General features: G+C 71.6%; 49 protein-coding genes and 1 tRNA gene (2 of these 50 only partly in view). 33 read left to right on the plus strand and 17 right to left on the minus strand.

Going from position 1 to position 57,671, the window contains the following annotated elements; genetic code table 11:
* From lysS to AB0I42_RS08305, 3 genes are all read left to right on the plus strand, one after another.
* Positions 1-1,020: the 3' portion of a lysine--tRNA ligase gene (gene lysS / locus AB0I42_RS08295; protein WP_357535342.1), read on the plus strand. Its footprint begins 489 nt before the window's first position; 1,020 of the gene's 1,509 nt are visible here — the last part of the coding sequence; the start codon falls outside the window, past its left edge; it ends in the stop codon at positions 1,018-1,020.
* Between the two features lie 97 nt (positions 1,021-1,117).
* Entirely contained in the window at positions 1,118-1,468 is a 351-nt protein-coding gene (locus AB0I42_RS08300) for an Lsr2 family protein (protein ID WP_357535343.1), read from the plus strand.
* A 388-nt stretch (positions 1,469-1,856) separates the two neighbouring features.
* Entirely contained in the window at positions 1,857-4,385 is a 2,529-nt protein-coding gene (locus AB0I42_RS08305; RefSeq protein WP_357535345.1) for an ATP-dependent Clp protease ATP-binding subunit, read from the plus strand.
* 54 nt (positions 4,386-4,439) lie between these two features.
* Here the strand turns inward: AB0I42_RS08305 and AB0I42_RS08310 are convergent, their stop codons facing one another.
* A complete protein-coding gene (locus AB0I42_RS08310; protein WP_357535347.1) occupies positions 4,440-5,387 on the minus strand; it encodes an A/G-specific adenine glycosylase in 948 nt (315 codons plus the stop codon).
* 137 nt (positions 5,388-5,524) lie between these two features.
* On the opposite strand from AB0I42_RS08310, the gene AB0I42_RS08315 reads away from it, so the two are divergent.
* The 3 genes from AB0I42_RS08315 (at position 5,525) to AB0I42_RS08325 (ending at position 7,381) form a co-directional block, all read left to right on the plus strand.
* Complete coding sequence (locus AB0I42_RS08315; RefSeq protein WP_357535349.1) at positions 5,525-6,037, plus strand: ACT domain-containing protein; 513 nt, start codon at positions 5,525-5,527, stop codon at positions 6,035-6,037.
* On the plus strand, positions 6,022-6,585 hold the full coding sequence (locus AB0I42_RS08320) for a peptide deformylase (protein ID WP_357535666.1): 564 nt from the start codon (positions 6,022-6,024) through the stop codon (positions 6,583-6,585). The genes AB0I42_RS08315 and AB0I42_RS08320 overlap by 16 nt, the downstream gene beginning before the upstream one ends.
* An 88-nt stretch (positions 6,586-6,673) precedes the next feature.
* Positions 6,674-7,381, plus strand: coding sequence for a hypothetical protein (locus AB0I42_RS08325; protein ID WP_357535351.1), 708 nt, complete (start codon positions 6,674-6,676; stop codon positions 7,379-7,381).
* Between the two features lie 69 nt (positions 7,382-7,450).
* On the opposite strand, the gene disA is transcribed toward AB0I42_RS08325, so the two are convergent.
* From disA to AB0I42_RS08345, 4 genes are all read right to left on the minus strand, one after another.
* Positions 7,451-8,635, minus strand: coding sequence for a DNA integrity scanning diadenylate cyclase DisA (gene disA, locus AB0I42_RS08330; protein WP_357535353.1), 1,185 nt, complete (start codon positions 8,633-8,635; stop codon positions 7,451-7,453).
* Between the two features lie 228 nt (positions 8,636-8,863).
* On the minus strand, positions 8,864-10,291 hold the full coding sequence (gene radA / locus AB0I42_RS08335) for a DNA repair protein RadA (protein WP_357535355.1): 1,428 nt from the start codon (positions 10,289-10,291) through the stop codon (positions 8,864-8,866).
* 88 nt (positions 10,292-10,379) lie between these two features.
* Positions 10,380-11,129: a hypothetical protein gene (locus AB0I42_RS08340; protein ID WP_357535357.1), complete on the minus strand. Its 750-nt coding sequence runs from the start codon at positions 11,127-11,129 to the stop codon at positions 10,380-10,382.
* A 202-nt stretch (positions 11,130-11,331) separates the two neighbouring features.
* The gene (locus AB0I42_RS08345; RefSeq protein ID WP_357535359.1) at positions 11,332-12,171 is read right to left on the minus strand and encodes a UbiA family prenyltransferase; all 840 of its coding nucleotides are present in this window, start codon (positions 12,169-12,171) and stop codon (positions 11,332-11,334) included.
* Positions 12,172-12,216: 45 nt separating this feature from the next.
* Between AB0I42_RS08345 and AB0I42_RS08350 the strand changes: the two genes are divergently transcribed.
* The 4 genes from AB0I42_RS08350 to AB0I42_RS08365 all read left to right on the plus strand — a co-directional run bounded on the left by AB0I42_RS08350 (position 12,217) and on the right by AB0I42_RS08365 (position 16,012).
* Entirely contained in the window at positions 12,217-12,993 is a 777-nt protein-coding gene (locus AB0I42_RS08350; protein ID WP_357535361.1) for a methyltransferase domain-containing protein, read from the plus strand.
* Positions 12,994-13,021: 28 nt separating this feature from the next.
* The gene (locus tag AB0I42_RS08355) at positions 13,022-14,191 is read left to right on the plus strand and encodes an acyl-CoA dehydrogenase family protein (RefSeq protein WP_357535363.1); all 1,170 of its coding nucleotides are present in this window, start codon (positions 13,022-13,024) and stop codon (positions 14,189-14,191) included.
* 164 nt (positions 14,192-14,355) lie between these two features.
* Positions 14,356-15,426, plus strand: a complete 1,071-nt coding sequence (locus AB0I42_RS08360) for a 3-oxoacyl-[acyl-carrier-protein] synthase III C-terminal domain-containing protein (RefSeq protein WP_357535365.1) — start codon at positions 14,356-14,358, stop codon at positions 15,424-15,426.
* A 43-nt stretch (positions 15,427-15,469) separates the two neighbouring features.
* The gene (locus tag AB0I42_RS08365; protein WP_357535367.1) at positions 15,470-16,012 is read left to right on the plus strand and encodes a hypothetical protein; all 543 of its coding nucleotides are present in this window, start codon (positions 15,470-15,472) and stop codon (positions 16,010-16,012) included.
* 8 nt (positions 16,013-16,020) lie between these two features.
* Here the strand turns inward: AB0I42_RS08365 and AB0I42_RS08370 are convergent, their stop codons facing one another.
* Positions 16,021-16,755 carry a hypothetical protein gene (locus tag AB0I42_RS08370; RefSeq protein WP_357535369.1) on the minus strand — a complete coding sequence of 245 codons (735 nt, stop codon included), beginning with the start codon at positions 16,753-16,755 and terminating at the stop codon, positions 16,021-16,023.
* A gap of 365 nt (positions 16,756-17,120) precedes the next feature.
* Here AB0I42_RS08370 and AB0I42_RS08375 point away from each other — a divergent pair, with 365 nt between their 5' ends.
* The 4 genes from AB0I42_RS08375 to AB0I42_RS08390 all read left to right on the plus strand — a co-directional run bounded on the left by AB0I42_RS08375 (position 17,121) and on the right by AB0I42_RS08390 (position 20,026).
* Positions 17,121-17,606, plus strand: a complete 486-nt coding sequence (locus AB0I42_RS08375) for a CarD family transcriptional regulator (RefSeq protein WP_212825823.1) — start codon at positions 17,121-17,123, stop codon at positions 17,604-17,606.
* Between the two features lie 47 nt (positions 17,607-17,653).
* A complete protein-coding gene (ispD, locus tag AB0I42_RS08380; protein WP_357535371.1) occupies positions 17,654-18,361 on the plus strand; it encodes a 2-C-methyl-D-erythritol 4-phosphate cytidylyltransferase in 708 nt (235 codons plus the stop codon).
* Positions 18,358-18,846, plus strand: a complete 489-nt coding sequence (gene ispF / locus AB0I42_RS08385) for a 2-C-methyl-D-erythritol 2,4-cyclodiphosphate synthase (protein ID WP_357535373.1) — start codon at positions 18,358-18,360, stop codon at positions 18,844-18,846. The genes ispD and ispF overlap by 4 nt, the downstream gene beginning before the upstream one ends.
* A 175-nt stretch (positions 18,847-19,021) precedes the next feature.
* Positions 19,022-20,026 (plus strand): tetratricopeptide repeat protein, encoded by a 1,005-nt coding sequence (locus AB0I42_RS08390; RefSeq protein WP_357535667.1) that lies wholly within the window; start codon positions 19,022-19,024, stop codon positions 20,024-20,026.
* Positions 20,027-20,089: 63 nt separating this feature from the next.
* Here the strand turns inward: AB0I42_RS08390 and AB0I42_RS08395 are convergent, their stop codons facing one another.
* The gene (locus AB0I42_RS08395; protein WP_357535375.1) at positions 20,090-21,262 is read right to left on the minus strand and encodes a homogentisate 1,2-dioxygenase domain-containing protein; all 1,173 of its coding nucleotides are present in this window, start codon (positions 21,260-21,262) and stop codon (positions 20,090-20,092) included.
* Between the two features lie 149 nt (positions 21,263-21,411).
* Between AB0I42_RS08395 and AB0I42_RS08400 the strand changes: the two genes are divergently transcribed.
* The 4 genes from AB0I42_RS08400 (at position 21,412) to AB0I42_RS08415 (ending at position 25,251) form a co-directional block, all read left to right on the plus strand.
* Positions 21,412-22,254 (plus strand): hypothetical protein, encoded by an 843-nt coding sequence (locus AB0I42_RS08400; RefSeq protein WP_357535669.1) that lies wholly within the window; start codon positions 21,412-21,414, stop codon positions 22,252-22,254.
* Positions 22,254-23,453: a fumarylacetoacetase gene (gene fahA, locus AB0I42_RS08405; RefSeq protein ID WP_357535377.1), complete on the plus strand. Its 1,200-nt coding sequence runs from the start codon at positions 22,254-22,256 to the stop codon at positions 23,451-23,453. Before AB0I42_RS08400 ends, fahA begins: the two co-directional genes overlap by 1 nt.
* Before the next feature lie 105 nt (positions 23,454-23,558).
* Positions 23,559-23,792 carry a hypothetical protein gene (locus AB0I42_RS08410; protein ID WP_357535379.1) on the plus strand — a complete coding sequence of 78 codons (234 nt, stop codon included), beginning with the start codon at positions 23,559-23,561 and terminating at the stop codon, positions 23,790-23,792.
* Positions 23,793-23,898: 106 nt separating this feature from the next.
* Positions 23,899-25,251 carry a PQQ-binding-like beta-propeller repeat protein gene (locus tag AB0I42_RS08415; protein WP_357535381.1) on the plus strand — a complete coding sequence of 451 codons (1,353 nt, stop codon included), beginning with the start codon at positions 23,899-23,901 and terminating at the stop codon, positions 25,249-25,251.
* Between the two features lie 60 nt (positions 25,252-25,311).
* Here the strand turns inward: AB0I42_RS08415 and hisC are convergent, their stop codons facing one another.
* Both hisC and AB0I42_RS08425 read right to left on the minus strand, forming a co-directional pair.
* The gene (hisC, locus tag AB0I42_RS08420) at positions 25,312-26,412 is read right to left on the minus strand and encodes a histidinol-phosphate transaminase (RefSeq protein ID WP_357535383.1); all 1,101 of its coding nucleotides are present in this window, start codon (positions 26,410-26,412) and stop codon (positions 25,312-25,314) included.
* The gene (locus tag AB0I42_RS08425) at positions 26,409-27,398 is read right to left on the minus strand and encodes an RDD family protein (protein ID WP_357535385.1); all 990 of its coding nucleotides are present in this window, start codon (positions 27,396-27,398) and stop codon (positions 26,409-26,411) included. Before AB0I42_RS08425 ends, hisC begins: the two co-directional genes overlap by 4 nt.
* Positions 27,399-27,721: 323 nt before the next feature.
* Between AB0I42_RS08425 and AB0I42_RS08430 the strand changes: the two genes are divergently transcribed.
* The 4 genes from AB0I42_RS08430 to AB0I42_RS08445 all read left to right on the plus strand — a co-directional run bounded on the left by AB0I42_RS08430 (position 27,722) and on the right by AB0I42_RS08445 (position 33,151).
* Entirely contained in the window at positions 27,722-29,161 is a 1,440-nt protein-coding gene (locus tag AB0I42_RS08430) for a PQQ-binding-like beta-propeller repeat protein (protein ID WP_357535387.1), read from the plus strand.
* An 81-nt stretch (positions 29,162-29,242) separates the two neighbouring features.
* Positions 29,243-30,913: a fumarate hydratase gene (locus AB0I42_RS08435; protein WP_357535389.1), complete on the plus strand. Its 1,671-nt coding sequence runs from the start codon at positions 29,243-29,245 to the stop codon at positions 30,911-30,913.
* Positions 30,914-31,027: 114 nt separating this feature from the next.
* Complete coding sequence (locus AB0I42_RS08440) at positions 31,028-32,437, plus strand: class II fumarate hydratase (RefSeq protein WP_357535391.1); 1,410 nt, start codon at positions 31,028-31,030, stop codon at positions 32,435-32,437.
* A gap of 33 nt (positions 32,438-32,470) precedes the next feature.
* A complete protein-coding gene (locus AB0I42_RS08445) occupies positions 32,471-33,151 on the plus strand; it encodes an HAD family hydrolase (RefSeq protein WP_357535393.1) in 681 nt (226 codons plus the stop codon).
* 27 nt (positions 33,152-33,178) lie between these two features.
* On the opposite strand, the gene AB0I42_RS08450 is transcribed toward AB0I42_RS08445, so the two are convergent.
* Positions 33,179-33,826, minus strand: a complete 648-nt coding sequence (locus AB0I42_RS08450) for a helix-turn-helix domain-containing protein (protein ID WP_357535394.1) — start codon at positions 33,824-33,826, stop codon at positions 33,179-33,181.
* 131 nt (positions 33,827-33,957) lie between these two features.
* Between AB0I42_RS08450 and cysS the strand changes: the two genes are divergently transcribed.
* The 3 genes from cysS to AB0I42_RS08465 all read left to right on the plus strand — a co-directional run bounded on the left by cysS (position 33,958) and on the right by AB0I42_RS08465 (position 39,833).
* On the plus strand, positions 33,958-35,373 hold the full coding sequence (cysS, locus tag AB0I42_RS08455) for a cysteine--tRNA ligase (protein WP_357535396.1): 1,416 nt from the start codon (positions 33,958-33,960) through the stop codon (positions 35,371-35,373).
* A complete protein-coding gene (gene rlmB / locus AB0I42_RS08460) occupies positions 35,373-36,512 on the plus strand; it encodes a 23S rRNA (guanosine(2251)-2'-O)-methyltransferase RlmB (protein WP_357535397.1) in 1,140 nt (379 codons plus the stop codon). The genes cysS and rlmB overlap by 1 nt, the downstream gene beginning before the upstream one ends.
* A gap of 108 nt (positions 36,513-36,620) precedes the next feature.
* A complete protein-coding gene (locus AB0I42_RS08465; RefSeq protein ID WP_357535399.1) occupies positions 36,621-39,833 on the plus strand; it encodes an Hsp70 family protein in 3,213 nt (1,070 codons plus the stop codon).
* Between the two features lie 130 nt (positions 39,834-39,963).
* Here AB0I42_RS08465 and AB0I42_RS08470 read toward each other — a convergent pair whose 3' ends face one another.
* The 5 genes from AB0I42_RS08470 to AB0I42_RS08490 form a co-directional block, all read right to left on the minus strand.
* Positions 39,964-40,644 carry a hypothetical protein gene (locus AB0I42_RS08470; protein WP_357535401.1) on the minus strand — a complete coding sequence of 227 codons (681 nt, stop codon included), beginning with the start codon at positions 40,642-40,644 and terminating at the stop codon, positions 39,964-39,966.
* Positions 40,645-41,005: 361 nt separating this feature from the next.
* Positions 41,006-41,812, minus strand: coding sequence for a carbohydrate ABC transporter permease (locus AB0I42_RS08475; RefSeq protein WP_357535671.1), 807 nt, complete (start codon positions 41,810-41,812; stop codon positions 41,006-41,008).
* A 77-nt stretch (positions 41,813-41,889) separates the two neighbouring features.
* Positions 41,890-42,870: a sugar ABC transporter permease gene (locus AB0I42_RS08480; RefSeq protein WP_357535402.1), complete on the minus strand. Its 981-nt coding sequence runs from the start codon at positions 42,868-42,870 to the stop codon at positions 41,890-41,892.
* Positions 42,871-42,900: 30 nt separating this feature from the next.
* Positions 42,901-44,247 carry an extracellular solute-binding protein gene (locus AB0I42_RS08485; RefSeq protein WP_357535403.1) on the minus strand — a complete coding sequence of 449 codons (1,347 nt, stop codon included), beginning with the start codon at positions 44,245-44,247 and terminating at the stop codon, positions 42,901-42,903.
* Between the two features lie 19 nt (positions 44,248-44,266).
* Positions 44,267-45,301 (minus strand): LacI family DNA-binding transcriptional regulator, encoded by a 1,035-nt coding sequence (locus AB0I42_RS08490; protein ID WP_357535405.1) that lies wholly within the window; start codon positions 45,299-45,301, stop codon positions 44,267-44,269.
* Between the two features lie 232 nt (positions 45,302-45,533).
* Between AB0I42_RS08490 and AB0I42_RS08495 the strand changes: the two genes are divergently transcribed.
* From AB0I42_RS08495 to AB0I42_RS08525, 7 genes are all read left to right on the plus strand, one after another.
* On the plus strand, positions 45,534-46,865 hold the full coding sequence (locus tag AB0I42_RS08495; protein ID WP_357535407.1) for a Gfo/Idh/MocA family oxidoreductase: 1,332 nt from the start codon (positions 45,534-45,536) through the stop codon (positions 46,863-46,865).
* A 97-nt stretch (positions 46,866-46,962) separates the two neighbouring features.
* Positions 46,963-48,393: a glucuronate isomerase gene (gene uxaC, locus AB0I42_RS08500; RefSeq protein ID WP_357535409.1), complete on the plus strand. Its 1,431-nt coding sequence runs from the start codon at positions 46,963-46,965 to the stop codon at positions 48,391-48,393.
* Complete coding sequence (locus tag AB0I42_RS08505; protein ID WP_357535411.1) at positions 48,390-49,691, plus strand: enolase C-terminal domain-like protein; 1,302 nt, start codon at positions 48,390-48,392, stop codon at positions 49,689-49,691. Before uxaC ends, AB0I42_RS08505 begins: the two co-directional genes overlap by 4 nt.
* A 29-nt stretch (positions 49,692-49,720) precedes the next feature.
* Positions 49,721-51,211 (plus strand): mannitol dehydrogenase family protein, encoded by a 1,491-nt coding sequence (locus AB0I42_RS08510; RefSeq protein WP_357535672.1) that lies wholly within the window; start codon positions 49,721-49,723, stop codon positions 51,209-51,211.
* 95 nt (positions 51,212-51,306) lie between these two features.
* Positions 51,307-52,482, plus strand: a complete 1,176-nt coding sequence (locus AB0I42_RS08515; RefSeq protein WP_357535413.1) for a Gfo/Idh/MocA family oxidoreductase — start codon at positions 51,307-51,309, stop codon at positions 52,480-52,482.
* A 230-nt stretch (positions 52,483-52,712) separates the two neighbouring features.
* A complete protein-coding gene (locus tag AB0I42_RS08520; protein ID WP_357535414.1) occupies positions 52,713-54,032 on the plus strand; it encodes a pectate lyase in 1,320 nt (439 codons plus the stop codon).
* A 161-nt stretch (positions 54,033-54,193) separates the two neighbouring features.
* Entirely contained in the window at positions 54,194-55,816 is a 1,623-nt protein-coding gene (locus tag AB0I42_RS08525) for a family 16 glycoside hydrolase (protein ID WP_357535416.1), read from the plus strand.
* Between the two features lie 146 nt (positions 55,817-55,962).
* On the opposite strand, the gene ugpC is transcribed toward AB0I42_RS08525, so the two are convergent.
* Complete coding sequence (gene ugpC, locus AB0I42_RS08530; protein ID WP_357535418.1) at positions 55,963-57,054, minus strand: sn-glycerol-3-phosphate ABC transporter ATP-binding protein UgpC; 1,092 nt, start codon at positions 57,052-57,054, stop codon at positions 55,963-55,965.
* A 395-nt stretch (positions 57,055-57,449) separates the two neighbouring features.
* Between ugpC and AB0I42_RS08535 the strand changes: the two genes are divergently transcribed.
* Positions 57,450-57,526, plus strand: a tRNA-Thr gene (locus AB0I42_RS08535).
* 72 nt (positions 57,527-57,598) lie between these two features.
* Here the strand turns inward: AB0I42_RS08535 and AB0I42_RS08540 are convergent.
* Positions 57,599-57,671 carry the 3' portion of an RNA ligase family protein gene (locus AB0I42_RS08540; protein WP_357535420.1) on the minus strand. Its footprint extends 602 nt past the window's final position, so the window shows 73 of its 675 coding nt (coding positions 603-675); its start codon lies beyond the right edge, outside the window; its stop codon occupies positions 57,599-57,601.

A 57,671-nucleotide genomic window follows, 5' to 3' on the forward strand; every position in this document is an offset into this window, starting at 1 on the left:
GCCCGGGTCCGGCAGCGTTACGTCGACCTCGTCGTCCGCCCCCAGGCGCGACAGACCGTCCGCACCCGGTCCGCGGTCGTGCGCAGCCTGCGGGATTCGCTGCACCGGCGGGACTTCATCGAAGTCGAGACCCCGATGCTTCAGTTGGTCCATGGCGGCGCCGCGGCTCGGCCATTCGTGACGCACAGCAATGCGCTGGACACCGATCTGTATCTCCGAATCGCTCCGGAGTTGTTTCTGAAGCGCTCCGTGGTGGGCGGGATCGAGCGGGTCTTCGAGATCAACCGCAACTTCCGCAATGAGGGCGTGGACTCGTCCCACTCGCCGGAGTTCGCGATGCTCGAGGTTTACGAGGCCTACGGCGACTACGACACGATGGCTGTCCTCCTGCGGGAACTCGTCCAAGAGGCGGCTATGGCCGTCAGCGGTTCGCACGTAGTCACCCACGCCGATGGGCAGGAGTTCGACCTCGGCGGTGAGTGGCGGTCGATCACGCTCTACGGATCGCTTTCCGAAGCGCTCGGCGAAGAGGTCACGGTCCGCACCGACATGGCGCACCTGGTCCGTTACGCGGAGAAGCACGATCTCGCGGTCGACCCGAAGTGGGGGCCGGGCAAGCTCGCCGAGGAGCTGTTCGAGGAGTTGGTCGTGCCGGGGCTGCGTGAGCCCACTTTTGTGCGCGACTATCCGGAGGAGACCAGTCCACTGACCCGGGCCCACCGCAGCGAGCCGGGCCTGACCGAGAAGTGGGACGCCTACGTGCTCGGCTTCGAGCTCGGTACGGCCTACTCGGAGCTGGTGGACCCGGTCGTGCAGCGGGAACGGCTGATCGCGCAGGCCCGGTTGGCGGCCCGTGGCGACAGCGAGGCCATGCCGCTCGACGAGGACTTCCTGCGTGCGATCGAGTACGGAATGCCGCCGTCCGGGGGCATGGGATTCGGAATCGACCGGCTCCTGATGGCGCTGACCGGCTTGGGAATTCGGGAAACCATCCTCTTCCCGCTCACCCGGGCCCAGTAGATTCGACACAGTTTCCGTGTCCTATTGACGTGCCGTGCGCCTATCGGGCTATTGTTCTCTTGTTTGCGGGTGAACCTGCGCGAAAGGATTGTGGCACGTGGCGAAGCACATCATTCACAAGCTGGTCGATGACCTGGACGGCGGCGACGCGGACGAGACCGTCAAGTTCTCGCTCGACGGCGTTCAGTACGAGATCGACCTCTCCAACAAGAACGCCGGTAAATTGCGGGATCTTTTCGCCCCGTACGTCACCGCCGGCTCGAAGATCGGACGGGGCGGAGTCGTGGTCGGCGGGCGGGCCGCCCGTGGCCGGGGTGGGGCGGCCGCCGACCGGGAGCAGAACAAGGCGATCCGGTCCTGGGCCAAGAAGGAAGGCAAGGAGATCTCTGATCGGGGGCGGATTCCCCAGGAGATCGTGGACGAGTACCACCAGAAGGCCGGGCGCTGAGCCGGCCGCGGGTTCTCCGGTCCTTCGCCCGGGTCCGAGGTGTCACACCTCGGACCCGGGCGTTTTTTGTGCCCGATTGAGAGGTATGCCGGAAGTTCTCCACAGTAGGTGGAAGACGTTGTCCACATCCTGTGGAGGACGCCGGGCGAGGTTTCCCGTCGCTCCGCGAGGTGCCAATTTCGCTCTGCGCGTACAGCACGGCCCCCGGGAACACCCGGTGAGCGTGCAGAGTTGGATAAATCATCGCGTACCCGACCCGGTCCGGCACGCACGACCACGGCAGAGTCGGCTCGCGACGATAGAGTAATGCCACGGGCGTCCGCCTGGACGTTCCGGGCGCTGGCCCCGCCACGACCACTGGCGCACGGCACGTGAGGAGCACGAGGGCATGTTCGAGCGGTTCACCGACCGAGCGCGACGGGTTGTCGTCCTGGCTCAGGAAGAAGCCCGGATGCTCAACCACAACTACATCGGCACGGAGCACATCCTGCTCGGCCTCATCCACGAGGGTGAGGGCGTGGCTGCGAAGGCCCTGGAGAGTCTCGGTATCTCCCTGGAGGGCGTTCGCCAGCAGGTCGAGGAGATCATCGGCCAAGGCCAGCAGGCGCCGAGCGGGCACATCCCGTTCACGCCGCGGGCGAAGAAGGTCCTGGAGCTGTCGCTGCGCGAAGCGTTGCAGCTCGGGCACAACTACATCGGCACGGAGCACATCCTGCTCGGGCTGATCCGTGAGGGTGAGGGCGTCGCCGCCCAGGTGCTGGTCAAGCTCGGCGCCGACCTCAACCGGGTCCGCCAGCAGGTGATCCAGCTCCTGTCCGGTTACCAGGGCGGCAAGGAGCCCGCCGCGGCCGGCGCCACCACCGGCGAGGCCGCCCCGTCGACCAGCCTCGTGCTCGACCAGTTCGGTCGTAACCTGACCCAGGCCGCCCGGGAGGGCAAGCTCGACCCGGTCATCGAGCGCGAGAAGGAAATCGAGCGGGTCATGCAGGTGCTGTCCCGCCGCACCAAGAACAACCCGGTGCTGATCGGTGAGCCCGGCGTCGGCAAGACCGCGGTGGTCGAGGGCCTGGCCCAGAAGATCATCAAGGGTGAGGTGCCGGAGACGCTGAAGGACAAGCAGCTCTACACGCTTGATCTGGGTGCTCTGGTCGCGGGTTCGCGGTATCGGGGTGATTTCGAGGAGCGCTTGAAGAAGGTGCTCAAGGAGATCCGTACCCGTGGTGACATCATCCTGTTCATCGACGAGATCCACACGTTGGTCGGTGCGGGTGCGGCCGAGGGTGCGATCGACGCGGCGTCCATTCTGAAGCCGATGCTGGCCCGTGGCGAGTTGCAGACCATTGGTGCGACGACGCTGGACGAGTACCGCAAGTACGTGGAGAAGGACGCGGCGTTGGAGCGGCGGTTCCAGCCGATCCAGGTGGGTGAGCCGTCGCTGGCGCACACGATCGAGATTCTCAAGGGTTTGCGGGACCGTTACGAGGCGCATCACCGGGTGACGATCACCGACGCGGCGCTGGTGGCCGCGGCGACCCTGGCGGACCGGTACATCTCGGATCGGTTCCTGCCGGACAAGGCGATCGACCTGATCGACGAGGCGGGTGCGCGGATGCGGATCCGTCGGATGACGGCGCCGCCGGATCTGCGGGACTTCGACGAGCGGATCGCGCAGGTGCGTCGGGACAAGGAGTCCGCGATCGACGCGCAGGACTTCGAGCGGGCGGCGCAGTTGCGGGACAAGGAGAAGCAGCTGCTGGGTCAGAAGGCGCAGCGGGAGAAGGAGTGGAAGGCCGGGGACCTGGACGTGGTGTCCGAGGTCGACGACGAGCAGATCGCCGAGGTTCTGGCGAACTGGACCGGTATTCCGGTGTACAAGCTGACCGAGGAGGAGACTTCCCGGCTGCTGCGTATGGAGGCCGAGCTGCACAAGCGGGTCATCGGTCAGGAGGACGCGGTCAAGGCGGTCTCGAAGGCGATCCGTCGTACCCGTGCCGGGTTGAAGGACCCGAAGCGTCCTTCGGGTTCGTTCATCTTCGCCGGCCCGTCCGGGGTTGGTAAGACGGAGCTGTCGAAGGCTTTGGCGGAGTTCCTGTTCGGTAGTGAGGACGCGCTCATCCAGTTGGACATGAGTGAGTTCCATGACCGGTACACGGTGTCGCGGCTGGTGGGTGCGCCTCCCGGGTATGTCGGCTATGACGAGGGTGGGCAGTTGACGGAGAAGGTCCGTCGTCGGCCGTTCTCGGTGGTGTTGTTCGATGAGATCGAGAAGGCTCATCCGGATGTGTTCAACACGTTGTTGCAGATCCTGGAGGATGGTCGGTTGACCGATGGTCAGGGTCGGATCGTGGACTTCAAGAACACGGTGATCATCCTGACGACGAACCTGGGTACGCGGGATGTGGCGAAGGCTGTGTCTCTTGGTTTCCAGGCTTCTGAGGACTCGGAGTCGAACTACGAGCGGATGAAGACGAAGGTCAACGATGAGTTGAAGCAGCATTTCCGGCCGGAGTTCCTGAACCGGATCGATGACACGATCGTGTTCCATCAGTTGCGGCAGACGGAGATCCTTTCGATTGTGGACATCATGATCGGTCGGATCGAGACGCAGTTGCGGAACAAGGACATGAGTATGGAGTTGACCGACGACGCCAAGCGGTATCTGGCGAAGAAGGGGTTCGACCCTGTGTTGGGTGCGCGTCCGTTGCGTCGGACGATCCAGCGTGACATCGAGGACAACCTGTCCGAGCGGATCCTGTTCAACGAGTTGAAGCCGGGCCAGATCGTCGTCATCGACTGCGAAGGCGACCCGGAGGACATCGACAAGTCCAAGCTCGTGTTCCGCGGCGCCGACAAGCCGGTCGAGGTCCCGGACGCCGTTCCGGCCAACCTGACCAAGACGGCCGAGACGACCGAGTAACAACGGCAGAATAGCCGGGTCGGAGTTCCCACTCCGGCCCGGCTTTTCCGTGTCTCAGACCGGATCGACGCCGGCTTCCGGACCGGCCGCCAGCCGAGGCCCGGGAATGCGGCGATCGGCGAGGTGACGGTCGCCGGCGAGGACGTACGCCTCGCCGACCGGCTCGACCAGACCGTCGTCGACCAGGCCGGCCAGCGCCCGGGCCCGCTGCGCGTCGTCGTCCCACACCAGGTCGAGACGGTCCCGGTGCACCGGCCCCGTCGTTTCCCGCAACACCGCCAGCAGCATCCCGCGCACCTGGCGGTCCGTGCCGGCGTACCGCTGCGGGCGGCGGGTCGGCCCCACCGGGGCCGTACGCCCCGACGCCCGCCACGCGCACATCGAAGCCAGCGGGCAGTCGACGCATCGGGGTGCCCGGGCCACGCACACCAGCGCCCCCAGTTCCATGAACGCGGCACTCGCCCGCGCCGCCCGGGCCGGCTCCACCGGCAACAGTTCGGCGGTCGCGACGAGATCCGCCGGCCGGGTCGCCGGACCGGCGTCGGGCTCCCCGGCGACCGCCCGGGCCACCAGCCGCCGTACGTTGGTGTCGACGACCGGATGCCGCTGCCCGTACGCGAAGGCGGCCACCGCCCGCGCCGTGTACGTGCCCACACCGGGCAGGGCGAGCAGTTCGTCGAGTTGGGTCGGCACCTGCCCGCCGTGCCGCTCGACGATCGCCACGGCGCACTCGCGCAGCCGCAACGCGCGGCGGGGATAGCCGAGCCGTCCCCACATCCGGATCGCCTCGGCCGGCGGGTCCGCCGCCAGTGCCGCCGGCACCGGCCACCGGGCCAGCCAGGCCCGCCACGCCGGCAGCACCCGTACGACGGGGGTCTGCTGGAGCATGACCTCGCTGACCAGGATCGCCCAGGCGCCGACATCCGGTTCGCGCCACGGCAGGTCGCGCGCGTTCTCGTCGAACCACCGGATCGCCGTCGCAGCCAGTTCCTTCTCCGCCATCTCGCCGCCGATCCTCGCACGCCGGCCGGCGGAGCCCGGGGCGGGCGGGCACCCAGTCGGCCGCCGCCCGTCCCGTAACGTGGGCGGCGCGTCGACGGCGGCGACATCGGACGGCCCCGATCAGGCAGACTGCCCGGATGAGCGAGCTCGCGATCACCGTGATCGGCCCGGACCGGCCGGGCATCGTCGCCGACGTGGCCGAACTTCTCGCGGGCCTCGGCGCCAACCTGACGGATTCGACCATGACCAGGCTCCGTGGCCACTTCGCGATGACCCTGGTCTGTTCCGGGCCGGGGGTGGCCGAGGTCGAGACCGCGCTGGCCCCGCTGAGCGCGGACGGCCAGCTCGTGTCGACCGTACGCGAGGTCCGGCCGGACGGCCCGCAGACCCCGGCCGGCGAGCCGTACGTCGTCAGCGTGCACGGCGCCGACCGGCTCGGCATCGTCGCCGCGGTGACCCGGGTGCTGGCCGAGGCGGGCGGCAACGTCACCGACCTGACGACCCGGCTGGCCGGCCCGCTCTACGTGCTGGTCGCCGAGGTCGACCTGCCGGCGGGGAGCGCGGCCGAGGTGTCCGCGCGGCTGACCGAGGTGGCGACCGCGCTGGAGGTCGGGGTCACCCTGCGCCCGGCGGGATCCGATCTGCTGTGACCGGGGCGCTGGGTGGGTGGACCCTCGACGCGCTGGGCGGGCCAGGCCGGATACTTCCGGTCGTGACGGCGCCGGCGCAGGTGCTCAGCGGCGGTGGGCCGGAGGTCGACCCGCTGTCCGACGAGGTCGTCCGGTTGGCCGCCGACCTGGTCGCGACGATGCGGTCGGCGCCCGGTTGCGTCGGTCTGGCCGCCCCGCAGGTCGGGGTCGCCGCGCAGATGTTCGCGGTCGACGTGACCGGCCACCCGAAGTCGGTCACCTTGCACGGCACCTTCGTGCTGTGCAACGCCAAGCTGGTCGAGGCCAGCCGCTGGCGGCTCGGCCGTGAGGGCTGCATGTCGGTGCCGGACCTTACCGGTGACGTGAAACGGGCCAGCCGGGTCACGGTCGAGGGCGTGCTGCCCGGAACCGGACAACCGGTACGCTTGGCGACGGACGGTTTCGAAGCGCGCGCGCTGCAACACGAGATCGACCATTGTGCCGGTCTGCTGTTCCTCGACCGCGTCGCTGGCGCCCACGCGATCTACCAACGGAAGGTCTATCTCTGACGGTGCCGTGGGCGGCGGAGGTGTGCGTGGGTCCCCTCCGGCGCGTCGTCCGAGCCACCACATCCCATCCCGATACGGTGAGGGCATCATGCGATTGACGGTCGGCCCACTGCCGTCCGCCGTCTACTGGCGGCGACGGGCCATCGTGCTCGTCGCCATCCTGCTGCCGGTGATCGTGCTGCTCTACTCGTGCAGCGGCGGTGACGATCCGAACACCTCAACGGTCGGCAACGACGCCACGCCGACCCCCGAGGCGACGGCGACGCTGCTGACGCCGGAGACCGGCGCGCCGCCGACCGGCGAGGCGCCCGTCCTTCCGTCGCCCACCGCCGCCCCGACTTCGGCCGCTCCTTCGGAGCAGGTGCCGCAGAACCCCGCACCGCAGAACCCGCCGACGGGCGACACCTGCACCGACGCGGAGATGTCGCTGATTCCGGTGCCGGCGCGGGCCTCCGCCCAGCCGGGCGTCACCATCGACATCCGGCTGAAGATCAAGAACATTTCCACCCGTACGTGCACGCGGGACGTCGGCGCCGACATGCAGGAGATCTACATCAAGCAGGGCGCCGAGAAGGTGTGGTCGTCGGACACGTGTGGCGCCGCCCGTGGCAACGACGTCCAGTCGTTCATCCCGAACCACGAGATGGAGTTCCGGGTCGGCTGGAACGGCAGGACCACCAGCACGTGCAACGGCAATCTGGCCGGTGGCGATCCCCCCAAGCCCGGCGAATACCAGATCATCGGGCGACTGGACCAGAAGCTCAGCGAGCCGGTGAAGTTCACCGTCACCAACTGACCGGCCAGTTCGGATCTGTCCCGCAAGTGACCGGCCCGGTCGAACCTTCCACCAAGGTGACCGGCCAGGTCAGACGTACCGCTCCAGGATGGATGCCTCGGCGAGCCGGGAAAGTCCCTCCCGTACGCCCCGGGCCCGCGCGTCGCCGACCCCGTCGACCGCCTGGAGATCCTCGACCGTCGCGCCGAGCAGCCGCTGCAGGCTGCCGAAGTGGTTGACCAGCCGGTCGACGACCGTGCCGGGCAGCCGGGGCACCTTCGCCAGCAGCCGGAAGCCGCGCGGGCTCACCGCCGCGTCGAGCGCGTCGGACGCACCCGGGTAGCCGATCGCCTTCGCCACCGCCACCAGGTCGATCAGCTCGGTCGCGGTCAGCAGGTCGAGTTCGACCAGCGCCTCGTCCAGGGTCCGGGCCTTGCGCCCGACCGGCAGGTAGTCGCGGATCACCAGGGTGCGGTCGGAGTCGACGCCGGCCATCAACTCGTCGAGTTGCAGCGCCAGCAGCCGCCCGTCGGTGCCCAGTTCGACGACGTAGCCGGCGATCTCGTCGGCGATCCGGCGCACCATCTCCAGCCGCTGCACGACGGCCACCGCGTCACGTACGGTCACCAGGTCTTCGATCTCCAGCGCGGACAGGGTGCCGGAGACCTCGTCGAGCCGCAGTTTGTAGCGTTCGAGGGTGGCCAGCGCCTGGTTGGCGCGCGACAGGATGGCGGCCGAGTCGTCGAGCACGTGACGCTGCCCGTTGACGTAGAGGCTGATGATCCGCATCGACTGGCTCACCGAGATCACGGGATAGCCGGTCTGCCGGGCGACCCGCTCCGCGCTGCGGTGCCGCGTGCCGGACTCCTCGGTGGGGATGGTCGGGTCGGGCATCAGGTGGACGGCGGCCCGGACGATCCGGGTGCCGTCGCTGGAAAGCACCACCGCGCCGTCCATCTTGCACAGCTCACGTACGCGGGTCGCGGAGAACTCGACGTCGAGCGGGAAGCCGCCGGTGCACAGCCCCTCCACGACCTTGTCGTAGCCGAGCACGATCAGCGCCCCGGTGCGGCCACGCAGGATCCGCTCCAGCCCGTCGCGCAGCGCGGTGCCCGGTGCCATCAGCGCCAGGTTGGCGCGCAACGGGTCGCCGGTCGCCCCGGAGCCGGCGAGCGCGGAGGAACTGGCACTCACGCGGACGGGCGAACCGACGACGCCGGCGCGCCCCGGAGGGCTGACGCCAGCGGTTTTGTTCGCATCGCGGTCGATCGGCACCTGGACAGTCTACGGATCGTCACCCGCCCGCTGCGGTCGCGGTTGGCTCGGTCGCGCTGCCGTGACCTCCCACTGTGCGTCGTGGCGGTGCCGGCGCCGGTCGACTCGGCGCCGGCGCGGCCGGGCGACGACAATCAACTCGAAACCGGACGTCATCCACGTGGGCGGCCGGTCCCGCCGACACCCGTCGACGCGCGGGCAGATGGCGGCCGCCGTCTACCGGTCCGGCTACTCGGCCGAGGCCCGGGCCGCCCACTGGAGAGCCGCCCGTACGTCGGCGACCTCCACCACCCGGATCGTGTCGGATTTCACTCCCGTCGACTCCGGCCCGCAGCCGTTGGGCACGATGGCGAACCGGAAGCCGAGCCGGGCCGCCTCCGCCAGCCGGCGGGGAACCGCGCCGACCCGGCGTACCTCGCCGGTGAGCCCCACCTCGCCGATCGCGACGAGATTCGGCGCGATCGCGAGGTTGAGGCCGCCGGAGGCCACGGCCAGCGCGACCGCCAGGTCCGCCGCCGGCTCCACCACCCGGATCCCGCCGACGGTGGCCGCGAAGACCTCCCGGTCGTGCAGCGTGAGCCGTTCGGTGCGCCGCTGCAGCACGGCCAGCACCATCGCCAGCCGGGCGCTGTCCAGGCCGGACACGGTCCGCCGCGGCGAACCGGCCACGGTGGCGCCGATCAGCGCCTGCACCTCGGTCACCAGGGCCCGCCGGCCCTCCATCGCCACCGTGACACAGGTGCCCGGCACGGCCTCGGAGTAGCGGGTCAGGAACAGGCCGGACGGGTCGGGCAGGCTGCTGATGCCGCCCTCGTGCATCTCGAAGCAGCCGACCTCGTCGGCGGCCCCGAACCGGTTCTTGACGCCGCGGACCATCCGCAGCGACGAGTGCTTGTCGCCCTCGAAGTGGAGCACCACGTCGACCAGGTGCTCCAGCACCCGGGGACCGGCGACCTGCCCGTCCTTCGTGACGTGGCCGACCAGGACGGTCGCCACCCCGCGCTCCTTGGCGATGGCGACCAGGGCGGCGGTCACCGCCCGCACCTGGGTCACCCCGCCCGGCACCCCCTCGGTGCCCGGGGTGGAGATGGTCTGCACCGAGTCGAGCACCAGCAGGCCGGGCTTGACCGCGTCGAGGTGCCCGATGACCGCCCCGAGGTCGCTCTCGGCGGCCAGGTAGAGACGCTCGTGCAGGGTGCCCATCCGTTCGGCGCGCAGCCGGATCTGGCTCACCGACTCCTCGCCGCTGACCACCAGCGAGGGGCTGCCCGCTCCGGCCGCCCACTGCTGGGCCACGTCGAGCAGCAGCGTCGACTTGCCCACCCCTGGTTCGCCGGCCAGCAGGACCACCGCGCCGGGCACCAGGCCACCACCGAGCACCCGGTCGAGTTCGGTCACGCCGGTCGGACGGGCCTTCGCCGGCGCGGCACTGATCGTGGCGATCGGCCGGGCCGGCTCCGCGGGCAGGCGGGAGGTGACCACCCGCCCGGAGACCAGCGGGCCGGTGACGGTGGACTCGACCACCGAGCCCCACTCACCGCACTCGGGGCAGCGGCCGACCCATTTCGGTGGCTGGTGGCCGCAGGCGTCGCACTCGTATGCGGGACGCGGGTCACGGGCTGCGGCCCGGGGCCGCGACGCGGGTCGGGAGGTCACGCCACGACTCTAGACAGCGGGTACGACGCGGGCGGGCACCAACCGCCGTGAGGAGGTGGTGGCCCGCCCGGGTTGCCGGTGTGGGGGGTCAGTGTCCTTCGTCGCCGGTCACCGAGGTCGCGCGCGGGGCCGGCGACAGCGGCACCCCGGTCGGCGCGGACGTGACCAGCGGCGGCGCCCCGTTGCTGAACTCGAACGTCAGGCTGACCGACTTGCCCGGGGTGAGCGCCGTGGTCAGGCCCTCGACCTGGAGGAGTTCGTCGCCGGTCCCGGAGATGACGACGGAGCCCAGCGCCGGAATCTCGATCACGGCCGGCCGGGTCGCCGGGGCCGGCGGCGTGGTCGGAGAAGCCGGAGCGGACGGCGAGGCGGGGGCCGACGGGGAGGCGGTGTCGGTGGAGGCCGGCACCGACGGCGAGGCGGGCGCAGACGGGGACGCGGGCGCCGACGGCGAGACCGGCGGCGGCGCGGGAGTCGTCAGGTCGGTGAACACGACCGAGCTGCCCGAGACGACCGTCGCCTGGTTGTCCGTGCCCGAGGGGGCGGCCGGGGTGATCCGGACCATCACCGGCTGGTCGGACTGGTTGTAGAGGCTGAGCGCCAGCGGCGCGTCGCCACCGGCCGGGTAGCCCTCGGGGCCCTGGTAGAGGACGTGCAGGTTCCGGATCAGGACGGAACCGTCGGTGGACTGGACGTTGACGCCGGGCACCGACGGCGCCTTCGCCGCGGTTTCGGCGATCTGGCCCGCGCCGCAACCCGACACCAGCAGTGCGGTGGCGAGAGCCACCCCGCCCAGCAGAGCCGCCCGGTGGCGGGTCCCACTGATCGAGCGCGTCACGTCGGTCCTCCTCGTCGCGATCCCGCCCGGTCACGGAACCGGCCGGCACATCGGGGCGTGGTCTGTCGACGCGTCGGGCGGCGCCCGATCGGCCCGGGCGTGGTGGGCACACCCGTACAGACCACGCACCAGACTAGTTGGCGGCCCGTCCGTACCCCGATCCGGCCCGCCACCTCGCCGGATCCGGCCCGGGCGGACGGGGTCAGAGGTCCCGGCCGCCGACGACGAGCAGCACGACGTCGATCAACGCGATCAGCATGACGGCCCGGAAAACGGCGACCTGGCGACCCCCCCGCCGGGCCGCCCGGCGCGCCGCGTACCAACCGGCGGGCAGCACCACGACGGCGGCGACGATCGCCGCGAGCCCGACCCACGACGGCGGCCCCGGCGGGCCGAACACCAGCGTCGCCGTCGCCGCGAGCAGCAGCGTTCCGGCGGCGCCCCGCGACCAGGCCGCACCGATCCGGTGCGCGAGCCCACGTACGCCGGTCCGCCCGTCGTCGTCGAGGTCGGGCAGTACGTTCGCGAAGTGGGCCCCCGCGCCCAGCAGCGCGGCCGCCCCGACCAGCCACACCGGGGGCGCCGGCGCCCCCGGCAGGGCCAGCACCACGAACGCGGGCAGCGCGCCGAACGAGACCGCATACGGCAGCACCGACACCGGGGTCGACTTGAGCGGCCAGTCGTAGAGCAGGGCCGACACCAGGGCGAGCGTGGCACAGGCCGCGGCCGGCCAGGTGGTCGTGGCGGCCAGCAGCGGGGTGGCCATCGCCGCCAGCAGGCCCGCCACCGCCACCGCGCGCCGGCCGGCCGCGCCGGTGACCAGCGGCTTGTCCGGGCGGCCGACGAGCGCGTCCCGGTCGGCGTCGAGCCGGTCGTTGACCCAACCGACCGCGAGCTGGCTGGCCAGGACCGTCGCCGCGACCCGGACGATTCCGGAAGGTCCGTGACCGACCCCCCACGCCAGCAGGGCGGACACCGTGGTCACCGCCACCGCCGGCTCGGGGTGGCTCGCTCGTATCAGCCCTAACACCGTCCGCGACATAGAGGAAGTCTGGTTGTTACCGGCCCGTCGTGCCACGCTCGACCCATGGACAGCTCCGGGGCGGTCGACGCGGCACACGACCGCGCCGGGCCGCGGGCCCTGCCGCCCAACGACCCCCGGCAGTACGACGACCTCGCGGACCAGTGGTGGCAGCCGGACGGCGCGTTCGCCATGCTGCACTGGCTGGCCGCGGCCCGGGCCCGGCTCGTCCCGCCGGCCACCCGCGCCGACGCGCTGCTCGTCGACGTCGGCTGCGGCGCCGGCCTGCTCGCCCCGCACCTGCGCGGCAAGGGCTACCGGCACGTCGGCGTCGACCTGGTGCGCTCGGCCCTCGTGCAGGCCGCCGGTCACGGCGTCGTCCCGGTCGCCGGTGACGCGACCGCGGTGCCGCTGGCCGACGGCTGCGCCGACGTGGTGGTCGCCGGCGAGCTGCTCGAACACGTGCCGGACCTGCCGGCCACGGTGGCCGGGATCTGCCGGATCCTGCGGCCGGGCGGCCTGCTGGTCCTCGACACCCTCAACGCGACCGCGCTGAGCCGGCTGCTCGCCGTACGGCTGGCCGAACTGGTGCCGGGGGTGCCCCGGGGCATCCACGACCCGGCCCTGTTCGTCGACCCGCGCGAGCTGACCCGGCTGTGCGCCCGGCACGGCGTACGACTGTGGGTGCGCGGGGTACGGCCGACGTTCTGGCGTACCGCCGGCTGGGTAGTTCGGACGGCTACCGGACGTTCGGCGTCGACCGTCGACCGGCCGGCGCCCCGCATCGTTCCCACCTGGTCCACGGCGGTCCTCTACCAGGGGCGTGGCGTCAAGCAGAGCTGAAGCGTGATCCGCGGGCGGAAGGGGAGGCATGGCGGTGGATGCGATCGGTGCCGCACGTCGATTGGCGCCGCGGCTGGCGGCCCGGGCGGCCGGACACGACCGGGACGGCACCTTCCCGGTCGAGGACTTCGCCGACCTGCGCCGGGCCGGGCTCTTCGGCCTCATGGTCCCCGGCGAACTGGGCGGAGTGGGGGCGAGCTTCGCCGAATACACCGCGGTCGCCTACGAACTGGCCCGCGGCAACGGGGCCACCGCCCTGGTCTTCAACATGCACGCCTCGGTGACCGGGGCGCTCGGCGCGGTCGACGAGCAGACCGCGGAGGCGCTGGGCGTGCCCGACGAGGCCCTGGCCGCCCGCGACCGGCTGCTCGCCGCCGCGGCGGCCGGATCCTGGTACGGCGTGGCGATGAGCGAGCGGCGGGCCGGCTCCCGCCTGTCGCAGCTCGCCACCGTCTACGAGCCGGTCGACGGCGGCTACCACATCAAGGGCGCGAAGACGTTCTGCTCCGGTGCCGGCAACGCCGACGCCTACCTGGTCGCGGCCCGCAGCGCCGCCGATCCGGACGTGGTGTCGCAGTTCCTGGTGCCGGCGACCCTGGCCGGGATCGAGGTCGAGCCGACCTGGGATTCGCTGGGCATGCGCGCGACCTCCTCACACGACCTGCATCTCGACGTGCGGGTGCCGGCCGACACGCTGCTCGGTGGCGTGGAGGGGCTGGCCCTGGTGATCGCCCAGTTGATGCCGCACTGGCTGATCGCCAGCTACGCCGCGGTCTACGTCGGGGTGGCGCGGGCGGCGGTCGACGCGGCGGTGGAGCACGTGAACGCGCGAGGCCTGGGCGGGCTGCCGGCCGTACGGGCCCGGATCGGCCGGGCCGACGCGGCGGTCGCGGCAGCCCGGCTGGTGGTCGACGAGGCGGCCAACCGGGTCGACGCGGCGCCCGGCGACGCGGAGACCAACCGCTGGGTGTGGCGGGCGAAGCTGCTGGCCGGCACGACGGCGGCCGAGGTCGCGGCGTCGATGCTGGAGGCGGCGGGCACCTCGGCGACGCGGCGTGGTCATCCGCTCGAACGTCTCTACCGCGACGCCAGGTGCGGCTCGCTGCACCCGGCGACGTCCGACGTGTGCGCCGACTGGTTGGGGGTCGCGGCGCTGGGCGGTGATCCGGACCGCGACACAACCACCCCGCGTTGGTGAGCACGAGGAGTGAGCGAGCGTAGCGAGTGAGCCCCGGAGTGTGAACAAAGGTCGGCACGGTGAGCACGAGGAGAGAACGAGCACAGCGAGTGAGCCCCGCGGTGTGGACAGGAGTTGGCACGGTGAGCGGGCGGAAGCGTGGCGGGTGACGGGAGGCCGTATCGGTGGGTGAACGGAGGATCGTTCCGGTGGTCGCCGGATTGGGTGTGGCGCTGCCGCCCACCGCGGCCCAACGTGATCTGTGGGAGGGGTATTTCGCCGGCTACTACGGGGGTGCGACCCGGTCCCTCGCTGAACGGATCTTCACCAACTCCGGGGTGACGACCCGGCAGGCGGTGGTCAATCCGCTGCTGGAGGACCTGTCCGGCTGGTCCACGGAGCGGCGGATGGCGCGGTATCTGGTCGAGGCGCTTCCGCTGGGCAAGGAGGCGGTCGGCCGGGCGCTGACCGACGCCGGCGTGGCGGCGGGCGACCTCGGCCTGTTCGCGGTGTGTTCGTGCACCGGCTACGCCACTCCGGGGCTGGACATCCTGCTCGCCCGGGATCTGGGCATGGCGCCTGACACGCAGCGGCTCTTCGTCGGGCACATGGGCTGCTACGCGGCCCTGCCCGGGCTGGGGACGGTGGGCGATTTCGTCACCGCCCGGGGGCGACCGGCGTTGCTGCTCTGTGTCGAGTTGACCAGTCTGCACGTACAGCCGGCGTCGGCGCGGGTGGACACCCAGCAGATCGTGGCGCACGCCCTCTTCTCGGACGCGGCGGCGGCGGCGGTGGTGCTGCCGTCGCGGGCCGGCGGGTACGCGGTCCGGGAGGTCGCCGCGGTGACGGACACGTCGACGGCCGACCACATGACGTGGGAGGTGACCGATCTCGGGTTCCGGATGGGGTTGTCGCCACGGGTGCCGAAGGTCCTGTCGATGCACGTACGCGGGCTCGTCGACGACCTGCTGGGCCGGCACGACCTTCGACTGTCCGACGTGGATGGTTGGGCGGTGCATCCGGGCGGGCCGCGGATTCTCGGCGTGGTCGAGCGGGAGTTGGGGTTGCCGGCCGAGGCGATGGCGGTGTCGCGGGCGATCCTGGCGGAGCGCGGCAACTGTTCGTCACCGACGGTGCTGCTGATCCTCGACCGGCTGCGGCGTTCCGCGCGTCCGCCGCGCCGGGTGGTGATGCTGGCGTTCGGTCCCGGTCTGACGCTCTACGCGGCGTTGCTGGAGTGGATTCCGGAGCCCTGAAGTGTCTCGTCTGGTGTCCGGAAGCGCCCCATATAGTCGCCGGGTGCAGATCGACGATTCGCAGCGGTACTCCGGGGCCGTGCTCGCTTTCCTGACGGTTGCGGCGCTGGTCGTCGGGGTGGGGTGGTGGGTGTCCGCCGCGCCTGCGGGGGCGCCGCGGCCGGAGTTGGGCGGCTCACCGGTGGTGGGTGAGGAGAGTGACTGGTCGCCGGAAGCCGGCAGTCCGCCGGTGACCGACGGGGCGGGAATCGTCGTCCTGGGGGAGAGCGCCGACAACCGGCTGCCGCAGTTCGCCGGCACCGTACGGCGCGAGGTGTGGGGGTTCGATTCGGACGAGTGGCAGCGCTGGGCGATTTCGACGGATTCCGGAGCCCGCTTCCTGGTGCAGTTCGTGTGCGTGGGGAACGGTGTGCTGGAGGTCCGCCTGGGCGGTGTCGGGCCGGAGGGCCAGCGGCACCGGCTGAGCTGTGGCGACACGTTCGAGTCGGTCGACGTCACGGCGGCGGAGGACAGCATGACCGTCGCCTTCCGCAGGATCGGCCCGGGGCCGCTGGAGGCCGCCGTGCAGATCGTGGCGGTGCCCTGACTGGTCGGTCAGCGGCTCGGGAGCAGGGCCAGGTCTTCCCGGTATGCCTCGACCGGTGTCGCCGCGGGCAGGGTCCGGACGATCCGTCCCGACGCGGCGACGAGCAGCACCGTGGGGCCGGGTTGGCCGGGGACGAGCCCGTCGACGAACGCGTCCAGCCGGGCGTCCGGGTCGCCCAGCGGACGGATCGGGGCGATGCCCGGCCCGGGGGCGCCGGTGGGGGCCGGTCGGCCGCCGACCGGTACGACGGTGACCTGTGCCGGTGAGCCGGCCGCGACGGCCCGTATCTGGGCGTCGCAGGCGCAGTCCTTGACGAGCACGAGTACGGCGGGCAGCAGGCCGCGTACGGGCACCGGGGCGCCGTCGGGGCCGGTCAGGTCCAGGGCCGGCAGGGTGGCGGCCGGGACGGCGCCGCCACCGCTGGTGCCCGGGGTGTCGTCGGACTGGCGTTGGCCCTGCCAGATGACGGCGATCAGGCTGGTCAGCGCCGCCAGGACCGCGAGCGAGACGATGAGCAGCGGGATGCGCAGGGAGGCGGGTTCGAACCTTCCGGGGTGGCCGTCGACGGGACCCGCGCCGGGGCGTACGACCCTGCGACGCCGACGGAGTTCGCGGCGGACCTGGGCGGCCTCGGCGTCGAGTGCGGACGCGTCGTCGGGAACGACGATCGTGCCCCATTCGGCGGGCAGGTCAGGTAGGCCTTCGCGGTCGGGTCGGCTGTCACCGTTGCCGGGTGTGCCCATGGCGCCCCCTGGGGGTTTCCGCGCGGAATCGATCGGAACCGTGGTGTCGATCGGAACCGTGGAGTCGATCAGAACCCTGTCGTCCAGCCTCGCCCAACGACGGGGGGATTGCCAGTGCCGGCACCCGGCGAGCGACCCGAGATATGATGGAATGACCGCAACGTCCTAGATCCGATTTTTCCAGCTCGGCGGCGCGCTGGTGATCCGGGCGTCACGGAGAGCGACGGAAATGGCGAATTGGCCGGTTGTCAAGCTGGAGCAAGACCTCTCACATGGCCTCTGAGCTGCGCTAATGGTCAGGACCGGAGTGGGACATCGGTGCCTGAGCGTGTTACCCTAGACACAGCGAAAGGGGTTTCGAACCTATGGATTTCAGTGTCGGCGAGACCGTTGTTTACCCCCACCACGGGGCCGCACTCATCGAGGCAATCGAGACTCGGGTCATCAAGGGCGAGCCTAAGCAATACCTCGTCCTGCGGGTCGCTCAGGGTGACCTGACGGTCCGGGTGCCCGCTGAGAATGCCGAGATCGTGGGCGTGCGCGAGGTGGTCGGCGAAGAAGGTCTGGGTAAGGTCTTCGACGTGCTCCGGGCTCCGCACACCGAGGAGCCGACCAACTGGTCGCGGCGTTACAAGGCAAACCTGGAGAAGCTGGCTTCCGGTAACCCCCTCAAGGTCGCCGAGGTCGTGCGTGACCTGTGGCGCCGGGAGCGGGAGCGCGGCCTGTCGGCGGGGGAGAAGCGGATGCTCGCCAAGGCTCGTGACATCCTCGTCGGCGAAGTCGCGCTCGCCGAGAAGAGCACCAAGGACGAGGCGGAGACGCTGCTCGACAAGGTGTTGACCGAGGCCTGAGAAGCCCGGCCCACAACCCACACACTGTTTTCGACGAGGACCGCGACGTGACCGCGCAGCTCAACCCGCGCGGTGACGTCGCGGTCCTCGTTCCTGCGGCGGGTGCCGGCGTCCGGCTCGGCCCCGGCGGCCCCAAGGCGCTGCGGCTGCTCGGTGGCGAGCCGCTGCTGGTCCACGCCGTACGCCGCGTCGCCGAGGCGCCGTCCGTCGCGACGATCGTGGTCGCCGCGCCGGCCGCCGACGTCGACCACGTACGTCGACTGCTCGCCCCGGTCGCCCCGGTGACGGTGGTGCCCGGCGGAGCGGACCGCCAGCAGTCGGTCGCCGCCGCACTGGCCGCCGTACCGCCCGGGCCGCAGATCGTGCTGGTCCACGACGCGGCCCGCGCGCTGACCCCGGCGACGCTGGTCGAGTCGGTCGCCGCCCGGGTCCGCGCCGGCCACGACGCGGTGATTCCGGTACTGCCGGTGACCGACACGGTCAAGGAGGTGTCGGCCGACGACGTCGTGCTCGGCACCGTCGACCGGTCGGTGCTGCGGGCCGTACAGACGCCGCAGGGCTTCCGCCGGTCGGTGCTCGTCGCCGCCCACGCCGCCGCCCTCGACCCGCTCACCGACGACGCCGGCCTGGTCGAGAAGAGCGGCGGTACGGTCACCTGCGTACCGGGCTCCGAACTGGCCCTGAAGATCACCCGGCCGTTCGACCTGATGCTCGCCGAGCACCTTCTGTCCGGCGGCGTACGCTTCGACCCGTGATCGTTCCCCGGGTCGGCATCGGCACCGACGTGCACGCGTTCGAGGCCGGCCGGCCGTGCTGGGTGGCCGGCCTGCTCTGGCCCGACCAGGACGGCCTGGCCGGGCACTCCGACGGCGACGTGGCCGCCCACGCGGCCTGCGACGCGCTGCTGTCCGCCGCCGGGCTGGGCGACCTGGGCTCGAACTACGGCACCGACCGGCCGGAGTGGGCCGGAGCGGCCGGAGTGGTGCTGCTCGCCGAGACCGCCCGCCGGGTACGCGACGCCGGCTTCGAGATCGGCAACATCTCCATCCAGGTCGTCGGCGTACGCCCGAAGATCGGCACCAGGCGTGACGAGGCGCAGCGGGCGCTCGGCGGGGCCGCCGGGGCACCCGTGACCGTGGCCGGCACCACCACCGACGGCCTGGGGCTGACCGGCCGCGCGGAGGGGCTGGCCGCCACCGCCGTCGCGCTGATCCACGCCGACCCCGCGCTGCCGCGCTGATCCCCGCCGACCCGGCGCTGCCGCGCTGATCCCCGCGACCCGGCGCTGGCGCGCTGATCCCCGGCCACCACCGGCGCGGCCGGCTCGCGGCCGGCTGAAAGGCATCGGCGGGGCGGGTGACGGTGCCGGCTAGGCTCGGACGGTGTCCAGCGACGCCACACCCCACCCGGACGCCATGTCGGACGACGGCCACGTACGACGGGCCGAGATGCTCGCCGACCTGGGCCGATACGACGAGGCCGCCGACGAGCTGACCGACGGGAGCGGCGGTCGGCCGGGCGACCCGACGACGCTGACCGTGCTGGCCCGCGTACACCTGGCGGCGGAGCGGCCGGCGGAGGCCCTGACGGCCGCGGACGCCGCCCTGGCCACGGCGCCGGGACTGCCCGGCGCGCTGGTGGCCCGGGGGATGGCACTCGTCGACCTGCGACGGTTCGGCGAGGCGGCCCAGGTCGCCGACGAGATCCTGGCCCGCGCACCCGACGACGCGTATGCCCACCGCAGCGCGGCCGCGATCCTGGCCGGCTCCCGCAACGGCCAGAAGTCGATCAACGCGGCGTGGCGGGGTGCCGAACTGGCCCCGCAGGAACCGCAGGCGCATCTGGTGCTCGCCCTGGTCGCCGCCCGGCTGCAGCTCTTCGACCTGGCGGAACGGGCCTACCAGGAGGCGCTGCGGCTCGACCCGTCGCTCGCCGACGCCCGCGAAGACACCGGCGTCATCCGGCTGGAGCGAAAACGCTACGCGCTGGCCCTGGAGGAACTGGCCGACCGGGTCGACCTGACCCCGGTCACGGAGCCGCAGCCGGTCAAGCGGACCGTCGGCGAGACGGTCCGGCAGCTCGTGGTCTACGGCGCCGGCTACACGATCGTCGCCGCGGTCCTGGTCGCGTTCATGGCCGCGGCGAACGAGCCGATCTCCCGCTTCATGGCCGGGTTCGCCGGCGTGGTCGGCTTCGTGGTCGTCGGCGTGATGGCCGCCCGGGTGCCGGGTGCGATCGGCAGGATGCTGTCGGAGCTGCTGCGAACCGACCGGCTGATGGCCCTGGCGGTGTACGCCTCGTTCGCCGGCCCGTTCCTGGTCCTGCTCTACGCGGCGGTCGGCACGCCGTGGCCGCTGGTGCTGGCGATCGTGGCGACGGCGGTGGCCCAGCTCGCGGTGTTCCGTACCCGGCAGCCGTGACCCGGTCGGCGCCCGGCCGGACGCCGACCGCTGCCGTGGGCCGGCGCCGACCGGCGGCGGCCGTCACTGGCCGGGGTTGCGGGCCCAGGTCCAGGCGTAGCCGGCGTCTTCGCAGGACAGCGCCGGCTCGCACAGGTCGAGCGGCCGGAAGGTGTCGACCATGACGGCGAGCTCGTCGAAGTAGTCGACCCCGATGGCTCGCTCGACCGCGCCCGGCTGCGGGCCGTGCGTGAAGCCGGACGGGTGCAGTGAGATCGAGCCCTGCTCGATGCCGGAGCCGCGCCTGGCCTCGTAGTTGCCGCCGGTGTAGAAGAGCATCTCGTCGGAGTCGACGTTGTGGTGGTTGTAGGGCACCGGGATCGCCTGCGGGTGGTAGTCGACCTTGCGGGGGACGAACGAGCAGATGACGAAGTTGGGGCCCTCGAACGTCTGGTGGACCGGTGGCGGCTGGTGCACCCGGCCGGTGATCGGCTCGAAGTCGTGGATCGAGAACGCCCAGGGGTAGAGGTGACCGTCCCAGCCGACCACGTCGAACGGGTGGTTGGCGTAGACGTAGTTGGTCCAGCCGCGCCGGTGCCGGACCAGCACCTCGACATCGGTGCCGTCGACCAGCAGCGGTTCGGCCGGGCCGCGTACGTCGCGCTCGCAGTAGGGGGCGTGCTCCAGGAACTGCCCGCGTACGGACAGGTAGCGCTTCGGCGGGCCGATGTGCCCGGTCGCCTCGATCGTCAGCAGGCGCAGCGGGACCGGCGCGACCGGCACGATCCGGTGGATCACCGAGGTGGGGATGATCACATAGTCGCCGGCGGTCACCCCGAGTACCCCGAAGGTCGACTCGATCTGGGCGGCGCCGGACTCGACGTAGATGCACTCGTCGCCCACCGCGTTGCGGTAGAGCGGCGACGGGCGGTCGGCGACGACGTACGAGATGGTGACGTCGTCGTTGGCGAGCAGCGGGTGCCGGCCGAGCACCGGGTCGGCGCCGGGTGTGTCGAGCTTGTGGGTACGCAGGTGACGGGGCTTGAGCGGCAGGTTGGGCACCCGTGACCAGGCGGGCGGGGTGAACTCCTCGGCCGCCACGATCGCGGTCGGCAGGTAACGGTGGTAGAGCAGGGACGAGTCGGAGGAGAAGCCTTCCTGGCCCATCAGCTCCTCGGCGTAGAGGCTGCCGTCGGGCTGGCGGAACTGGGTGTGCCGCTTGCGGGGGATCTCGCCTACGGTGCGGTAGTAGGGCATGGCCACCCTCCGTTCCGTTCCGAACACCGAACGGTGTCGTCCTATTATCGGACACTATTGTCCGCTCCTCGTAGCGTCCCGTAGGTTCTCTGCTTGTGTCAACGCACGGACGCCGGGCCTCGTCCCCCACCGACTCACCGTCGGCGCTGATTCCCGCGCTCTACACCGGTCTCGTCGACGACGCCGCCGTCTTCCCACCCGGCAGCGCCACGCTGCCCGACGCGGTCACCGCCCACCACAGGCACCGCGGCGGCTGGTACGCGTCACTCGTCGGCCCGCTGCTGGTGCCGGCGTCCGACCTCGGCAACGTGCCCGCCCTCCTGGCCGCCGACGAGCGGCTGGAGATCGGCGTCGTCGCCGACGTACCGCTGGAGAAGCTGCCCGCGGCGGTCGCCGGCGCCGACCCCCGGCTCGCCGTCCGCCAGGTCGAGGCCGCCGTCGCCAAACGCAGCCAGGACCCGCAGCCCGGCCTCCAGGCGTTGCTCGCCATGCGGCAGGACTGGCCCGACGTCCCCGTCTACGCCGAGGTGCCCCTGACCTGGGGGCTGCTCGCCGCCCTCGACACCCTCGCCGCGGCCCGCGCCGACGGCGTCCCGGTCGCGGCTAAGTTCCGCACCGGTGGACTCGCCGCCGAACTCTTCCCCACCCCCGTCGAACTGGCCGCCGTCGTCTGCGCCTGCCGCGACCGGCGCCTGCCGTTCAAACTCACCGCCGGGCTGCACCACGCGCTGCGGCACACCGACCCGGAGACCGGCTTCACCCACCACGGCTTCCTCAACGTGCTGGCCGGCACCCTCGCCGCCGAGCGGGGCGCCGAGGTCGCCGAGGTCGCCGAACTGCTCGCGGCCACCGACCCGGTGCCGCTGATCGAACCGGCCCGGGCCAGCCGCGCCGCCGACCGGCCGCTGTGGATCGGCTTCGGCTCGTGCAGCATCCTGGAACCGCTGACCGACCTGATCAGGCTCGGCCTGGTGGACGGGGGATTCGAGTGATGAGCTGGGTGGACGGTGCGGCCGGATCGCCGTACGGGGTGCACAACCTGCCGTACGGGGTGTTCCGCCCCGCGGACGGTCGGGCCCGGATCGGCGTACGGATCGCCGACCTCGTGCTCGACCTCGACGGCGCCGAAGCCGCCGAACTGATCCTCGCCGGCGGCGCGCTGCGCGAGCCGGTGCTCAACCAGTTCCTGACCCTCGGCCGTCCGCAGTGGACGGCCGTGCGCAGCCGGATCGTCGAACTGCTCACCGACGACGACCACCGCGCCGCCGTCGAGCCGCTGCTCGTCCCGCTCGCCGAGGTAGAGCTGCTGCTGCCGGTCGCCGTCGGTGACTACGTCGACTTCTACTCCTCCGAACACCACGCGGCCAACGTCGGGCAGATCTTCCGCCCCGGCCAGCCGCCGCTGCTGCCGAACTGGAAACACCTGCCGATCGGCTACCACGGGCGGGCCGGCACGGTGGTGGTCTCCGATACGCCGGTGGTCCGCCCGTCCGGGCAGCGCGGCACCCCCGACGGTCCGGTCTTCGGCCCCAGCCGGCGCCTCGACATCGAGGCCGAGGTCGGCTTCGTCGTGGGCGTACCGTCCGAACTCGGCGAACCCGTGCCCGTCGACCGGTTCACCGACCACGTCTTCGGCATCGTGCTGGTCAACGACTGGTCGGCGCGCGACATCCAGGCCTGGGAATACCAGCCGCTCGGCCCGTTCCTCGGCAAGTCCTTCGCCACCTCGGTGTCGGCCTGGGTCACCCCGCTGGAGGCGCTCGCCGACGCCTGGGTGCCGGCCCCGGCGCAGGACCCGGCGGTGCTCGACTACCTCGCCGACGTACCGCACCTCGGGCTCGACCTGCGGCTGACCGTCGACTGGAACGGCACCACGGTCAGCCGGCCACCGTTCGCGACCATGTACTGGACCCCGGCGCAGCAACTCGCCCACCTCACCGTGAACGGGGCGTCGGTGCGCGCCGGCGACCTCTTCGCCTCGGGCACCGTCTCCGGCCCGGACCGGTTACAGACCGGCTCCTTCCTCGAACTGACCTGGGGCGGCAGCGAGCCGGTGCAGCTCGACGACGGCACGTCACGCACCTTTCTCGAAGACGGCGACAGCGTGACGGTCACCGCGACCGCGCCCGGCCCGAACGGCACGACCGTGGCGCTCGGCGAGGTCCGCGGCACCGTCCGGCCAGCCAGGTGACCGCCGGCCGATCAGGGCGCGCCGGCTGGCACTGATCGGGGAGTCGCCGGCGCGCGGATGCTTCTAATCTTCTCCATGTCAGCACGACACAGAGGAGACAGCGAAATGGTTGAGTTCATCGAGACCGACGTCGACGGCGACGGCTACGACGACCTGGTCCGGGTCGAGGTCGACGAGCACGGCGGCATCCTGGCCCAGGCCGACACCAACGGCGACGGCCTCGTCGACATCGTCACCTACGACGTGAACGGCGACGGCGTGGCCGAGTACGCCGAGGTCGACACCAACTACGACGGGATCGCCGACGCCAGCTACACCGGTGGCATCGCCGCCGTCTGAACCACGCACCCGACGACCTAGCGCTTGCCTCCGAGGCAGCCCCGCCGAGGGGGGAGGCAAGACCGGGTCGATCTCCGCTGGATAGGGTTCCCGCGGAGGTGCGCAAATGGGGATTCGCCGGTTCGTGTCGAGCGGACCCCGCTGGCTGCGGATCACCGCCGCCACAGCCCTGGCGGCCGGGGTCATCGCCGGCACCGCCGCCATCGCCGTACGGGTCCTCGCCCCGGCCGAGGTGAGCACGACACAGGCCGGGCCGTTCCCCGCGGCCAGCGAGCAGCCCGGTCCCGGCGTCCGGGGCGTACTGACCTCGGCCCCGCTGGTCGTCGCCGGCCAGCTCAGGATCTACGCCGCCACCCGCCACGTACGCGCCGACGGGCCGGTCGACGCCAAGACCGAACGCAGCCCGTACTGGTCGTACCGCCGGTGGCCCGAACAACTCGTCGGAGTGGTCGTCACCGGCGACACCGTCGTCAGCCGGTGGTCCGATGGCCAACTCGTCGGACTCGACGGGCTGACCGGCGAGGTGCGCTGGCGCACCCCCGGCCCCGACCCGGTCGACTCCGGATACATCGGCGGCCGTACCGGCGCCGACACCGTCTACCGGCCGCACGGGCTGCACACCGCGAACCCACCCGGTGGCGACCCGGTGCTGATCGCCGGCAACTCCACCGAGGTACGCGGCTTCGACGCCGCCACCGGCCGCGAACTCTGGCGGGCCCAATACGACCGACCCAACTGCCGGGCGACCGGATTCACCACGACCGGCGGAGCCTTCCTGACCGTCGACGTCTGCGCCACCGGGGAGCCGCCGGTCGAGTTGTACGACGTGACGACCGGCGCGATGACCCGCTGGCAGCCCGACGGGGCCCGTAAGCCGCTCCTGGTGACCGGGGTGAGCTGCGCGGCGGCCGCCTCCGACTGCCCCGCCGTACGGATTCTCAGCGCCGGTGCACGGCACGGCTGGTCGACGGCCGGCCCGACGCCGGTACCGGTGCCCGCCCTCGACCCGCCCACGGCGCTCGTCGCCGGGGACACGGTCGTCGCCCCCGGCGACGACCCCACGACGGTCGTCGCCACCTCGCTGGACGGCGGCGCGCCGCGGTGGAGCCGCGCCGTCGACACCACCGCCCCGACCGGGACACCCGCCCCGTCGGGGCCGGCGGTCGCCGGCCTGTCGGTGCCGCCGGTGCGCCTGCTGGCCAGCCAGCCTGGCCGGCTGCACCTGCTGGTCACCGGCGGGCAACTGGTCACCCTCGACCCGGCCACCGGCGCCGAACTGTCCCGCTCGGTGCTCACCGTCGGCATCACCAACCGGCAGAAGACCGACTGGCAACCCGGTCACGTGTACGCCGAAGCCGGCCTGGTCTGCATCGAGCGGCTGCCCCACGAGGGCGACCCGGAAGGCACCGACCCCGGCGGCTTTTTTGTCGTCCAGCCGATGATCCTCGCCGGCACCTGAGCCGACGCCGGCTCAGGTGCCGGACCGGACGTCGATGCCGGCCGGGTCGGGCCGCCAGGGTCAGAGAGCCGCTTCGGCCGCCGCCAGGAACGCGTCGTTCTCGGCCGGCGTGCCGATCGTGACCCGTACCCCGTCGCCCGGGAACGGCCGTACGATCACCCCGCGTGCCTCGCAGGCCGCCCCGAACGCCGCCGCCCGGTCGCGCAACGGCAGCCAGACGAAGTTGGCCTGGCTGTCCGGCACGTCCGGGACCAGCTTGCGCATCGCCTCGGTGACCCGGTCCCGCTCGGCGACGACCAGCGCGCAGCGGCGGCGTACCTCGTCCTCCTGGCCGAGCGCGGCGAGCGCGGCGGCCTGCGCGACCAGGTTGGTCGAGAACGGGGTGACCACCTTGCGGACGGCGGCGGCGACGGCCGGCTGCCCGACCATGAAACCGATCCGCAGCCCGGCCAGCCCCCACGCCTTGGACAGGGTGCGCAGCACGACCACGTTCGGCCGGTCGGCGTACTCCTCGATGCCGTCCGGCACCTCGGCGTCGGTGACGAACTCGCGGTATGCCTCGTCGAGCACCACCAGCACGTCGTCGCCGACCGCGTCGAGGAACCGGTCCAGCTGCGCCCGGCGCAGGCTGGTGCCGGTCGGGTTGTTGGGGTTGCAGACCAGCACGATCCGGGTCCGGTCGGTCACGGCCGCGGCCATCGCCGCCAGGTCGTGTCCGTGCCCGGCGTCGTTCGGCACCCGTACGCTGGTCGCGCCGCTGGTCGCCGCGATGATGGGGTACGCCTCGAAGGAACGCCACGAGTAGAGCACCTCGTCGCCGGGCAGGCAGGTCGCGCGCACCAGGTGCTCGCAGAGCGCGACCGATCCGCAGCCGGTGGCGATCCGGTCCGGGGCGACGCCGTACCGCTCGGCGAGCGCCGCACGCAGCGCGACGACGCCCATGTCCGGATAACGGTGGGCACTGGCGACCGCATCGGTCACCGCCCCGACCACGCCGGGCAACGGCCCGTACGGCACCTCGTTGCTCGCCAGCTTGATCGCCTCGGGCAGGCCGAGCTCCCGGGCGAGGTCGGCGGGGCTGCGACCGGGTACGTAGTTCGGCAGCGCCTCGAGGTCGGCCCGGGTGAGTCGCTGCGGCTCGGCGGAACGGGGGCTGGTCATGCGGAGCCTCCTGGGGTGTCGGTGCGGTCACCGGCCGGCGGGGACGGGGCGCCGGCCTTCGGCGGGGCGGAACTCTTCGGCACCTGCACCACGACCGTACGCGCCGACTTGTCGTGCAGCGCCTGGCGCAGCGGCCGGTCGAAGAGCAGGAAGGCCGAGTCGACGAGTTGCAGGATGAACCCGACGCAGCAGTACCAGAGCAGGGTCGGCAGGCCCATCCGGATCCAGCGGCGGAACGAACGGCCGAAGCCGATCCGTTCGTCGGCCTCCAACGGCACGACCTTGATGCCGACGATCCGCTTGCCGAGCGTCTGGCCGTTGTTGCCGACCGCCGGCACCTCGTACGCGAACCACAGCGCGGTGGCGAGCAGCAGGATCGTCAGCAGGAGCCCGTCGGCCCGCGCGTCCAGTTGGGGAAGTCCCTCGGTCGAGCGGTCCCCGGCCATGGCCCGGCGCCAGCTCTCGGCGAACAGCGGGGAGAGTTCCTGGATGTACTGCCACACGAACCAGCCGTTGACGACGACGTTGAGCGCGAAGACGGCCCCGATGTCGATCAGCCGGGCGAGCAGCCGGCCGCCGAGCGGGGCCAGCGCCAACCCGTGCGGCCGGGGCGGGGGCTGGGGCGGCTGGAAGCCGTACGGCGGGTAACCGTACGGCGGATAGGGCGCACCGGGCATCGGCTGGTGGGGGACCGCCCCGGGGTGGGCGCCGGGGTGCCAGCCCGGCGGCGGAGGGCCGGCCGGTGGGTGGTGCGGCGGGGGCGCCCCGACGGGACCGGCCGGAGGTCCGGTGACCGGCTGGTTGCCGGCCGGTGCCGGCGGTGCCGGTTCGGCGGCGGCCGGCGGTTCCTCCGGCTCGGGCGGCGGCGGGCCGGCGGGCGGGGTGGCGTCGGCGGGCAGCGGCTTGCCGATCCAGCCCTCGCCGTCCCAGTAACGCTGGGTGGTCGGATCGGCCGGGTCCTTGTACCAGCCAGGATCGACGCTCACGGCGCCACCTCGCTCCGCTCGGCGGCACCGTGCTTGGCACTGAGCTTGATGGTTCGCTCGCTACGCTCGCTCACGGCGCCAGCCGTAGGGTCGTGGCCGTCGCCGATCCGGGGTGTCCGCTGCTCGCTCTCACGCTGGAACCTTAACCATCGGTTCTGTGGGTGCCCCGCCGTGGCCGTGTTCCGGAGCCGTACGGGTCAGGTGAAGCGGGTCGCGGCGCCACCGGCTCGGCCGGATCTATCGCACATAAGGTGCCTTACCCGATCGACACGGACGAATCGCGCTGGCGGAATCTGCGGTCCGGCGTCACTACCGTGTGCCGCATGGCGAACGGGAAGCCGAGGGTGCGGTACTACCTCGTCTTCGCGCTGGCCGTCGTCGTCGCGCTCGCCGCCACCGGGGTGTGGAACCCGTTCCCGACGATGTGGGACTGGGTGAATCGTAGCCAACCACTGTCCAAACCGGACGTCGCCTGGCAGCAGCGGGTCGGCGGCACGCCGAAGAGCGTGACGATAGCCGGCAACGCCGTCGTGGTCGAGCACCGGACCTCCGTCGAGGCGCTCAACCTCTCCTCCGGCGTACGGCTGTGGGACCGCAAGGCGGACTGGAGCGCCGTCGCCGGTGACGCCCGCGATCCCGTGGTCGCGGTCGGCAAACTGCTCGTCAGGGGCTACGAGGTGCTCGACCCGGCGACCGGGGCCGTACGGCGCAAGGACACCGAGGCGGTCGCCGTGTGGACGTACCGCAACGCCCTGCTCGACGTGCGCTGCTCGGATCCGAAGGACTGCACGCTGACCGCCTGGGACCCGCGTGGCACCACCCCGCGGTGGTCCACCGACATCCCCGGCGTGGGATTCGTGCTCTTCGCCGACAACCCGGACGTGCTGGGTACCCGCGAGCTCACCGCCGACGGCGTCGACCCCGGCGCCGGCGGGCCCGAGCCCATGCCGGCGCTGATCGGCTTCCCGATCGACGGCCGGGTGCACGTCGTCGACACCGCCACCGGCCGGGTGGTGCAGCGGCTCGAACCGGACCGGCGTGACCGGCTGGTCGTGGTCGGTGGCCGGGTGCTGAAGATAACCGCCCGTTCCGAGGACGGCACCTGCTACTTCAACGTCGAGGCCCACGACCCCAACACCGGGCAGCGGATCTGGCAGCGGGCCGGGATCAACCTGCGTACGGCGGACGGCGCCGGCTGCGTGCAGCGGGAGGATCCGCAGGGCGGGCTCAACGTCATCGTCGGCATCGCCCCGGACGCCCGCGAGACGGTGATCGACGCGTACGACGGGCGCTACCTGTGGGTCGGCACGCAGGGCGAGCGGCTCCGGGCGGTCGACGATCACTACGCCCTGGTCCGCGCCGCCGACGGCAGGTCGGTGACGGGGCACCGGCTGTCGGTCGACGGCCCGCGCTGGGACCGGCCGGTCCACCCGGACGCCGAGATGGCCCTGGCCCGCTTCGCGGCGATCGTGGTGGACAGCGACCCGGACCGGGTGATCGCCCTGGATCCGGCGACCGGCCGGGAACTGGTCAACCTCCGCACGACCGCGAAGGTCCTCGCGGTCGGCCCGGCCGGCATGATCATCGGCGAGGGGCGCGACATCGGGTACGTCCCCTTCAACGGCTCCGCGCCCGACCAGCCGGGTGGCGGCGGACCACCGCCCGGCGGCAACGGCAACCCCGGCGGCAACGGCGACGGCAGCGGGTCGTGCGGCGGTGCCAAGGAGCCGGAGTGTGAATCATCGCAGCCCAAGGACGGGTGACCGGCGTACTTCGGTGACGGCGGACATGCGTGGTGCCGGCGGGTGGGAGCGGACGGCCGCGCTGGCTTAGGCTCTCCGTTCATGAGCAGTGCCGCCGCCTTCTCCTACTCTCCCCTGCTGCCCCTCGGTGTCGATCAGACCGAATACCGGCTGATCACCGACGAGGGCGTCGACGTGGTCAACGGTCCCGGTGGCCGGCGGTTCCTGACCGTCGACCCGGCGGCGCTCACCGCCCTGACCGCCGAGGCGATGCACGACATCGCGCACTTCCTGCGCCCCGCCCACCTGGCCCAGCTCCGGTCGATCATCGACGATCCGGCGGCTTCGCCCAACGACCGGTTCGTCGCCCTCGACCTGCTGCGCAACGCGAACATCGCGGCCGGTGGCGTACTGCCGATGTGCCAGGACACCGGCACCGCGATCGTCATGGGCAAGCGCGGCCGGCACGTGCTCACCGACGGCTCCGACGAGGAGGCCATCGCCCGCGGTGTCTACCAGGCGTACACCCGGCTCAACCTGCGCTACTCGCAGCTCGCCCCGATCACGATGTGGGAGGAGCGCAACACCGGCACCAACCTGCCGGCGCAGATCGAGCTGTACGCCGAGGACCCGGGCGGCCACCCGGACGCCTACAAGTTCCTCTTCATGGCCAAGGGCGGCGGCTCGGCCAACAAGTCCTACCTCTACCAGGAGACCAAGGCGCTGCTGAATCCGACCAGGATGATGCAGTTCCTGGAGGAGAAGCTGCGGCTGATCGGCACCTCGGCCTGCCCGCCCTACCACCTGGCCGTCGTGATCGGTGGTACGTCCGCCGAGCACGCGCTGAAGACCGCGAAGCTCGCCTCGGCGAAGTACCTGGACAACCTGCCGACCGAGGGCTCGATGCTGGCGCACGGCTTCCGTGACGTCGAGCTGGAGGCCGAGGTGCTGGAGCTGACCCGGCAGTTCGGTATCGGTGCCCAGTTCGGCGGGCGCTACTTCTGCCACGACGTACGGGTGGTCCGGCTGCCCCGGCACGGTGCCTCCTGCCCGGTCGCGATCGCGGTGTCCTGCTCGGCCGACCGGCAGGCGGTGGCGAAGATCACCCCGTCCGGGGTCTGGCTGGAGCGGCTGGAGACCGACCCGGCCCGCTTCCTGCCCGACGTCACCGAGGAGACCCTCGGCGACGACTCCGACGTGGTCCGCGTCGACCTCAACCGGCCGATGGACGAGATCCGGGCCGAACTCTCCCGCTATCCGGTGAAGACCCGGCTCTCGCTGACCGGGCCGCTGGTCGTCGCCCGAGACATCGCCCACGCGAAGATCGCCGAACGGTTGGACGCCGGCGAGCCGATGCCGCAGTACCTGCGCGACCACGCCGTCTACTACGCCGGCCCGGCCAAGACCCCCGAGGGTTACGCCTCCGGCTCGTTCGGCCCGACGACGGCCGGCCGGATGGACGCGTACGTGGAGAAGTTCCAGGCCGCGGGCGGCTCGCAGGTGATGCTGGCCAAGGGCAACCGGTCCGGCCAGGTGACCCGTTCCTGCCATCAGCACGGCGGCTTCTACCTCGGGTCGATCGGTGGCCCGGCCGCCCGGCTGGCCCAGGACTGCATCCGGCACGTGGAGGTGCTGGAGTATCCCGAGCTGGGTATGGAGGCGGTCTGGAAGATCGAGGTCGAGGACTTCCCGGCCTTCATCGTCGTCGACGACAAGGGCAACGACTTCTTCGCCGAGGTGACCAAGCCCGTCCTCACGGTCGGCCGCCGCTGACCCGCACCGCCACCACCCCGCGATCTTGCAGTTATCTCCTCCTTTTGTCGGCTTTGCCGGGCGATAAGCGCAAGATCGCGGGGATCTCTGCGTGCCGGCGCCGCGCGGGGCAGGATGGAGGGCGTGACTTCTCCTGAGGCTGTGGGCTACCGGATCGAACGCGACACGATGGGCGAGGTCCAGGTGCCCGCCGACGCTCTCTGGCGGGCCCAGACCCAGCGCGCGGTGGAGAACTTCCCGATCTCCGGCCGCGGGCTGGAATCCGCGCACATCCGCGCCCTCGCCCAGATCAAGGGGGCGGCGGCAGAGGTCAACGCCGAACTCGGGGTGCTCGACCCGGACATCGCCGACGCCGTCGCCACCGCCGCGGCGCACGTGGCCGACGGCGGCTACGACGACCAGTTCCCGATCGACGTCTTCCAGACCGGCTCCGGCACCTCGTCGAACATGAACACCAACGAGGTGATCGCCACCCTCGCCGAGCGTGAACTCGGCCGGAAGGTGCACCCGAACGACCACGTCAACGCGTCGCAGTCGAGCAACGACGTCTTCCCGTCGTCGATCCACCTGGCGGCCACCCAGGCGGTCGTACACGATCTCCTGCCGGCACTGCGGCACCTGCACGCCGCCCTGGCGGCGAAGTCCGGCGAGTTCGCCACCGTCGTCAAGGCCGGCCGCACCCACCTGATGGACGCCACGCCGGTGACCCTCGGCCAGGAGTTCGGCGGGTACGCCACCCAGGTGCGGCTCGGTGTCGAACGGCTGGAGTCCGTCCTGCCGAGGCTCGGCGAACTGCCGCTCGGCGGCACCGCGGTCGGCACCGGCATCAACACGCCGCCCGGGTTCGCCGCGGCGGTCATCGAACGGCTCCGCCAGGAGACCGGACTGCCGCTGACCGAGGCCCGCGACCACTTCGAGGCGCAGGGCGCCCGCGACGCGCTGGTCGAGGCGTCCGGGCAGCTCAAGACCGTCGCGGTCAGCCTCTACAAGATCGTCAACGACATCCGCTGGATGGGCTCCGGCCCCACCGCCGGGCTGCGCGAGCTGCTGATCCCCGACCTCCAGCCGGGTTCGTCGATCATGCCCGGCAAGGTCAACCCGGTGGTGCCCGAGGCGGTCCGGCAGGTCTGCGCCCAGGTGATCGGCAACGACGCCACGGTGTCGTTCGCCGGCACCCAGGGCGACTTCGAACTCAACGTGATGCTCCCGGTGATGGCCCGCAACCTGCTGGAGTCCATCCGCCTCCTGGCCGCCGCCGGCCGCCTGCTCGCCGACCGCTGCGTGGCCGGCCTGGTCGCCGACGAGAAGGTCACCCGCACGTACGCGGAGAGTTCGCCGTCGATCGTCACCCCCCTCAACCGCCACCTCGGGTACGACGAGGCCGCCTCGATCGCCAAGCAGGCGCTGGCCGAGGGGATGACCATCCGCGAGGTGGTGATCGAGCGCGGCCACGTCGAGTCGGGCCGGCTCACCGAACGGCAGCTCGACGAGGCGCTCGACGTGTTGCGGATGACCCGTCCCTGAGCCCGGGGCCGCCGTCGGCCTACCCTCGACGACGTGATCTCCACTGTGGTCTTCGACGCCGACGAGACGCTGATCGACCTGCGGCCGGCGGTGACCGGTGGGCTGGTGGCCGTACTCGAGGAGATGTGGCGGCTGACCCCGATGGCGGCGGACGTGACACTCGCCGACCTGGAGTCGGACTGGGGCGCCGTCTTCGGCGAGTTGGCGTCGGCGCCGGTGACCGAGATCCGGCGGGCCGCGCTGGCCCGGTCGTTGGCGCGGGCCGGCCTGGAGACCGAACTCGACCGGCTGGCCGAGCTGTTCTTCGCCCGGCGCTTCGAGCTGACCCGCCCGTTCCCCGACGCGCTGCCGGCGCTGCGGCGGCTGCGGGAGACGTACACGCTGGGGTTCGCCACCAACGGCAACAGCCGGGCGGAGCGGTGCGGGCTGTCCGGCGAGTTCGCGTTCGAGATCTACGCCCATGTCGGCGGGGTGCCGAAGAAGCCGGACCCGGCCTTCTACGCGACCGTGGTGTCGGCGGCCGGGGTCGATCCGGCGGCGGTGGTCTACGTCGGCGACTCGCCGGAACACGATGTGACCGGCGCCCAGGCGGCCGGGCTGCGGGCGATCTGGCTCAACCGCTCCGGCGCGGCGATGCCGGCCGGTCTACGCCCGGACGGCCAGGTCCGGTCACTCGCCGAACTGCCCGCCGCGATCGCCGCCCTGCCGACCTGACCCCCGGCGCGACCCGGGCCGGGCGCCTCAGCCGAGGGCGGTGGCGATCGCGGTGGCGGCGGCGGTCACCTGTGGGCCGACCGATTCGATGTCCAGGGCGGCGAGCGCCACCACGCCTACGCTCGCGGCCAGGCCCTCGACGCCGGGGACCGGGGCGGCCACGCCGTACGCCCCGGGCTGCAGCTCGCCGACGGTGGCGACCGGGCCGAGGTCGCCGAGCCGGCCGGCGAGGATCGCCCGGCCCGCCGCGCCACGGTCGAGCGGATGCCGCGACCCGGCCCGGTAGGCGACGTGGAACGCGGTCCAACTCGGCTCGACGACCGCCAGCGCGACTCCCTCGTCACCCTCGGCCACGGTCAGGTGGGCGGTCGCACCGACCTGCTCGGCCAGCCGGCGCAGTGCCGGCAGGGCGGCGTCGGCGAGCAGCGGCTGCGCCCGGCGGGCGAGTTGCAGCACCCCCACCCCGAGCCGGAGCCGGCCGGCCGTGTCGCGGCGGACCAGGCCGTGCTGGACCAGTGCGGTGACCAGCCGGTAGACGACCGTACGGCCGACACCGAGCCGGGCCGCGGCCTCGGTGACGGTCAGCCCGGCGGGTGCGTCGGCGACCAGTTGCAGCAGTCGTAGCCCCCGGTCGAGGGTCTGTGCCGTCTCACCCGGGCGGGGCGCGCTCTCCACGACCGAGACCCTACGCGCGGAGCGGGTCGGCCGGCGCCACGCCGGCCCCTGCCGGCCGCCAAGATCGGATAAGGTGGGTCAGAGGTATGTCCGGACGCCGCCGGGAAGGCCGCTGCGGCTACCCTTGTACGGTGACGCTACGCCTTTACGACACCGCGACCCGATCGGTGCGGGACTTCGTCCCGCGCGAGAGCGGCAAGGTGGGCGTCTACCTCTGTGGGCTGACCGTGCAGGCCGCGCCGCACATCGGCCACCTCCGTTCCGGCGTCAACTACGACGTGCTCCGGCGCTGGTTCCTGCGCAACGGCTACGAGGTGACCTTCGTCCGCAACATCACCGACATCGACGACAAGATCCTCGACAAGGCGTGCGAACAGGACCGGCCGTTCTGGTCGATCTCGTACGCCAACGAGCTGATCCTCTCGGCCGCCTACCGCAGCCTCAACGTGCTGCCGCCGACGTACGAGCCGCGGGCCACCGGGCACGTGCCGGAGATGCACGAGCTGATCGCCCGGCTGATCGCCGACGGGCACGCCTACCCGGCGCTGGACGGCTCCGGCGACGTCTACTTCGACGTCAGCTCCTACCCGGCGTACGGGGAACTGTCCGGGCAGCAGCCGGACGCGATGCGGGCGGCCGAGGACGCGCCCGGGTTCGCCAAGCGCGACCCGCGCGACTTCGCCCTGTGGAAGGGGCACAAGTCCAGCGAACCGGCGGACGCCTCCTGGCCGTCGCCGTGGGGCCGGGGCCGGCCCGGCTGGCACATCGAGTGCTCCGCGATGTGCTGGCGCTACCTGGGCACCGAGTTCGACATCCACGGCGGTGGGCTCGACCTGACCTTCCCGCACCACGAGAACGAGGTGGCCCAATCCAGGGCCGCCGGCTTCGGGTTCGCCCGCTACTGGGTGCACCACGGCCTGCTCAACCTCGGCCCGGCCAAGATGAGCAAGTCACTGGGCAACGTCATCGACCTGGCCCACGTCACCGCGATCGGGGTCCGCCCGGTCGAGCTGCGCTACTACCTCGTGTCGCCGCACTACCGGTCCCGGATCGACTACTCCGACGAGGCGCTGCGCGAGGCGGGGGTCGCCTACCGGCGGATCGAGGGCTTCGTGCAGCGGGCCGTGGAACGCGTCGGCCGCATCGGTGCGGGTGCGGTGCCGGCGGCGTTCGCCGCCGCGATGGACGACGACCTCAACACCTCGGCGGCGACGGCGGTGCTGCACGACGCACTGCGCGACGGCAACACGGCGCTGGCCGACGGCGACGACGACGCCACCCGCGTCGCGCTGGCCGCGGTACGGGCCATGCTCGACATCCTCGGCGTCGACCCGCTCGACCCGGGAAACATCGGCGGTGAGCGGGGCGGCGACCTGAGAGGGGTCGTCGACTCGCTGGTCGCGCTGGCCCTGGAGCAACGGGCCCAGGCCCGGCAACGGAAGGACTGGGCCGCCGCCGACGCGGTGCGCGACCAGCTCAAGCACGCCGGAGTCGTGGTGGAGGACACCCCGCACGGCCCGCGTTGGACCATTGGAGAACAGGACTGATGGCTGGCAACTCGCAACGCCGTGGGCGTCGGGTGACCCCGAAGAAGGGCGCCACGATCGGCTCGGGCGGCAAGAACCGCGCGGGTCTGGCCGGCAAGGGCAAGACCCTCCCGGCCGACGAGCGTCCGTGGCACAAGGCGTACTCGGGCACCGAGAAGCTGCCCCAGCGCACCGCCTGGAAGCAGGACAAGGAGCGGCGGGCGGCGGCCGAGGAGGGCCGGGCGCCCAAGATCGGCACACCGGGCTCGAAGGACACCACCTGGGGCGTCGGGCAGCGGGGCGCCGGCAAGCCGGCCCGCGCGGCCGCCGGCAAGGCGGGCGGCCGGGCCGGTTCCCGGACCCCGACCCGCAGCGGGCCACGGGTGGCGCCCGGCCGCAAGTCGATGCCGGCGAAGGACGCCCCCGAACTGCTCGTCGGGCGTAACCCGGTCGTGGAGGCGCTGCGCACGCACGTCCCGGCGACCGCGCTGTACGTCGCACACGGCATCGACATCGACGACCGGGTCAACGAACTGGTCCGGACCGCCGCCGACCGGGGCATCGCGATCCTGGAGGTCAGCCGGCCCGAACTGGACCGGATGACCGGCGGCGTGCTCCACCAGGGCGTCGGCCTGCAGGTGCCGCCGTTCGCGTACGAGATCTTCGAGGACCTGCTCGCGGCGTCGGTCGAGCACACCGCGCCGCTGCTCGTCGCGCTCGACGGCGTCACCGACCCGCGCAACCTCGGTGCGGTGATCCGCTCGGCGGCCGCCTTCGGCGCGCAGGGCGTCTTCATGCCCGAACGCCGCGCGGCCGGCATCACCGCCACCGCCTGGCGCACCAGCGCCGGCGCCGCCGCCCGGGTCCCGGTGAGCCAGGTGACCAACCTGACCCGGGCCGTCAAAGCCTGCCAGCAGGCCGGCTTCATGGTGGTCGGGCTCGACGCCGACGGCGAGACCGGGCTCTACGACCTGGAGGCCGCGGTCGGACCGCTGGTGGTGGTCGTCGGCTCCGAGGGCCGCGGGCTGTCCCGGCTGGTCGGCGAAACCTGCGACCTGCGGGTGAGCATCCCGATGGTGTCGGAGATCGAGTCGCTCAACGCCTCGGTGGCCGCCGCCGTGTCGCTGGCCGAGATCGCCCGGCGGCGCCGGGAGTCCTGACCCGCGGAGCCACTGCCACGGGCCGTGCGGCCCCGGACCGGTTTCGGGGCGGCGCGGCCCCCGTAACATGCAGGGCCGGGCATCCCCTCGCCCCGGAGGAGTCGGCAGATGGCAGACCAGGACGGCTACGCGCTCGGCGTCGACCTCGGCACGTCGAACACCGTCGCCGTGCTGCGCTGGCCGGACGGCCGTACCCGCCCGCTGCTGTTCGACGGCCAGCCGGTCATGCCGTCCGGGGTCTTCCTCGACGAGTCCGGCCGGTTCCACGTCGGCCGGGACGCGCAGCGGCTGGCCCAGGCCGACCCGGCCCGCTACGAGCCCAACCCGAAGCGGCGGATCGACGAGGCCGGGGCGCTGCTCGGTGACCGCGAGGTGGCCACCGTCGACCTGCTCGGCGCGCTGCTCGGCGCCGTCGCCCGGGCCGCGGTCGAAGCCGTCGGCTTCCTGCCGCCGGCGGTGGTGACATACCCGGCGGCGTGGGGCGCCCGCCGCCGGGAGGTGCTCGCCACCGCGGTCGGCCGCGCCGGCTGGCCGCCCGTCGACCCGGCCACCGTCGCCAGCGGCGAGGTCCGCCAGGGCACCGGCACCATCCTGCTCCCCGAACCGGTCGCCGCCGCCCGCTACTTCGCCGACGTGCTGCGCCGGCCGGTGCCGGTCGGCAAGGCGATCGCGGTGTTCGACTTCGGTGGCGGCACCCTCGACATCGCCGTGGTCCGCAACGAGGGCACGGACGGCGGAGGCCGGCCCCGGTTCGTGGTCGTCGGCTCCGGTGGCGTCGCCGAACTGGGCGGTCTCGACCTCGACTCCGCCCTCGTCGACCACCTCGGCCAGCTGCTGAACACCGCCGACCCGGGCGCGTGGCAGCAACTCGCCCGGCCGGCCACCCCGGCCCAGTCGCGCAACCGCCGCCAGTTCTGGGAGGACGTACGCGGCGCCAAGGAGATGCTGTCCCGCAGCACGGTCGCCCCCGTTCCGGTCCCCGGCGTCGACCAGGCCGTCCACCTGACCCGTGACGAACTGGAGCGGCTGGCCACCCCGCTGCTGCGACGCGGGGTCATGGAGGCGGGCACCGTCATCACGAACTGCCGGATGACCAGCGACGAACTCGCCGGCCTGTTCCTGGTCGGCGGCTCGTCGCGGGTGCCGCTCGTCGCCCGGCTCCTGCACTCCGAACTGGGCATCGCCCCGACGGTGCTGGAGCAGCCCGAGCTGCCGGTGGCCGAGGGTGCCCTGGCCGAACTCGTCGCGCCGGCCCCGTCGCCGGCGACCGTCGCCGGGCCGGCCGGTCCGCTGGGCGCCGGAGACCTGGCGGCCGGCGGACTCGCCGCCGGCGGCCCGGTGGTCGCCGGCCTCGGCGCCGGTCCGGCGGCTTCTGGTCCGTTCGCTCCTGGTCCGGCCGCTCCCGGTTCGGGCCTGGCGGGGCCCGGCGTAGCCGGTCCGGGCGTTCCCGGCGCCCCGCCGACCGGCGCCCATGGCGGGCCGGCCGGCGCCGGTGCGGTGCCGGGCGGTGTCGGGCCGGCCGGTGCCGTGGTGCCATCGCCGGCCGGGCCGCCGGTCACCTCCGCCCCGCCGTACCAGTCCGGCACCACCTACCAGGCCGGGACGTACGCGTCGAATGCCGCCGGTTCGCCCGCCGCACCGCCGGTCAGCCCCGGCCCGGCGCCGGGGGCCGGAGTCGCTTCCGTGCCGCCGTACCGGCCGGATTCCTCCTCCGGGCCGCCGTACCAGCCGGGGGTGGCCTCCGCGCCGCCGTACCGGCCCGAGGCCCCGTACGGCCAGGGCGGGCCGGCGGCGCCCGGCCAGCCGTATCCGTCGGGTGCTCCGGTCGGGTATCCGGTCTCCCCGGCGAGCCGGCCGGCACCGCAACCCGCCGCCCCGGTGTCCGCGGCGCCGTCCGCTTCCCGCTACGGCGGCCCGCCACCGCGTCCGACCGAGCCGGACCGGGAACCGGTGGACATCCACGGGTGGCGGCACCGGCGGTCGTGGTGGATGGGTGCCGGCGCGGCGGTCGCGGTCGTGGCGGTCGTGGCCGCCGCCTACCTCTACTTCACCGGCAACCGCTACGCCGACATCGAGTTCAAGACCTTCGCCGACGTCGGGACGGTCAAGGCCGGTGACACCCGGCCCTCGCGCCTCTTCACCCGGGTCGTCGGGGACCGGGCGTACGCCGCCTACGAGCGGGAGGACGACCGGCTGGAGATCGTGGCCGTCGACATCACCACCGCCAAGGTGGTCTGGCGCCGGCAGACCACCGAGACGTCCGACGACTGGGCCGGCATCAGCGCGCTGCCCGACGGTGTCATCGCGTACGCCGACCGGATCAGCGACTCCGAGCCGCGCGCCATGGTCGTCTACGACGACGACGGCGACAAGCTGTGGACCCACCAGATCCGGGGGAACGACTGGGTCTTCGTCTTCGACGGGGCGGCCGTGGTCATCGACCGGACCGGCAACCGGGTCGTCGGCCTCGACCGGCGGTCCGGTACGCAGAAGTGGTCCCACGACAACCCGCGGGACCAGTACGACAACGCGGCGACCGCCGTCTACCCGGTGACCACGGAGAAGGACATCTCCGGCCCGGCCATGGTCGATGGCAGCGCGCTCGCCCCGGATCTCGGCGACGACCAGCGGATCGTGCAGGTCGGCGCGGACCGCAGCGTCCGGGTGATCGACGTGAAGAGCGGCGAGATCGTCAAGAGCCGACCGAACGTGGCCGACCCCGACGACACGGTGCTGGCGTACGGGAACCAGCTCTTCGTCGGCGCCAGCGAGAGCGGATACCGGATCGCCGCGTACGACCTGGAGAGCCTCGGTGAGCCGTCGATCGTCTACACCGCGGCCGACGCGCAGGGACGGCTCGACGCCATGGTGCCGTGCGGTGACGGGCGGATCTGCCTACTGGAGACGTCGTCCCTGGACCGGAAGACCACCCACCTGGTGGCGGTGAACACCGAGAAGGACGGCGAGATCTGGCGCAAGCCGTCCCCTGACGCCCAACTCGTCGTGCCGGTGGGCGACCACGTCATCACCCGGACCCAGAGCAACTCGGAGTCGAAGGTCTTCGACGCCGACGGTGACGAGTTGGTCAGCCAGGAGGGGGTCGCGGTCCGGCTCGACGCGGCCAACGTACTGCTCTTCAGCGAGGACCTGACCACCTACTCGGCCAGCCCGAGCGTCGCGGGGCTGCCGGTACGCGCCGGCGAGCCGGTCCAGCTCGGCCAGCTCAAGGACGTCTGGCCGGCGAGCTGCTCGTGGAACACCGCCCAGATCATCTGCGGGACCGACGAGGGATTCGTGGTGAGGCGCTTCACCCCGGAGTGAGGCCGGCCGCGCGGCGCCTCGGTGTTCCTTGTCGATCTGAGCGAAAACCACCTCTCCCAGCCTGGGAAAGGTGGTTTTCGCTCAGATCACGAAGCTGTTCGCCGCCGGCAATGCGGCGAGGGGTGCGGCGTCAGTTGGCCTTGGCCGAGTGTCGGCGTTCGGTACGCCGGACCACGGCGTGCAGGGCCAGTAGCGCGTATCCGCCGAGGATCGGGATGACCGCCGGCAGGATCATGACGCCGAGGACCGCCACCAGCGCGGCGACGCCCGCGGTGGCGAGCAGCAGGCCGGGATGCGCCCCGGCGGTCAGCGCGGCGGCGCGGGTGGCGGCCAGCCAGTCCCGGCCGCCCCGCCGCCCCACCTCGACCAGGGTGAGTCCGGCGAGCCCGGCACCGACCACGGCCAGTACGACGGTCAGCACGACCAGCGGGGCACCGCCCGGTACGACGCCCCGGTGCAGCGCCAGCAGGTTGACCCCGAGCAGCGCCGTGACGGCGAGCAGGGCGAGGGTGGCCACCGCACCGGGCAGGAGCGCGCGGGCGAACCGGTGCAGGGTCGGCCGCAGCCCGGGCCAACTGTCCGTCTCGATCCAGTCGTGGACGGCGGCGCTCGCGGTCGCCACCGCACCGCCCGCCGTCACCACGCCGAGCGACCCGATGGCCGCGAGGATCCCGACCAGGGCCAGGTCGCTGGCGTTGCGCAGGGTGTCCCGCCAGTCCCGCCGCGGCGCTGCGGCATCGGCTTCCTCCGGCCACCGGCCGACGACCGGGTCGGCTGCCGTGCCGTCCGACGCACCCGGACGGTCGACCATCCCCCGACGAGACACCCGCCCGGACGTCATGACCAGGCACCCGCCCCGCCATCGACCCCCGACCAGCGACCAGCACCGCTGCCGCCCGACGAGACACCCGGACCAGCGTCAAACCCCGACCGGCTCACGCAACCACGACGAGACACCTGGACCGGCGTCAAACCATGACCGGCACCGCTGTCACCCGACGAGGCACCTGGACCAGAGTCCAACCATGACCGGCCTGCCGCACCACGACGAGACACCTGGACCGGCGTCAAACCATGACCAGCACCGCTGTCACCCGACGAGGCACCCGGACCAAAGTCCCACCTTGACCGGCTTGCGCAACCACCGACTGGCACGCCGTGACCCTCCGGTTTCACCCTTTGAGCCCGCTCGTGTTGATCCCCTCGACGAGCATCCGCTGGAATGCGACGAAGAAGAGGAAGACCGGCAGCAGGGACAGCACCGACATGGCGAACATCGGGCCGACCGCGCTCTGGCTGGTCGAGTCGATGAACAGGGTCAGCGCGACCGGCACCGTGTAGTCGTCGAGGTCGGACAGGTAGACGAGTTGCCGGAAGAAGTCGTTCCAGGTCCAGATGAACGAGAAGATCGCCGTGGTGACCAGCGCCGGCCTGCTCAGCGGCAGGATGACGTGGTAGAAGACGCCGTACGAGCTGGCGCCGTCGATCTTGGCGGCCTCGTCGAGTTCGCGCGGGATGCCCCGCATGAACTGGACCATGAGGAAGACGAAGAACGCCTCGGTGGCCAGGAACTGGGGTACGACCAGTGGCAGGTACGGCCAGGGGCCGCCGACCATGTCGAAGGTGCGGAACAGGATGTACTGCGGCACGATCAGCACGTGACCGGGGAGCAGCAGCGTCCCGATCATGATGGCGAACCAGATGCCGCGGAACTTGAACCGCAGCCGGGCGAAGGCGTACGCGGCGAGCAGGCAGGAGATCGCGTTGCCGATGACGGTCAGCAGGCTGACCAGGGCGCTGTTGAAGAAGAACCGGCCGAAGTTGACGTCGAAGTTGGTCCACCCGTTGGTGTAGTTGCCCGGGGTGAACCGTTCCGGCAGCAGGCCGATGTTGTTGACGATCTCTTCCTGCGACTTGAACGACGTCCCGATCATCCAGATGAGCGGGTAGAGGACGACGGCCAGGATCGCGATCAGCATGAGCAGGCGCAGCGCCTGCCGGCCGCCGCCGCCGGCGGACCGGCGGGTGGCGGCGACTGCCGGTGTCTGGGTGACCATCAGCGGTCCTCCCCGTCCGAGTAGTGCACCCAGAACCGCCCGGTGCTGAAGAGCACGATCGTGATGGCGGCGATGGCGAGCAGGAAGACCCAGGCCATGGCGGACGCGTAGCCCATCTCCAGCTCGGTGAAGCCGGTTATGTATAGGTTCAGCGTGTACATCAGTGTGGAGTCGACCGGGCCGCCGGTGCCGTTGCTGAGTACGAACGCGGCGGTGAAGCCCTGGAACCCGTTGATCGTCTCCAGCACCAGGTTGAAGAAGATGACCGGTGACAGCATCGGCAGGGTGATGTTGAGGAACTGGCGTACCGGCCCGGCGCCGTCGACGGAGGCGGCTTCGTAGAGTTCGGTCGGCACCTGCTTGAGGCCGGCCAGGAAGATCACCATCGGGGCGCCGAACTGCCAGATGGCCAGCACCATGAGGGTTTCCAGGGCCCAGTCGGGGTCGTTGACCCAGGGCTTGCCCTCGATGCCGAAGATGCTCAGGAACGAGTTGAACGCCCCTTCGCGGTTGAACATGTTGACCCAGACGATGGCCAGCGCGACGCTGCCGCCGAGCAGCGACGGCAGGTAGAACAGGCCGCGGAACAGCCCGACGCCGCGCCAGGCGCGGTTGAGCAGCAGGGCGACGGCGAGGGCCGCGGCCAGCTTGAGCGGTACGGCGATCAGGGCGAACGACAGCGTCACCTGTACGGCGTGCCAGTACGACGGGTCGGCGGTGAACATCCGCTCGTAGTTGGCGAAGCCGACCCATTCGAGTTCGGACCAACTGCTGAGGATGTCGTAGTTGGTGAAGCTGAGGTAGAGCGAAAGCAGCATGGGGATCGCCGTGATGGCCATCAGTCCGATGAGCCAGGGCGACAGGAAGACGTACCCGGCCAGACCTTCGCGCCGTCGGACCCGTCCGGACCCCCGCTTAGCGGAGGTCCGGACCGGGTCCTTGGTGCGCGAGGTCGGTTGGGGCGCCGTGGTCAACGCCACGAGTCGACTCCTCTCCGATCTCGTGACGGGCTATACGATCGCGGACTTGCAGGCGGTCAGGAACGCGGCGGCGGCCTGGGCCGGCGTCTGCCGGCCGTACTGGGCCTCCTCGGCCGACTTGATCAGCTCGGCCCGGACCTTGCTGTGGCCCTTGAGTGGCACCTGCGGGGACGGGCCGAACTTCGTGGCCAGGTCGGTCTCGACCTGGATCGAGGTCTTCATGGCCTGGTCGGTGACGGCGTCGCTGACGGTCTTGCGTACGTCGAGGTTGGACGGCAGGCCCCGGTCGGTGCCGAGGATCTTGCCGGCTTCGGGGTCGTTGGACAGGAAGTTGAGTACGTCGACCGCGACATCCTTGTGCTTGGTGCCGCGGAAGACCGACCAGTACATCGAGGCCCGGGCCCACTGCGCGCTCGGGTCGCCGGGGTAGGCCATGACGCCGAGTTCGTCCTTGGTGTTCTTCTTCAGCTCCGGCAGCTGGTTGACCCACACGAACGAGGTGGCGGCCTTGCCGGTGACGACGAGCTGCTTGGTGATGTCGGTGGCGTTGCCCTCGTGGATCACGTCGGCGGTCGGGGTGGCACCGCGGTCGCGGGCGCCCTTCCACAGCTCGAACCAGCGGGTCACGTCGGACTCGTCGAAGCCGAGGTCCTTGCCCTTGTAGAGGTCCTTGCCCTGCTGGCGCAGCCACACCCAGAACGCCTTGTAGTCGGCGCTCGGGTCCATGGTCCCGGGGGTTCCGGTGGTCTTGCTGACCTGCTCGGCCCAGGTGATGAAGTCTTCCCAGCTCATGCCGGTGGTCGGCTCGGGCAGGTTGTGCTTCTGCAGCAGCGTCTTGTTGTAGACCAGGCCCTGGGTGTTCTCGCCGGAGGCGATACCGGCGAGCTTGCCGTCGACGACGCCGTACTGCCAGAGGCTCTCCGGGAACTTGGTGACGTCGAGCTTGTTGTCGTCCTTGTACGAGGTCAGGTCGAGCGTGGTGTTGCGCGACGCGTACTCGGTCAGGAAGTTGTCGTCGATCTGGAAGATGTCGGGGGCGTCGCCGCCGGCGGTGAGGGTGGCGAGCTTGTCGAAGTAGCCCTGGTTGGCCTGCCAGGTCTTCTTGAAGGTGACGTTGGGGTGCTTCTGGGTGTAGAGGGCGAGCGCCTGCTCGGTGAGGTTGGCGCGTGCCTCACCGCCCCACCAGAAGATCGACAGTTCGACCGGGGCGTTGGGGTCGGTGCTCGCTTCGTTGTCCTCGCCACCGCAGGCCGCGGCGCCGAGGACCAGGGGCAGTGCGACGACCGCCGCGACCAGGGCACGTAGCCTACGGCCACGACGGAAAGGGGTACGGTGGTCGCGCGGGGCGTCCGCCGTCGGGGATGAAGCGGGGTGCATTTGCGCTCACTCCTTGGCGTTAGGAGGCGACTCCTTCGAGGGCGGCTGTCGCCGTGCTGCCCGGGCCCGCAGGGCAATGCGGGCCCGGGCTCGTTGAGTCGCGAATGACCAGTTCGGTCTGCAGCGTTACCTGTGCGGTGGTGCGACGGTCGTCTCCGTGCTGTAGCAGCATGTCGACGGCCGTCCGGCCGGCGGCCGCGGTTGGGGTGGCCACCGTCGTCAATTTGGGGCGGGTGAGCCGGCTCAGCGAGATGTCGTCGATGCCGACCACGCTGATGTCTTTCGGCACCCCGATCCCGAGCGCGTCGAGCCCCTCGATGAGGCCGATCGCCATCAGGTCGTTGTAGGCCAGTACGGCGGTGACCTCGGCGCGGCGGACCTGGTCCGCCATGCTCTGACCGCCGTCTTCGGTTGGTGGGTTGGGGCCGAGCACCGTGAGGGTGGCGTCGGCGGCACGGGCCGCCGCGCCGGCCGCGCGGCGGATCTCACGACTGGTCCACGAGCCGCGCGGACCGCTGAGCAGGGCGATCTCGCGGTGGCCGAGGCCGGTCAGGTGTTCGATGGCCAGGCGGGCGCCTTGACCGACGTCCATCACGACCGCGGGTAGGCCGGTGACCTGCCGGTTGATGACGACGAGCGGCACCTCCCGGCTGAGTTGCTCGATCAGGCTGTTGCTCATCCGGGGGCTGCACAGCAGGACCCCGTCGACCTGCTTGGCGAGCGCGTGGACCAGTTCCTCCTCGACCGACGGGTCTTCGTTCGTGTCGGTCACGAAGATGTGGTAGTCCCGGTGTCGGGCCTGGCTCTCCGCCGCCTTGATCAGGGGCGGGAAGAACGGGTTGGCGATGTCGGCGACCATCAGGCCGATGTTGTGGGTACGGCCGGTGATCAGTGCACGGGCGGCTTTGTTGGGGCGGTAACCGAGGTGCTCGGCGCAGGCCAACACGCGACCACGGGTCTCCGGGTTGACCAGGTGCGGGGCCGAGAACGTGCGGGAGACGGTGGAGATGTGCACCCCGCAGGCCCGGGCTACGTCCCGAATGGTGGCAGGCACGTGAATCCCTTTCGCACTGTGGCTGTCGTCACTTCGGTGCGCCAATTAATGCAAACGGTTGCTCGGGTGTCAACGCCTGGATTACCGGATCATTGCGGCGAGGTTCCCGATCGCCGTCGTGAACAGTAGCTAACTAGGACAATCAGGGCGACTTTGCTGTCGAGCGTTGACGATCCTTGGGTTACGTGGTTATTTCTGCTGCAAACGTTTGCAGTTACGGAGGCGGTGCGGAATGTCAGGCGAACCCGGTCGACGGCAGCGTTACGCCCTGGTCGGAGCTGGTGCGCGGGCGGAGATGTTCGTCCGCTCCCTGGTCCTCGACCACGGCGCGACCGCCGAACTGGTCGCGCTGGCCGACGTCAACCAGACCCGGATGGACGCCCACAACGCCTGGCTGCGCGAGCTGGCCGCACCGGCCGTGCCGACGTACCGGGCGGCCGACTTCGGCGCCATGCTGGACAAGGAACGCGTCGACACCGTGCTCGTGACCAGCGTCGACAGCACCCACGACGAATACATCGTCGGCGCGCTGCGGGCCGGCTGCCGGGTGATCACCGAGAAGCCGATGACCGTCGACGTGACCCGCTGCCAGCGGATCCTCGACGCAGTGGAGGCGACCGGCGGCTCGGTGGCGGTCGCCTTCAACTACCGCTACAACCCGTTGCACGAGAAGGTGCGCGAAATCATCGCCGCCGGCGAGATCGGTGAGATCGGCTCGGTCCACTTCGAGTGGCTGCTCGACGTACGGCACGGCGCGGACTACTTCCGCCGCTGGCACCGCGACAAGGCCAACTCCGGCGGGCTGATGGTGCACAAGGCCAGCCATCACTTCGACCTGGTCAACTGGTGGCTGGACGCGGTGCCGGTCGAGGTCTACGCCGCCGGGCGGTTGTTCTTCTACGGCTCCGACGCCGGGCACCGGCACGGCTACGCCCGCGACTACGACCGGGTGCACGGCTCACCGGCGGCCACCGACGACCCGTTCGCGATGCACCTCGCGCAGCACCCCCGGCTGCGCGCGCTCTACCTCGACGCCGAGACCGAGGACGGCTACCACCGCGACCGCAACGTCTTCGCGCCCGGCGTGACGATCGAGGACGACATGGCGGTCCTCACCCGCTACTCCACCGGCGCGACCCTGACCTACCACCTCACCGCGTACGCGCCCTGGGAGGGCTACCGGGTGATGTTCAACGGCAGCCGCGGCCGCCTGGAACTCGAGGTCGTGGAGAGCGACCACGTCAGCCCGCAGAGTGCCGGCGCGCTCAAGGGTGCCGCGTTGCACGGCACCGAGGCCGCCGCCGAGTCCGGCGCGGTCAGCCTGACCGTACGGCCGTTCTGGACCAGGCCCCGGGAGGTGCCGGTGCCCGGCTACCGCCGCGAGGGCCACGGCGGCGCCGACGCCCGGATGACCGGGGTGCTCTTCGGCGGCGCGGCCGACCCGATGACCCGGGGCGCCACCGCCCGTGACGGGGCCCTCGCCCTGCTCACCGGCCTGGCCGCGAACCGCTCCTTCGAAACCGGGCAGCCGGTGCGGGTCGCCGACCTGCTGTCCGTGACCTGAGTGCCGGCCGGCCGCGCCCCGTGACCTGACTGCCGGCCGGCCGACCCGGCCGCCCCGTGACCTGATCCCGACCATGCACTTGCGAGGAGACCGCAACGTGTCGCCGACACCCAGATCCGACATCCTTTTCCCGGCCGAGCCCACCCAGCGGGCCCTCGCCCGGGAGCTGTACGCGCTGGCCAAGGACCAGCCGATCATCTCCCCGCACGGGCATGTCGACCCGCTGATCCTCGCCGACGACGCGCCGTTCCCCGACCCGGCCCGGCTGATCATCGTGCCGGACCACTACGTCACCCGGATGCTGCTCAGCCAGGGGGTCCCGCCGGCCGAGCTGGGCGTACCGACCGTCGACGGCCGGCCGGTGGAGACCGACGGCCGCACCATCTGGCGGCGGTTCGCCGCGCACTGGCACCTCTTCCGTGGCACCCCCTCCCGGCTGTGGCTGGAGCGGACCTTCGCCGAGGTCTTCGGCGTCGAGACCGCCCTGAGCCCGCAGACCGCCGACGAGGTGTACGACACCATCGCCGCCCGGCTCGCCGAACCCGAGTTCCGGCCCCGGGCGCTTTTCGAACGCTTCAACATCGAGGTGCTGGCCACCACCGAGTCGCCGCTGGACGACCTGGGCCGGCACGCCAAGCTCGCCGCCGACGGCTGGGGCGGCCCGGGCGGCCGGGTGATCACCACGTTCCGTCCCGACAACGTGGTCGACATGGACTTCGAGGGCTGGGCCGACAACGTCGCCCGGCTCGGTGAGATCACCGGAGCCGACACCGGCACCTACCGCGGCTACCTCGCCGCCCTGCGCGACCGCCGGCAGGCGTTCATCGCCGCCGGGGCCACCTCGTCCGACCACGGCCACCCGACCGCGCTGACCCTGGCCCTGTCCGAGGCCGAGGCGACCGCACTCTTCGAGCGGGGCCTGCGCGGTACGGCCGACGCGGCCGACGCCGAGGCCTTCCGCGCCCACATGCTGCTGGAGTTCGCCCGGATGTCCATCGAGGACGGACTGGTGATGCAGCTGCACCCGGGATCGGTCCGCAACCACAACCGCTGGCTGTACGAGACGCACGGGCGCGACGTCGGCGGCGACATCCCGCAGGCGACGGAGTACCTGCACGCGCTCACCCCGCTGCTCGACGCGTACGGCAACGACCCGCGGCTGCGGGTGGTCGTCTACACCCTGGACGAGTACACCTTCAGCCGCGAACTCGCCCCGCTGGCCGGTGGCTACGCCGCCCTCTACCTGGGTGCCCCGTGGTGGTTCCTGGACTCGCCGGAGGTGCTGCGCCGCTTCCGCGAGTCGGTCACCGAGACCGCGGGCTTCTACAACACGGCCGGGTTCGTCGACGACACCCGGGCGTTCTGTTCCATCCCGGTACGCCACGACGTGGCCCGCCGCATCGACGCGGGCTTCCTCGCCCGGCTCGTCGCCGAGGAACGGCTGCCGCTTTCCGAGGCGGCCGAGACCATCGTCGACCTGGCGTACCGGCTGCCGAAGAAGATCTTCAAGATCGGGGAGAGGTTATGAGCGGCACGGTCACCATCACCGGCGTCGACGTACACGACGTGCGGTTTCCCACCGCGGCGGCCGGCGACGGCTCGGACGCGATCAACCGCGGTGACTACTCGGCGACCTACGTCGAACTGCGCACCGACGCCCCGGACGGGGTCTTCGGCGCCGGGTTCACGTTCACCAACGGCCGGGGCAACGAGATCACCTGTGCGGCCATCCGGGCCCTGTCGCACCACGTCGTGGGGCGTACGGTCGGCGAGATCTTCGCCGAGCCGGTGACGTTCTGGCGGTCGCTCACCGCCGACGTGCAGCTGCGCTGGCTCGGCCCGGAGAAGGGCGTCATCCACATGTCGGCCGGCGCGCTGGTCAACGCCGTGTGGGACCTGCGGGCCAAGCTGGAGGGCAAGCCGCTGTGGCGGCTGCTCGCCGAGATGCCGACCGAGGAACTGGTCGCCAACATCGACTTCCGGCACATCACCGACGCGCTGACCCCCGACGACGCGCGGGCCATCCTCGACAAGGGCCTGACCGGCTGGGAGGAGCGGCTCGCCGGCATCGAGCGGGACGGGTTCCCGTCGTACACCACCTCGGTCGGGTGGCTCGGTTACCCCGACGACAAGGTCCGGGCGTTGACCCGGCAGGCGTACGCCGAGGGTTGGCGGGCGATGAAGATGAAGGTCGGCGGGCCGATCGAAGACGACGTACGGCGGGCCCGGATCATCCGCGAGGAGATCGGCCCGGACGCGTTGCTGATGATGGACGCCAACCAGGTGTGGGACGTCGACGAGGCGATCGCCAACATGGCCCGGCTCGCCGAGGTCGACCCGTACTGGATCGAGGAGCCGACGCACGCCGACGACGTGCTCGGCCACGCCCGGATCGCCCGCGCCGTGGCGCCGATCCGGGTGGCCACCGGCGAGGTCGCGGCCAACCGGGTGATCTTCAAGCAGCTGCTGCAGGCCGAGGCGATCGGCGTCATGCAGATCGACGCCTGCCGGGTCGCCGGGGTCAACGAGGTGCTCGCCGAGATCCTGATGGCGGCCAAGTTCGGGGTGCCGATCTGCCCGCACTCCGGCGGCGTCGGCCTCTGCGAGTACGTCCAGCACCTGGCGATCTTCGACTACCTGCGGGTCGGCACCTCGCTGGAGGGCCGGATGGTCGAGTACGTCGACCACCTGCACGAGCACTTCGTCGACCCGGTACGCACCCGGGACGGTCGCTACCTGGTGCCCGAACAGCCCGGCTACAGCAGCACGATGCGGCCCGCCTCGATCGCCGAGTTCTCCTTCCCGGACGGCCCGGCGTGGCGATAACCAGCCAGCCCGGCGCGGCGACCGGCAGCCTGCCCGACCCGGCCCCGGGCGGGCGGCTGCGGCTCGACACACTCCGTCACCTGCCCGCCGAGAGCCGCCCGCTGGTACGCCCCGGCGAGGTGTCCGCCGGCATCGTGCACCTCGGGCTCGGTGCCTTCCACCGGGCCCACCAGGCGGTCTACACCGAGGCGGCGATCGCCGCGGCCGGCGGCGACTGGGGCATCGTCGCGGTGGCCCCGCGCAGCCTCGACACCGTGCGCCGGCTCACCGAGCAGGACAACCTGTTCAGCGTCACGACGATGTCGGCCGCCGGGACCGGCACCAACGTGATCGGCGCGTTCGCCGGCGTACGGCACGCCGCCGGGGACCCGGCCGCCATCGTCGCGCTGCTCGCCGATCCGGCGATCCGGGTGGTGACGCTGACCGTGACCGAGAAGGCGTACCAGCTGGATCCGGCCACCGGCGTGCTGCGGCCCGACCCGGCCGTGGCCGCCGACCTCACCAGCGACCGGCCGCCGGTGACCGTACCCGGACTGCTCGTCCGTGGGCTGATGGCCAGGGCGCGGGCACACGCCGGCCCGATCGCGCTGGTGAGCTGCGACAACCTGCCGTCCAACGGCCGGCGGCTGGCCGGGCTGGTGACCCAGGCGCTGGAGTACGCCGACGCGCCCGCCAAGGCCGTCGACTGGGTGTACGCGAACGTGACGTTCCCCGGCACCATGGTCGACCGGATCGTCCCGGCCAGTACCTCCGACACCCTCGCCACGGCGGAGCGGGCGCTCGGGGTCGCCGACCTGATGGCGGTGGCCGGTGAGCCGTACCGGCAGTGGGTGATCGAGGACCGGTTCCCGGCCGGCCGGCCGGCGTGGGAACGGGCGGGCGTGGTGCTCACCGACGACGCCGGCGGCTGGGAGCGGCTGAAGCTGCGGACCCTGAACGGCCTGCACTCGGCGACCGCCTATCTGGGCGCGCTCGCCGGGCGGGAGACGATCGCCGACGCGCTGCGGATCCCGCACCTGACGCGGGTGCTGCGCCGGCTGGTCGCCGAGGACGTGGCGAACAGTTTCACGCCGCCGGACGGCGTCTCGGTGGTCGAGTACGGCGAGACGGTGCTGGAGCGGTTCGCCAACCCGGTCATCTGCCACCGCACCGTACAGGTGGCGATGGACGGGTCGCAGAAGCTTCCGCAGCGGGTGCTGCACACGATCCTCGACCGCCGGGCGGTCGGGGCGAGCCCGCGCTGGGCGGCCCTGGTGGTCGCCGCCTGGATGCGGTTCGCGCAGGGTCGCGCCGACGACGGTTCGGCGCTGCCGCTCGACGACCCGCTGGCGCCGATGATCGGTGCCGCGCTCGCCGACAGCGACGGGACCCCGGCCGGTGTGGTCACCGCGCTGCTCGGCCTGACCGAGGTGTTCCCGTCCGGGCTCGCCGACGACGATGTGGTTCGTGAACTGATCGTGGACTGGTTGACCGCGCTGGACCGGCACGGCGTCGAGGCGACGCTGGCCGGGGCGACCTGACCGTACGACCGCCGGGCGGCGGGACCGGGTCCCGCCGCCGCGCGGTGGAGCGGGAGCGGGCCGCTGCCGCGGTGGAGTGAGATGGAGGAGGAACGGTGACGACACCGACGGTCGCCCTGATCGGGGCGAGCGGCCACGGGCTGTGGCACCGCCGGGCGCTGGCCCCGTTGCACGAGTCCGGCCGGCTCCGGCTCGTCGCGCTGGTCGACGTACGGCCGGTGGAGGCGGCGCCGGACGCGCCCGTACCCGAGGGGGTCGGGGTGTTCACCGACCACCGGGAGATGCTGCGCGTCGCCCGGCCCGACGTGGTGGTGATCTGCACGCCCGCGCACACCCACCTGCCGATCGCGCTGGACTGCGTGGCGGCCGGCGCCGACCTGCTGCTGGAGAAGCCGCCGGTGCTGACGCTGGCCGAGCACGCCACGCTCGCCGACGCGCTGGCGGCGGCCGGGCGGACCTGCCAGGTCGGGTTCCAGGCGCTCGGGTCGGCGGCGCTGACCGAGTTGCGGCAGGCGGTCGGCTCCGGTGCCCTGGGTACGGTCACCGGCGTGGCGGCGGTCGCGTCGTGGCGCCGCGACGACGCCTACTACGCCCGCTCGTCGTGGGCCGGCCGGCGGTCCGTCGACGGCCGGCCGGTGCTCGACGGAGCCCTGGCCAACCCGCTGGCCCACGCGGTGATGCAGTCGCTGGTGATCGCCGGTGGGTGCGCGTCGGGCCGCCCGGTGTCGGTCGATGTGGAGCGCTACCGGACCCGGCCGATCGAGGTGGACGACACGGCCACGATGCGGGTGACGCTGGACGGCGGCCCGCCGGTGGTGGTCGCGGTGACGCTGGCCGGGGAGGATTTCATCCCGGGCGAGGTGATCGTGCACGGTACGGCCGGTCGGGCGGTGCTGGAGTATCCGACCGACCGGCTCAGGCTGCCGGGTGAGCGGGTCGCGCGGGAGGTGCCGGGCCGGGTCGGGTTGCTGGAGAACCTGTTGGCCCATCGCGCCGACCCGGCGGGGGTGCCGTTGATCGCGCCGCTGGCCGCGACGGAGGCGTTCACCGCCGTGGTCGAGGCGATCGGGACCGCGCCGGAGCCGACCCTGGTCGACGCGGTGTCGGTCGGTGCGGGGCCGGCACGGGTACGGGTGATCGAGGGCATCGACGGTGCGCTGCGGCTGGCCGGGGATCGGATGGCACTGCTCTCCGAACTCGGGGTGGCCTGGGCCCGGCCGCCGTTCCGGGCGGAACTCGCCGGGGCGGCCGGAGTCGGGCAGGGCGGGTGACGGAAAACATATTGCAAATCTGGGGAACAACAGTCCGGTAGCAAAACGGACCGAAGAGTACGAACCTCGGCGAGAGTGGCCGAGTGAATATGTATTGCCCAGATTCAATGCAACATATCTGCGTTTCCAATGCATTGACATATTTGTAGCCACTTACCTAGCGTTTGTTCCAGTGAGGTTTCGTACTGGCGAACATCAGGCAGGGGCGAAATATGCGAATGCGATCGAGGGTGTTGACGGCCGCGGCGGTCGGGGTCTGCCTCGCGGCGGCTCCGGCCACCGTCGCGGCCGCCGGCGGCGGCATCGACCGGCCGGCGGGCCGGCAGACGCTGCCGGCGAACGACGGCTGGGCGGCGTACGGCCCGGGTACCACCGGCGGTGCCGCCGCGACGCGCGACCAGGTGCACGTGGTGCAGACCCGGGCCGAGCTGATCGCGGCGCTCGGCGGTGACAACGCCACCAACCGGTCCAACGCCACTCCGAAGATCATCTACATCAAGGGCGTCATCGACGGTTTCGAAGGGCCCGACGACAAGCTGCTGAGCTGCGACGATCTGGCCGACCCGGAATACTCGCTGCCGGCGTACCTAGCCGCCTACGACCCGGCGACCTGGGGGCGGGTCACCCCGTCCGGGGCGCTGGAGCAGGCCCGGGTCCGCTCGGTCACCAACCAGACCCGGCACACCCAGATCAACCTCGGCCCCAACACCACGATCATCGGGCTGCGCGGTGCGGTCCTGACCGGTCTCACCCTGATGGCCGACACCGCCAACAACGTGATCATCCGCAACATCACCTTCGACGACGCCCGGGACTGCTTCCCGGCCTGGTCGCCGACCGACGGCGAGACCGGAAACTGGAACTCGCAGTACGACCAGATCTCGGTGCGGCGCAGTCAGAACGTCTGGATCGACCACAACACGTTCACCGACGGCGACAACCCCGACAGTTCCCAGCCGCTGTATTTCGGGCGGCCGTACCAGGTGCACGACGGCTCGGTCGACATCACCCACACCGCCAGCCTGGTCACCGTTTCCTACAACCGTTTCACGGGCCGTGACAAGGTCATGCTGATCGGTTCGTCGAACACCGTCGGGCCGGACGTCGGAAAGCTCAACGTGACGATTCACCACAACGTTTTCGAGAACGTCTACCAGCGGCTGCCGCGGGTGCGGTTCGGTCAGGTCGACGTCTACAACAACCACTACAAGCTGTCCGGCGCCGACTTCCAGTACGCCCTCGGGGTCGGGGTCCAGTCGGCCATCTACGCGGAGAACAACTACTTCTCCCTCGACCGGGGCGTCACCGCGGACAAGATCATTTACGACTGGTCCGGAACCGCGATCACCGAGAAGGGCAACTGGGTCCGCGAGGGCTGGCGGCTGCCCCGCCACGTCGACCTGCTGGGGGCGTACAACGCGGCGAACGAGGTCGCCCTCGGCTCCGACGCGGGCTGGACGCCCACCCTGCGCCACGGCCCGGTGCTGCCCGCACCGCTGGTCCCGCTCGCGACCACGCTGCTCGCCGGGGCCGGCAAGCTGCCGGTCTGAGTACCGGTCGGTCCGGCCGTCCCGCCGGACCCGCAAGCCGCCAGCCGTGCCCGGCCGCGTCCTCGCATCCGCGGCCGGCACGGTTGGCCATCGTCCGCCCGGCGGCCGGTTCCCGGCCGGCCGCCGGGCGGCCACCCCACCACACCCAGGGAGGCCCAACCATGGACAAGACTCCCGTCCCCCACCGATCCCGGTGGCGGCTGCCCGTCGCGGCAGCCACCGCCGGAACCCTGACCGCCGCCGTCCTGGCATTCGGCACCCCGTACGCCTTCGCGGACAGCCTGTTCTCCGACGACTTCGAGGACGGCAACTCGAACGGCTGGTCGAAGTCGGGCGGAAGCTGGTCGGTCGTCACCGACGGCTCGCTCGTCAACCGCCAGTCCGGCACCAGCAGCGACGCCCGTACCCTGGTCGGCTCCGCCACCTGGACCGACTACGGCGTGCAGGCCCGGGTCAAGCCCACCGGGTTCAACGGCGCGAACCGCCACGTCGGAGTGGTCGCCCGGGCGCAGAGCAGCAGCAACTACTACGCCCTCGTGGTCACCAGCGGCGGCGCGGTGCAGTTGCTCAAGCGGTCCGGCGGCGCTCCCGTCGCGCTGGCCAGCGGTGCCGGCGGCCCGACCGTCGGAAACTGGGCGACGCTGCGGCTGGAGGCCGTCGGCAACTCGCTGCGCGGGTACGTCAACGGCAACCTCGCCGTCGAGGCCACCGACAGCGCCTTCGCCAGTGGCCGGGTCGGCCTGGCCACCTCGTACGCCAGCGCGTCGTTCGACGACGTCGCCGTCGACACCGAGACCGGCGCGCCCCCGACCGGTGGCCCCACCACCGGACCCACCCTGCCGCCCACCGGCCCGCCGCTCGACCCGATGGCGCCGCCGGTCGGCTTCGCCTCGGTCAACGCCCTCGGGCAGAACGGCACCACCGGCGGCGCGGGCGGCCCGACGGTGACCGTCGACACCGCGGCGGAGCTGCTCACCGCCATCGCCACCCCGGGCCCGCTCAACATCCGGGTCGACGGAATGATCGCCCTGCCCGGCCCGATGCACGACGTGACCTCGGACAAGACCATCGTCGGGGTCGGGGCCGGCTCGGGCATCACCGGCGGCGGCTTCAACATCGGCCTGCCGGTCAGCGACATCACCACCCGGCCGGCGAACGCCGTACACAACGTGATCATCCGGAACCTGAACTTCCGGAACACCGTCGACGACGCGATCAACGTCCAGATGTTCAGCCACCACGTCTGGATCGACCACAACGACCTGGCCCAGGGCTACGACGGTCTCATCGACGTCAAGCGCGGGTCGAGCTACGTGACCATCTCGTGGAACCACGTCCACCACCACACCAAGACGATGCTGCTCGGCCACGACGACAGCAACGGGGCGCAGGACATCGGCCAGCTCAAGGTGACGTACCACAACAACTGGTTCGACCGTACGCCGCAGCGCAACCCGCGGGTCCGGTTCGGCGACCCGGTGCACGTGTTCAACAACTACTTCGTCTACAACACCGATGTCGGGGTGGCCTGCCAGCTCAACTCCGGCTGCGTCGTCGAGGGCAACTACTTCGAGGACGTCGAGGAGCCGTGGTCGATCAGCTACTCCGGACAGCGTGGCCGGATGATCGCCCGGGACAACGTGCTGGCCGGCAGCAGCGAGCCGGGTGACGCCGGCGGCACCGTGCAGGAGCCGAGCACCTACTACAGCTACACCCTCACCAACCCGAACGACGTGAAGTCGGTCGTCATGGCCAGCGCCGGCACCGGCAAGATCGGTCTGTAGCGCCTACGACGTCGAGGCCACCGTGACCGCCGGTGTTTCGGCGCCGGCGGGATCGGCCCGCGACCCCGACCCTCCGGTGCCCGGCCGGACGGGAAAGGGCGCCCCACGGAGATCCGTGGGGCGCCCTTCTCGTTCGACCAGGCGGATCAGAGCCGCACGCCGGTCGCGGCGTGGAAGGTGTGGTGCCGGTCGGTACGCGGCTTCACGAACACCGTGTCGCCCATGTTCGGCATGTGCCGGCGGTCGGTGCGTACGACGAACCGCTCCGAGACGCCGTCGAGGGTGGCGTGGCCGTAGACGTTGGCGTCGGAGCCGAGGTCCTCGACCAGTTCGACGACGACCGGCAGGCCGCCCTCGGTCGGGCTGACCAGGTCGCAGTCCTCCGGACGGAACCCGACGGTCACCTTCTTGTTGCCGCCGTCGGCCTGGGCCGTGGCAACCTGCTCCCGGGTCAGCGGAACGAGCAGGTCCGCGAACACCGCGCCCTTCTCCGACAGCGACACGGTCTTGATGTTCATGGCCGGGGAGCCCATGAAGCCGGCGACGAAGACGTTGGCCGGGGTGTCGTAGAGCGTCCGCGGGGTGTCGACCTGCTGGAGCACGCCGTCGAGCATGACCGCCACCCGGTGGCCCATGGTCATGGCCTCGACCTGGTCGTGGGTGACGTAGACGGTCGTGACGCCGAGCTTGGCCTGCAGCGAGGCGATCTGGGTACGGGTCTGGACCCGCAGCTTCGCGTCCAGGTTGGACAGCGGCTCGTCCATGAGGAAGACCTGCGGCTCGCGGACGATGGCGCGACCCATGGCGACCCGCTGGCGCTGACCACCGGAGAGCGCCTTGGGCTTGCGGCTGAGGAACTCCTCGAGCTGCAGCAGCGCCGCCGCCTCCTTCACCCGCCGGTCGATCTCGGCCTTCGAGGTCTTGCGCAGCTTCAGCGCGAAGGCCATGTTGTCGTAGACCGACATGTGCGGGTAGAGCGCGTAGTTCTGGAAGACCATCGCGATGTCGCGGGCCTTCGGCGGCAGGTGCGTGACGTCGCGGCTGTCGATGTAGATCGAGCCCTTGTCGACGTCTTCGAGGCCGGCGAGCATCCGCAGGCTGGTGGACTTGCCGCAACCGGAGGGGCCGACCAGGACGAGGAACTCCCCGTCGCCGATCTCCAGGTCGAGTTCGTTGACCGCGGGGCGTTCGGTGCCCGGGTAGATCCGGGACGCCTTCGCGTAGGTGACCGTAGCCATGGTGAAGCGCTTCCTTTCACCGGCAGGAACGTGCCGGACGATCCGAGTGAAGGAGCGACCGGTGCGGTGGGCACCGGCCAACGAACGGCATCCGGACAGCAGGGCAGCCACGGATGTCGCTCGTGTCACGCCACGGTAAACGGGATTCGGCCCGGTGCCAAGGTCAGACGCCATCCGTGGGACGGAAGCCGGCGCTGACGGGCCCGACTTTCCGGGACAAGTGGCTTCTGACAGTCACTAAATGGCCAGTCGGGCAGTCCATGTCGACAAGTTCGTCTATCGGTCCGATTCAGTAGCTCCCGCCGCACTTCCGGCACCGGAAGAGCGATCTTGGCCACCGATGCCGGTCATTGCGCTGTTGTGGCCCGATCAGTGGTTATGCTGGCCACGGACACGCCCCTGTAGCTCAGCTGGCCAGAGCACTCGCCTTGTAAGCGAGATGTCGCCGGTTCGATCCCGGCCGGGGGCTCCACCAATCTCGGACCGCACGGAAGCCGATGGGCCCGCCCGGAAAACGGGCGGCCCACGATCGATGCCCACTCACTTATCCGGCCCCCGGAGAAGGTGACCGTTTCGGCCCATCCGTTGCCCGGAAACCGTTGGTGGCGAAGTCGTCC

The sequence above is a fragment of the Polymorphospora sp. NPDC050346 genome (genome assembly GCF_040655695.1).
Taxonomy (GTDB): Bacteria; Actinomycetota; Actinomycetes; order Mycobacteriales; family Micromonosporaceae; genus Polymorphospora; species Polymorphospora lycopeni.

Bases quoted from the DNA above. Each gene is read 5' to 3' on its own strand.
- AB0I42_RS08495 (WP_357535407.1), top strand. From the start codon at position 45,534: ATGTCAGGCGAACCCGGTCGACGGCAGCGTTACGCCCTGGTCGGAGCT.
- AB0I42_RS08505 (WP_357535411.1), top strand. From the start codon at position 48,390: ATGAGCGGCACGGTCACCATCACCGGCGTCGACGTACACGACGTGCGG.
- AB0I42_RS08315 (WP_357535349.1), top strand. From the start codon at position 5,525: ATGAGCGAGCTCGCGATCACCGTGATCGGCCCGGACCGGCCGGGCATC.
- AB0I42_RS08415 (WP_357535381.1), top strand. From the start codon at position 23,899: ATGGGGATTCGCCGGTTCGTGTCGAGCGGACCCCGCTGGCTGCGGATC.
- AB0I42_RS08485 (WP_357535403.1), bottom strand. From the start codon at position 44,247: ATGCACCCCGCTTCATCCCCGACGGCGGACGCCCCGCGCGACCACCGT.
- AB0I42_RS08465 (WP_357535399.1), top strand. From the start codon at position 36,621: ATGGCAGACCAGGACGGCTACGCGCTCGGCGTCGACCTCGGCACGTCG.
- AB0I42_RS08395 (WP_357535375.1), bottom strand. From the start codon at position 21,262: ATGCCCTACTACCGCACCGTAGGCGAGATCCCCCGCAAGCGGCACACC.
- AB0I42_RS08410 (WP_357535379.1), top strand. From the start codon at position 23,559: ATGGTTGAGTTCATCGAGACCGACGTCGACGGCGACGGCTACGACGAC.
- AB0I42_RS08390 (WP_357535667.1), top strand. From the start codon at position 19,022: ATGTCGGACGACGGCCACGTACGACGGGCCGAGATGCTCGCCGACCTG.
- AB0I42_RS08350 (WP_357535361.1), top strand. From the start codon at position 12,217: ATGGACAGCTCCGGGGCGGTCGACGCGGCACACGACCGCGCCGGGCCG.
- AB0I42_RS08435 (WP_357535389.1), top strand. From the start codon at position 29,243: ATGAGCAGTGCCGCCGCCTTCTCCTACTCTCCCCTGCTGCCCCTCGGT.
- AB0I42_RS08375 (WP_212825823.1), top strand. From the start codon at position 17,121: ATGGATTTCAGTGTCGGCGAGACCGTTGTTTACCCCCACCACGGGGCC.
- fahA (WP_357535377.1), top strand. From the start codon at position 22,254: ATGAGCTGGGTGGACGGTGCGGCCGGATCGCCGTACGGGGTGCACAAC.
- AB0I42_RS08370 (WP_357535369.1), bottom strand. From the start codon at position 16,755: ATGGGCACACCCGGCAACGGTGACAGCCGACCCGACCGCGAAGGCCTA.
- AB0I42_RS08345 (WP_357535359.1), bottom strand. From the start codon at position 12,171: ATGTCGCGGACGGTGTTAGGGCTGATACGAGCGAGCCACCCCGAGCCG.
- AB0I42_RS08525 (WP_357535416.1), top strand. From the start codon at position 54,194: ATGGACAAGACTCCCGTCCCCCACCGATCCCGGTGGCGGCTGCCCGTC.
- hisC (WP_357535383.1), bottom strand. From the start codon at position 26,412: ATGACCAGCCCCCGTTCCGCCGAGCCGCAGCGACTCACCCGGGCCGAC.
- ugpC (WP_357535418.1), bottom strand. From the start codon at position 57,054: ATGGCTACGGTCACCTACGCGAAGGCGTCCCGGATCTACCCGGGCACC.
- AB0I42_RS08470 (WP_357535401.1), bottom strand. From the start codon at position 40,644: ATGGTCGACCGTCCGGGTGCGTCGGACGGCACGGCAGCCGACCCGGTC.
- AB0I42_RS08305 (WP_357535345.1), top strand. From the start codon at position 1,857: ATGTTCGAGCGGTTCACCGACCGAGCGCGACGGGTTGTCGTCCTGGCT.
- AB0I42_RS08325 (WP_357535351.1), top strand. From the start codon at position 6,674: ATGCGATTGACGGTCGGCCCACTGCCGTCCGCCGTCTACTGGCGGCGA.
- AB0I42_RS08440 (WP_357535391.1), top strand. From the start codon at position 31,028: ATGGAGGGCGTGACTTCTCCTGAGGCTGTGGGCTACCGGATCGAACGC.
- rlmB (WP_357535397.1), top strand. From the start codon at position 35,373: ATGGCTGGCAACTCGCAACGCCGTGGGCGTCGGGTGACCCCGAAGAAG.
- AB0I42_RS08430 (WP_357535387.1), top strand. From the start codon at position 27,722: ATGGCGAACGGGAAGCCGAGGGTGCGGTACTACCTCGTCTTCGCGCTG.
- AB0I42_RS08355 (WP_357535363.1), top strand. From the start codon at position 13,022: ATGGCGGTGGATGCGATCGGTGCCGCACGTCGATTGGCGCCGCGGCTG.
- AB0I42_RS08310 (WP_357535347.1), bottom strand. From the start codon at position 5,387: ATGGCGGAGAAGGAACTGGCTGCGACGGCGATCCGGTGGTTCGACGAG.
- AB0I42_RS08475 (WP_357535671.1), bottom strand. From the start codon at position 41,812: ATGCTGATCGCGATCCTGGCCGTCGTCCTCTACCCGCTCATCTGGATG.